This window comes from Ruegeria sp. C10, from assembly GCF_056537805.1.
Genome location: NZ_JBQFSC010000004.1, coordinates 1 through 55,935 on the forward strand (window position 1 = coordinate 1; position 55,935 = coordinate 55,935).

55 protein-coding genes, 1 tRNA gene and 3 pseudogenes (1 of these 59 only partly in view) are annotated in these 55,935 nt (G+C 55.6%); 34 read left to right on the plus strand and 25 right to left on the minus strand.

What is annotated here, in order from left to right:
• A pseudogene (locus ACR0DE_RS16290) lies at positions 1-104 on the minus strand (IS6 family transposase); the annotation flags it as partial.
• 150 nt (positions 105-254) lie between these two features.
• On the opposite strand from ACR0DE_RS16290, the gene ACR0DE_RS16295 reads away from it, so the two are divergent.
• The 7 genes from ACR0DE_RS16295 (at position 255) to ACR0DE_RS16325 (ending at position 5,492) form a co-directional block, all read left to right on the plus strand.
• Positions 255-875, plus strand: coding sequence for a glutathione S-transferase family protein (locus ACR0DE_RS16295; RefSeq protein WP_480754295.1), 621 nt, complete (start codon positions 255-257; stop codon positions 873-875).
• A gap of 36 nt (positions 876-911) precedes the next feature.
• A complete protein-coding gene (locus tag ACR0DE_RS16300) occupies positions 912-1,580 on the plus strand; it encodes a cupin domain-containing protein (protein WP_480754297.1) in 669 nt (222 codons plus the stop codon).
• A 3-nt stretch (positions 1,581-1,583) separates the two neighbouring features.
• Positions 1,584-2,267 carry an SDR family NAD(P)-dependent oxidoreductase gene (locus tag ACR0DE_RS16305; protein ID WP_480754299.1) on the plus strand — a complete coding sequence of 228 codons (684 nt, stop codon included), beginning with the start codon at positions 1,584-1,586 and terminating at the stop codon, positions 2,265-2,267.
• A 3-nt stretch (positions 2,268-2,270) separates the two neighbouring features.
• Positions 2,271-3,332: a flavin monoamine oxidase family protein gene (locus ACR0DE_RS16310; RefSeq protein ID WP_480754301.1), complete on the plus strand. Its 1,062-nt coding sequence runs from the start codon at positions 2,271-2,273 to the stop codon at positions 3,330-3,332.
• 6 nt (positions 3,333-3,338) lie between these two features.
• Complete coding sequence (locus ACR0DE_RS16315) at positions 3,339-3,902, plus strand: TetR/AcrR family transcriptional regulator (RefSeq protein WP_480754303.1); 564 nt, start codon at positions 3,339-3,341, stop codon at positions 3,900-3,902.
• A 63-nt stretch (positions 3,903-3,965) separates the two neighbouring features.
• Complete coding sequence (locus ACR0DE_RS16320; protein WP_170819486.1) at positions 3,966-4,823, plus strand: SDR family oxidoreductase; 858 nt, start codon at positions 3,966-3,968, stop codon at positions 4,821-4,823.
• Between the two features lie 492 nt (positions 4,824-5,315).
• Complete coding sequence (locus ACR0DE_RS16325; protein WP_480754305.1) at positions 5,316-5,492, plus strand: hypothetical protein; 177 nt, start codon at positions 5,316-5,318, stop codon at positions 5,490-5,492.
• Positions 5,493-5,789: 297 nt separating this feature from the next.
• Here the strand turns inward: ACR0DE_RS16325 and ACR0DE_RS16330 are convergent, their stop codons facing one another.
• Positions 5,790-6,482 (minus strand): class I SAM-dependent methyltransferase, encoded by a 693-nt coding sequence (locus ACR0DE_RS16330; protein WP_480504124.1) that lies wholly within the window; start codon positions 6,480-6,482, stop codon positions 5,790-5,792.
• Between the two features lie 51 nt (positions 6,483-6,533).
• On the opposite strand from ACR0DE_RS16330, the gene ACR0DE_RS16335 reads away from it, so the two are divergent.
• Positions 6,534-7,433 carry a LysR family transcriptional regulator gene (locus ACR0DE_RS16335; protein WP_480754307.1) on the plus strand — a complete coding sequence of 300 codons (900 nt, stop codon included), beginning with the start codon at positions 6,534-6,536 and terminating at the stop codon, positions 7,431-7,433.
• A gap of 16 nt (positions 7,434-7,449) precedes the next feature.
• On the plus strand, positions 7,450-7,941 hold the full coding sequence (locus ACR0DE_RS16340; RefSeq protein WP_170399709.1) for a P-loop nucleotide/nucleoside kinase family protein: 492 nt from the start codon (positions 7,450-7,452) through the stop codon (positions 7,939-7,941).
• Positions 7,942-8,030: 89 nt separating this feature from the next.
• Here the strand turns inward: ACR0DE_RS16340 and ACR0DE_RS16345 are convergent, their stop codons facing one another.
• Positions 8,031-8,474 (minus strand): DUF4345 domain-containing protein, encoded by a 444-nt coding sequence (locus ACR0DE_RS16345; protein WP_223117794.1) that lies wholly within the window; start codon positions 8,472-8,474, stop codon positions 8,031-8,033.
• Positions 8,475-8,502: 28 nt separating this feature from the next.
• Positions 8,503-9,330: an NmrA family NAD(P)-binding protein gene (locus ACR0DE_RS16350; protein WP_170402603.1), complete on the minus strand. Its 828-nt coding sequence runs from the start codon at positions 9,328-9,330 to the stop codon at positions 8,503-8,505.
• Between the two features lie 137 nt (positions 9,331-9,467).
• Here ACR0DE_RS16350 and ACR0DE_RS16355 point away from each other — a divergent pair, with 137 nt between their 5' ends.
• On the plus strand, positions 9,468-10,463 hold the full coding sequence (locus tag ACR0DE_RS16355) for an AraC family transcriptional regulator (protein WP_480754310.1): 996 nt from the start codon (positions 9,468-9,470) through the stop codon (positions 10,461-10,463).
• A 313-nt stretch (positions 10,464-10,776) separates the two neighbouring features.
• On the opposite strand, the gene ACR0DE_RS16360 is transcribed toward ACR0DE_RS16355, so the two are convergent.
• From ACR0DE_RS16360 to ACR0DE_RS16370, 3 genes are read right to left on the minus strand one after another with little or no spacing between them, the layout of a single operon-like run.
• Positions 10,777-12,750 carry a pyridoxamine 5'-phosphate oxidase family protein gene (locus ACR0DE_RS16360; RefSeq protein WP_480754312.1) on the minus strand — a complete coding sequence of 658 codons (1,974 nt, stop codon included), beginning with the start codon at positions 12,748-12,750 and terminating at the stop codon, positions 10,777-10,779.
• A 26-nt stretch (positions 12,751-12,776) separates the two neighbouring features.
• A complete protein-coding gene (locus ACR0DE_RS16365; protein ID WP_170567713.1) occupies positions 12,777-13,253 on the minus strand; it encodes a nuclear transport factor 2 family protein in 477 nt (158 codons plus the stop codon).
• Positions 13,254-13,265: 12 nt separating this feature from the next.
• On the minus strand, positions 13,266-13,889 hold the full coding sequence (locus ACR0DE_RS16370) for a glutathione S-transferase family protein (protein WP_480754314.1): 624 nt from the start codon (positions 13,887-13,889) through the stop codon (positions 13,266-13,268).
• A 107-nt stretch (positions 13,890-13,996) separates the two neighbouring features.
• Between ACR0DE_RS16370 and ACR0DE_RS16375 the strand changes: the two genes are divergently transcribed.
• Positions 13,997-14,899, plus strand: a complete 903-nt coding sequence (locus ACR0DE_RS16375; protein ID WP_170598774.1) for a LysR family transcriptional regulator — start codon at positions 13,997-13,999, stop codon at positions 14,897-14,899.
• A gap of 352 nt (positions 14,900-15,251) precedes the next feature.
• Entirely contained in the window at positions 15,252-18,866 is a 3,615-nt protein-coding gene (locus tag ACR0DE_RS16380) for an autotransporter domain-containing protein (RefSeq protein ID WP_480754318.1), read from the plus strand.
• Positions 18,867-19,171: 305 nt separating this feature from the next.
• On the opposite strand, the pseudogene ACR0DE_RS16385 reads toward ACR0DE_RS16380, so the two are convergent.
• Positions 19,172-19,794: pseudogene (locus tag ACR0DE_RS16385) on the minus strand (IS6 family transposase); the annotation flags it as partial.
• Between the two features lie 443 nt (positions 19,795-20,237).
• Complete coding sequence (locus tag ACR0DE_RS16390; protein WP_170399685.1) at positions 20,238-21,017, minus strand: MOSC domain-containing protein; 780 nt, start codon at positions 21,015-21,017, stop codon at positions 20,238-20,240.
• Between the two features lie 399 nt (positions 21,018-21,416).
• Between ACR0DE_RS16390 and ACR0DE_RS16395 the strand changes: the two genes are divergently transcribed.
• From ACR0DE_RS16395 to ACR0DE_RS16440, 10 genes are all read left to right on the plus strand, one after another.
• The gene (locus tag ACR0DE_RS16395; protein WP_170424759.1) at positions 21,417-22,736 is read left to right on the plus strand and encodes an extracellular solute-binding protein; all 1,320 of its coding nucleotides are present in this window, start codon (positions 21,417-21,419) and stop codon (positions 22,734-22,736) included.
• 79 nt (positions 22,737-22,815) lie between these two features.
• A complete protein-coding gene (locus ACR0DE_RS16400) occupies positions 22,816-23,763 on the plus strand; it encodes a carbohydrate ABC transporter permease (protein WP_480754320.1) in 948 nt (315 codons plus the stop codon).
• The gene (locus ACR0DE_RS16405; protein WP_010442361.1) at positions 23,760-24,698 is read left to right on the plus strand and encodes a carbohydrate ABC transporter permease; all 939 of its coding nucleotides are present in this window, start codon (positions 23,760-23,762) and stop codon (positions 24,696-24,698) included. The genes ACR0DE_RS16400 and ACR0DE_RS16405 overlap by 4 nt, the downstream gene beginning before the upstream one ends.
• Positions 24,695-24,883, plus strand: a complete 189-nt coding sequence (locus ACR0DE_RS16410; protein ID WP_170399676.1) for a hypothetical protein — start codon at positions 24,695-24,697, stop codon at positions 24,881-24,883. Before ACR0DE_RS16405 ends, ACR0DE_RS16410 begins: the two co-directional genes overlap by 4 nt.
• A 2-nt stretch (positions 24,884-24,885) precedes the next feature.
• Positions 24,886-25,983, plus strand: coding sequence for an ABC transporter ATP-binding protein (locus ACR0DE_RS16415; RefSeq protein ID WP_170403464.1), 1,098 nt, complete (start codon positions 24,886-24,888; stop codon positions 25,981-25,983).
• Positions 25,976-26,968, plus strand: coding sequence for an ABC transporter ATP-binding protein (locus tag ACR0DE_RS16420; RefSeq protein ID WP_170403462.1), 993 nt, complete (start codon positions 25,976-25,978; stop codon positions 26,966-26,968). The genes ACR0DE_RS16415 and ACR0DE_RS16420 overlap by 8 nt, the downstream gene beginning before the upstream one ends.
• Positions 26,969-26,979: 11 nt before the next feature.
• A complete protein-coding gene (locus tag ACR0DE_RS16425) occupies positions 26,980-28,602 on the plus strand; it encodes a dihydroxyacetone kinase subunit DhaK (protein WP_480754323.1) in 1,623 nt (540 codons plus the stop codon).
• Between the two features lie 37 nt (positions 28,603-28,639).
• Positions 28,640-29,668, plus strand: a complete 1,029-nt coding sequence (locus tag ACR0DE_RS16430; protein WP_480437991.1) for a LacI family DNA-binding transcriptional regulator — start codon at positions 28,640-28,642, stop codon at positions 29,666-29,668.
• A 27-nt stretch (positions 29,669-29,695) separates the two neighbouring features.
• Positions 29,696-30,751: a sugar phosphate isomerase/epimerase family protein gene (locus ACR0DE_RS16435; protein ID WP_480754326.1), complete on the plus strand. Its 1,056-nt coding sequence runs from the start codon at positions 29,696-29,698 to the stop codon at positions 30,749-30,751.
• The gene (locus ACR0DE_RS16440; protein ID WP_480754327.1) at positions 30,751-31,905 is read left to right on the plus strand and encodes a Gfo/Idh/MocA family protein; all 1,155 of its coding nucleotides are present in this window, start codon (positions 30,751-30,753) and stop codon (positions 31,903-31,905) included. Before ACR0DE_RS16435 ends, ACR0DE_RS16440 begins: the two co-directional genes overlap by 1 nt.
• A gap of 88 nt (positions 31,906-31,993) precedes the next feature.
• Here the strand turns inward: ACR0DE_RS16440 and ACR0DE_RS16445 are convergent.
• Positions 31,994-32,701, minus strand: a pseudogene (locus ACR0DE_RS16445) (IS6 family transposase).
• An 82-nt stretch (positions 32,702-32,783) separates the two neighbouring features.
• Between ACR0DE_RS16445 and ACR0DE_RS16450 the strand changes: the two are divergent.
• Positions 32,784-33,029, plus strand: a complete 246-nt coding sequence (locus tag ACR0DE_RS16450; protein WP_480754329.1) for a hypothetical protein — start codon at positions 32,784-32,786, stop codon at positions 33,027-33,029.
• Positions 33,030-33,417: 388 nt separating this feature from the next.
• On the opposite strand, the gene ACR0DE_RS16455 is transcribed toward ACR0DE_RS16450, so the two are convergent.
• A tRNA-Ser gene (locus ACR0DE_RS16455) sits at positions 33,418-33,507 on the minus strand.
• Between the two features lie 204 nt (positions 33,508-33,711).
• Between ACR0DE_RS16455 and ACR0DE_RS16460 the strand changes: the two genes are divergently transcribed.
• The 8 genes from ACR0DE_RS16460 to ACR0DE_RS16495 all read left to right on the plus strand — a co-directional run bounded on the left by ACR0DE_RS16460 (position 33,712) and on the right by ACR0DE_RS16495 (position 41,295).
• Positions 33,712-35,025 carry an SPOR domain-containing protein gene (locus ACR0DE_RS16460; RefSeq protein WP_480754331.1) on the plus strand — a complete coding sequence of 438 codons (1,314 nt, stop codon included), beginning with the start codon at positions 33,712-33,714 and terminating at the stop codon, positions 35,023-35,025.
• A gap of 18 nt (positions 35,026-35,043) precedes the next feature.
• A complete protein-coding gene (locus ACR0DE_RS16465) occupies positions 35,044-36,210 on the plus strand; it encodes a D-alanyl-D-alanine carboxypeptidase family protein (RefSeq protein WP_480754334.1) in 1,167 nt (388 codons plus the stop codon).
• Positions 36,207-36,839, plus strand: a complete 633-nt coding sequence (gene tmk / locus ACR0DE_RS16470) for a dTMP kinase (protein ID WP_170403915.1) — start codon at positions 36,207-36,209, stop codon at positions 36,837-36,839. Before ACR0DE_RS16465 ends, tmk begins: the two co-directional genes overlap by 4 nt.
• Before the next feature lies 1 nt (position 36,840).
• Positions 36,841-37,959 carry a DNA polymerase III subunit delta' gene (locus ACR0DE_RS16475; protein WP_480754336.1) on the plus strand — a complete coding sequence of 373 codons (1,119 nt, stop codon included), beginning with the start codon at positions 36,841-36,843 and terminating at the stop codon, positions 37,957-37,959.
• A complete protein-coding gene (locus ACR0DE_RS16480) occupies positions 37,959-38,765 on the plus strand; it encodes a TatD family hydrolase (RefSeq protein ID WP_480754338.1) in 807 nt (268 codons plus the stop codon). Before ACR0DE_RS16475 ends, ACR0DE_RS16480 begins: the two co-directional genes overlap by 1 nt.
• The gene (locus tag ACR0DE_RS16485; RefSeq protein ID WP_170403925.1) at positions 38,762-39,559 is read left to right on the plus strand and encodes an MBL fold metallo-hydrolase; all 798 of its coding nucleotides are present in this window, start codon (positions 38,762-38,764) and stop codon (positions 39,557-39,559) included. Before ACR0DE_RS16480 ends, ACR0DE_RS16485 begins: the two co-directional genes overlap by 4 nt.
• A gap of 44 nt (positions 39,560-39,603) precedes the next feature.
• Positions 39,604-40,536, plus strand: a complete 933-nt coding sequence (locus tag ACR0DE_RS16490) for an AEC family transporter (RefSeq protein WP_170403928.1) — start codon at positions 39,604-39,606, stop codon at positions 40,534-40,536.
• 72 nt (positions 40,537-40,608) lie between these two features.
• Positions 40,609-41,295 (plus strand): CbiX/SirB N-terminal domain-containing protein, encoded by a 687-nt coding sequence (locus ACR0DE_RS16495; protein WP_480754342.1) that lies wholly within the window; start codon positions 40,609-40,611, stop codon positions 41,293-41,295.
• A gap of 25 nt (positions 41,296-41,320) precedes the next feature.
• Here the strand turns inward: ACR0DE_RS16495 and ACR0DE_RS16500 are convergent, their stop codons facing one another.
• The 5 genes from ACR0DE_RS16500 to ACR0DE_RS16520 form a co-directional block, all read right to left on the minus strand.
• A complete protein-coding gene (locus tag ACR0DE_RS16500) occupies positions 41,321-42,319 on the minus strand; it encodes a diguanylate cyclase domain-containing protein (protein WP_480754344.1) in 999 nt (332 codons plus the stop codon).
• Entirely contained in the window at positions 42,316-42,903 is a 588-nt protein-coding gene (locus tag ACR0DE_RS16505) for a heme NO-binding domain-containing protein (protein WP_170403939.1), read from the minus strand. The genes ACR0DE_RS16500 and ACR0DE_RS16505 overlap by 4 nt, the downstream gene beginning before the upstream one ends.
• A gap of 123 nt (positions 42,904-43,026) precedes the next feature.
• Positions 43,027-44,586: a trimethylamine methyltransferase family protein gene (locus tag ACR0DE_RS16510; RefSeq protein ID WP_480754345.1), complete on the minus strand. Its 1,560-nt coding sequence runs from the start codon at positions 44,584-44,586 to the stop codon at positions 43,027-43,029.
• 113 nt (positions 44,587-44,699) lie between these two features.
• Positions 44,700-45,395: an HAD family hydrolase gene (locus tag ACR0DE_RS16515; protein WP_170424087.1), complete on the minus strand. Its 696-nt coding sequence runs from the start codon at positions 45,393-45,395 to the stop codon at positions 44,700-44,702.
• A 19-nt stretch (positions 45,396-45,414) separates the two neighbouring features.
• Entirely contained in the window at positions 45,415-45,699 is a 285-nt protein-coding gene (locus ACR0DE_RS16520; protein WP_170397013.1) for a DUF3572 domain-containing protein, read from the minus strand.
• Positions 45,700-45,788: 89 nt separating this feature from the next.
• On the opposite strand from ACR0DE_RS16520, the gene ACR0DE_RS16525 reads away from it, so the two are divergent.
• Positions 45,789-47,189: a diguanylate cyclase gene (locus tag ACR0DE_RS16525; protein WP_480754347.1), complete on the plus strand. Its 1,401-nt coding sequence runs from the start codon at positions 45,789-45,791 to the stop codon at positions 47,187-47,189.
• Positions 47,190-47,193: 4 nt separating this feature from the next.
• Here ACR0DE_RS16525 and ACR0DE_RS16530 read toward each other — a convergent pair whose 3' ends face one another.
• Genes ACR0DE_RS16530 through ACR0DE_RS16545 form a run of 4 tightly spaced genes read right to left on the minus strand, consistent with a single transcriptional unit; the run spans position 47,194 to position 49,077 of the window.
• Positions 47,194-47,667, minus strand: coding sequence for a periplasmic heavy metal sensor (locus ACR0DE_RS16530; protein WP_170397015.1), 474 nt, complete (start codon positions 47,665-47,667; stop codon positions 47,194-47,196).
• Positions 47,664-48,008, minus strand: coding sequence for a hypothetical protein (locus ACR0DE_RS16535; protein WP_170397018.1), 345 nt, complete (start codon positions 48,006-48,008; stop codon positions 47,664-47,666). The genes ACR0DE_RS16530 and ACR0DE_RS16535 overlap by 4 nt, the downstream gene beginning before the upstream one ends.
• Entirely contained in the window at positions 48,001-48,615 is a 615-nt protein-coding gene (locus ACR0DE_RS16540) for an RNA polymerase sigma factor (protein ID WP_170818013.1), read from the minus strand. The genes ACR0DE_RS16535 and ACR0DE_RS16540 overlap by 8 nt, the downstream gene beginning before the upstream one ends.
• Positions 48,616-48,621: 6 nt before the next feature.
• Positions 48,622-49,077, minus strand: a complete 456-nt coding sequence (locus ACR0DE_RS16545) for an EF-hand domain-containing protein (RefSeq protein WP_480754349.1) — start codon at positions 49,075-49,077, stop codon at positions 48,622-48,624.
• 221 nt (positions 49,078-49,298) lie between these two features.
• Here ACR0DE_RS16545 and ACR0DE_RS16550 point away from each other — a divergent pair, with 221 nt between their 5' ends.
• Both ACR0DE_RS16550 and ACR0DE_RS16555 read left to right on the plus strand, forming a co-directional pair.
• A complete protein-coding gene (locus ACR0DE_RS16550) occupies positions 49,299-49,697 on the plus strand; it encodes a DUF983 domain-containing protein (RefSeq protein ID WP_170397024.1) in 399 nt (132 codons plus the stop codon).
• Positions 49,694-50,395: an NUDIX hydrolase gene (locus ACR0DE_RS16555; RefSeq protein ID WP_170663801.1), complete on the plus strand. Its 702-nt coding sequence runs from the start codon at positions 49,694-49,696 to the stop codon at positions 50,393-50,395. The genes ACR0DE_RS16550 and ACR0DE_RS16555 overlap by 4 nt, the downstream gene beginning before the upstream one ends.
• Here the strand turns inward: ACR0DE_RS16555 and ACR0DE_RS16560 are convergent.
• The 5 genes in view from ACR0DE_RS16560 to ACR0DE_RS16580 are tightly spaced (at most 54 nt apart) and all read right to left on the minus strand, a layout consistent with a single transcriptional unit that may run on beyond the window.
• Positions 50,392-52,059, minus strand: coding sequence for a ribonuclease J (locus tag ACR0DE_RS16560; RefSeq protein WP_480754352.1), 1,668 nt, complete (start codon positions 52,057-52,059; stop codon positions 50,392-50,394). The two genes, ACR0DE_RS16555 and ACR0DE_RS16560, sit on opposite strands and share 4 nt — an antisense overlap.
• A complete protein-coding gene (locus tag ACR0DE_RS16565) occupies positions 52,056-52,835 on the minus strand; it encodes a type III pantothenate kinase (protein WP_170397028.1) in 780 nt (259 codons plus the stop codon). The genes ACR0DE_RS16560 and ACR0DE_RS16565 overlap by 4 nt, the downstream gene beginning before the upstream one ends.
• Before the next feature lie 12 nt (positions 52,836-52,847).
• The gene (locus ACR0DE_RS16570) at positions 52,848-53,597 is read right to left on the minus strand and encodes a biotin--[acetyl-CoA-carboxylase] ligase (RefSeq protein ID WP_170403973.1); all 750 of its coding nucleotides are present in this window, start codon (positions 53,595-53,597) and stop codon (positions 52,848-52,850) included.
• Between the two features lie 54 nt (positions 53,598-53,651).
• Entirely contained in the window at positions 53,652-55,094 is a 1,443-nt protein-coding gene (nuoN, locus tag ACR0DE_RS16575; protein ID WP_480570685.1) for an NADH-quinone oxidoreductase subunit NuoN, read from the minus strand.
• Between the two features lie 15 nt (positions 55,095-55,109).
• Positions 55,110-55,935, minus strand: partial view of an NADH-quinone oxidoreductase subunit M gene (locus tag ACR0DE_RS16580; protein WP_170403976.1) — the 3' portion only. The gene runs 719 nt beyond the window's last position; 826 of the gene's 1,545 nt are visible here — the last part of the coding sequence; its start codon lies beyond the right edge, outside the window; the stop codon is at positions 55,110-55,112.

Genomic DNA, 55,935 nt, shown 5'->3' on the forward strand with positions numbered 1-55,935 from the left:
TCCGAAACGAAAGCGGGAAGCGGATGTACTGCATCACCGCAAGGCGGATGATCTCAGGACAGGTGTTTATAGTATTTGAAAGAAGCAGGTCCGGTAATGGGCAATAGCTACGCAATACCCCTGCCCCACTCAAACAAAGTTCTTTTGACAAGACCATCAGAGCAATTCAATCTGACAAGACGTAATAAAGGCTTGCAATGCTATCTACCTATTGATAGGTAGGTAGCATTGCAAGCCCTGACGGAGGTACTCAGATGAAGATTTATGATGTCGAAGGGTTCCCGAACCCTGCCCGTGTTCGTATTGCGCTAGCTGAAAAAGGCGCGTCAGACAAAGTTGAATTCATCCCTGTAGATGTGATGGGCGGCGAACATCGCACACCTGAGTTCAAAGCCAAAAACCCCGATGCAGAGGTGCCTTGTCTGGAACTGGAAGATGGTTCACACATCGCTCAATGCAACGCGATCACTGAATATATCGACGCAACCTTCGATGGCCCATCATTGACCGGCGTGACTGCGCAAGAGCGCGCCCGAATCTCGATGATGAATCTGCGCGCGGAAAACGGTCTGTTGAATGCGGTCGGCACCTACTTCCACCATGCCACACCTGGCCTCGGCCCGGACCTGGAAACCTATCAATGCGCCGAATGGGGCAACAAACAGAAAGAGGTTGCCGGAAACACTATGGCCTATCTGGATGCGGTATTGGCCGAAAACGAATACTTGGCTGGAGACACATTCTCGGTGGCTGATATCACCGCCTTTGCAGGATTGGCGTTCGCCGATTTTGCCAAAGTTGAAATTCCTGAAACCCTGACCAACCTGCAAGCTTGGCGTGCTAAGATGGCGGCCCGTCCATCTATCGCCGGCTAAGCGAGAACTGCCATTTAAGTTGAAAGGACCCCTCCCATGGAACTCAACTCGGACTTCTCTTCGCGTGTCGTTGTTCACTCTGATCAGCTTGAGTGGCAGGCCTCGCCCATGAAGGGTGTGGACCGGCGCATGCTGGACCGAATTGGTGGCGAAGTCGCCCGCGCCACCACCATTGTGCGCTATGCACCAGGCAGCAAATTCTCGGCCCACACCCATACGGGTGGTGAAGAGTTCATAGTTTTGGACGGCGTCTTTCAGGATGAGCATGGCGATTTTCCCGAAGGCACTTATGTGCGCAATCCCCCAACGACCGAGCATACGCCCGGCTCAGAACCCGGCTGCACGATCTTCGTCAAACTCTGGCAGTTCGACATGGAGGACCGCAATCAGTTCCGCAAAACCATGGCCGACGAACTGGCCGCACCCGTGAACGGGGTCGCCACTGCGACCCTGCACAAGGATGACCGCGAGGTTGTCACTTACAGCCATGTTGATGCAGGCACCGAGATTACTTCGAATGCGCCGGGTGGTATTGAGCTGTTAATGATTGGCGGATCGCTGACCTCAGGCGGTGACGTTCTGAAAAAGAACGACTGGCTACGCCTGCCTGAGGGTGAAGCGCTGTCGGCTATGGCTGGCCCAGACGGGGCGAAGGTCTGGATGAAGACTGGCCACCTGCCCTTTGCACAGCCACCGGTGGTTTAATTCATGAGTAGCAAGAAACCTCTGGCGATTGTCGCCGGTGCGGGGGCTGGCCTTGGCCAGTCCCTTCTCGCGCGGTTTCAGGCAGGTGGCATGACGGCCATTGGTCTTGGACGGACGCAGCCGCAGGAAACGATCGCGCCGTTTCATCAGGTCGATCTGTCCGATCCGAGTGCGGTTGCACCAGTGATTTCTGAATTGATCGCTACGCATGGCCCGCCGAAGATCGTGGTACACAATACGGCTGAGCTGGTGATCGCGCCATTCCCCGAAACCGCATTGGAGGACTATCAGAGAACGTGGACATCAATGGTGCAATCTTTGGTCCTGCTGGGGCAATGTGTTCTGCAACCGATGGTGCGCGGCGGTAGTGGCGCGCTGATCGTTTCGGGGGCCACAGCGTCGCTGCGCGGCGGCCCACGGTTTTCCGCCTTTGCGTCGGCTAAGTTCGCCCTGCGCGGGCTGACACAATCGCTGGCACGTGAATATCAACCGGCTGGCGTACATATCTCGCACGTCGTTTTGGACGGGATCATCGATACACACCGCTCGCGGGATTTGCACTCGCTGGATCCGTCGAAGATGATGAAACCGGACGAGATTGCCGAGGCCTACTGGCAGTTAGCCCATCAACCGCAATCCACCTGGACCCATGAGCTGGACCTGCGCCCGGCATCTGAGGGGTTCTGAGCGATGCGGACGCAAACTCTGATCATTGGCGCAGGCCTTTCTGGCCTCTGCCTTGCGCGACAGCTACAGACACGAAACCATGACTACCTGCTGGTCGAAGCGCGGGGTCGTTCGGGCGGACGTATCTTGACGGAAAGGCTGGAGGGTGGGTACTTCGACATGGGTCCCGCCTGGTTCTGGCCCGGGCAGCCGCGTATTGCAGCGTTAATAAAGCGGCTCGGACTGGAGTGGTTCGAGCAATATTCAACAGGCGCTCTCAGCTTTGAAAACGAGATCGGCCAGGTCGAGCGCGATCGCGGGTTTGCCTCGATGCAAGGATCTTATCGCTTGAAAGGTGGTCTGGGCGCCCTCACTGATGCGCTTGCCGCTGAGATACCGCCGAAGCGGCTCATCTTATCCGCGCCTATCGTCGGGTTAGAGAAGTCTGCGTCTGGGATCACCGCGACCGCTCAAACTGGGCAGGTCATCCATGCTCAGGAAGTCGTACTGGCCCTCCCTCCTCGCGTGGCGAGCAAGATCGCGTTCTCACCTGCTTTACCAGATGAAGCTTTAGCGGCAATGACTGGGATCGCGACTTGGATGGCCGGCCAGGCCAAAGTCATCGCTGTCTATGATACCCCGTTCTGGCGCACGGCCGGGCTGTCCGGAGACGCGATGAGCCGCAGGGGGCCGATGGTGGAAATACACGACGCCTCCCCTGCCGAGGGCGGACCTTACGCGTTGTTCGGCTTTATCGGCTTACCCCCGCGCACCCGCAGTAACGAAGAACGGCTGCGGCAGTTGCTCAAAGAGCAACTGTCCAGGCTGTTCGGCGCCGAAGCTGCGGAGCCAAAGACACTCTTTGTTAAAGATTGGGCCTTTGACCCGTTCACCTCTATCGAAGCGGATCAACAGCCGTTATACGCTCATCCGCAATACGGGCTGCCCCATGCGATGACCCGTCTGTGGGATGGCCGACTAATCTTTGGCGGAACCGAAGTTGCACCACAGTTCAGGGGCTATATCGAAGGCGCCCTGGAGGCTGCGGAAAACGCGCTGGCCCTGATCATGACGGAAAAGGTTTGAGCACGTATGACGAGTGATACCAAGACTGCCCTTCTGGATGTTGCCGAACACGCCGCACGGGCGCGCGGATTTGACGGGTTCAGCTATGCCGATCTGGCCGAGGCAGTGGGCATTCGCAAGGCGTCGATCCATTACCATTTCCCGACCAAAGCGGCGCTGTCGGCGGCACTCATGGGTCGCTATCATGAGACCCTGCAGGCAGAGTGCAACCGCATCCGGGTAGAACACAAAACCGGGGCCGAGCAAATGCTGGCCCTGATCGACCTCTACCGGGATGCACTCAATGACGGGAAAACCTTGTGTCTCTGCGTGTCGCTCATCAGCAGCCGTGAAAGCCTTTCGGATGACGTGATCCAAAAGATCAGAAAATTCCGCGCCATGATGGTTACCCAAATCGAAGAGATCCTGAAGCTTGGCCAAGAGGACAAATCAATCACCGGTATCACCGATCCGATCTCGGAGTCCCGCGCGATACTGGCCCTTTTGGAAGGCGCGCATCTGACCGCGCGCGCAGAAGAGAATGTGAATACCTTCGATGAGGCTTTGGGCGTTTTAAAGTCCCGCTGTTGACCTTCGCCCCGACACATCGGATCGTTGCCGCAAGCAATTCATTTGATATTCGGAGCTTCCATTATGCCCAAAGTCATTCTGATCACCGGCACGTCAACCGGCCTTGGTGTTCAAATCGCCGTACAAGCGGCCCATGCGGGCCATACTGTCTACGCTACTATGCGAAACCTCGCCAAGCGCGGCATCTTGGATGCGGCCGCCTCTGACGCTGGCGTCAATTTCAACGTGCTCGAGCTGGACGTGCAAGACAGCGCCAGCGTAAACGCCGCAGTCGATCAGATCATCGCGAACGAGGGGCGGATCGATAAGCTGATCAACAATGCGGGTGCTGGATTTGTTCGCACAACCGAACAAGCCAGCGAAGAAGACGTCGCCTGGGTCATGGATGTGAATTTCATGGGAGTCGTGCGCTGCACAAAAGCGGTGATGCCACACATGCGCGCAGCACGCTCGGGCCACGTCATCACAATCTCATCCGTAGGCGGCCTTGTGGGTCAGCCGTTCAATGAGATCTACTGCGCCGCAAAGTTCGCCGTTGAGGGATACACTGAGGCTCTGGCCAGCTATGTCACGCCCAATTTCGGTATCCATTTCTCGACAGTCGAACCGGGCGGTATTCAATCCGAGTTTGCGACCAATGTGCTTAAACATGTCGAGGCCACGGGCGGGATGCTTGAGGATGAGTATCTACCTATTCTCCAGAAGTATATCGGCGGCGCTCAGGCGCGAATGGATGGCAGCGATATCTATCAAACTTCGGAACAAGTGGCATCAGTTGTCATGGGCGTGGTTGAAGCCTCTGACCCGCCGATCCGCGTTCGCACTTCAAACTGGGGTGAGGCGTTTACTCGCCTGAAAACCGAAGCAGACCCGGATGGAAAAAAGCAACAAGCAGCCGTGATTGAGCAGTTCCTACGCTAAAACCTTACTCGTGTAAGTCTGCTCGGAATGCGGCAGCCTTGCTGCAATTGCCACAGGTTTCCATGCTGCATCAACGGCGACGTCCGCTTTTTGCGATGTCGAGGAACACCAGCACGCGTCGATCATGCGTACAATCCCTGATCCTTTTCGGATCGGTTTCTGTCGGCAATGTCGTAAAGCTTTTCGCGACCAGCGCCATGAAAACCATTGCACGCGTCACGTCATTTCACTCTGTGATAGACCATTCAGCATCATCCAAATGTCGCCGTTTCTCGAATTGGTCTGGGGTATAAGCCAGACCAATTCGAGAAAAGGTGCCTGCAGGCAATCGCGGCGTCCGACAATCCAATGACAACACCCCGCGGTGGGAGCTTTGCCTGATCCAACGCAGGGCCTTCGATCCGGTCGCCCGACAGACTCACCGTCGAACCCAACAATTTCGCACAGAATCATGAAAAAGCACTCACTCGTTTAGCCTTGCTGGGCGACACAATGAACACCGTCGCCCGGATAGAAAGTGCTGCCAGAGACTTCGGAGTAGAAGTGGTGATCTCGGATGCTGTCAGGGAACAACTGTCCGATGAAGTTAACAAAATGCTATCCCAACTTCCCGCCTACAATGCCCGCGGAAAAACCGATCAAATGGCGCTTTGGACCATCGCTAAGTGATTTGCCATTGCAGAAGCTATCGAAATCTAAACACTTGGGCCGTTCGTGTGGACGGCTCAGACCTTCTATTGGCAAACAGTTCTCAACGCTGAATCGCGGCCCGACAGACCTTACTTTCGCCGCGGCCGCAACATCTGGTTCTTATAAACTCATGGTTTTCGGGCAACGCCGCCAATCGCAATAGCTTTCTAAAGGTGGAAACAAACCTGAATGCAGTCCATTCATTCACGAATGTACTGTTACTGGTGATGTGACACAGATAGCGTTTCCACTTGCAAAGCTGAATGAACTAGAGCTTCAAGGTTTTTGCGCGACAACATAACGACTCTGGAGCATGGAGGCTTGATCGGAAGTATACAGGATTTCAAAGCCTGCACGCTCAATTTTCCTATCAAGCATCGACATAGAAACGAAATTCACAAACGGGGCTTTCCCAAAAAACTGCATGATAGGGATCGCGACACGACTGATCATCGCATACTTGAACCCACCATTCTCAGGCGCACACACCGTTTTGGATATGAAAACCCCACCGGATTTTGTCAATTTGGCAATATGCTCTAGCGCTTGATCCAAATCAGGCAGGAGATGAAGCAGGTTATGCGCCAGAACCGCATCGTAACCACCTTCAACAGGATCGTGCTCGAGAACTTCGGCCACCTTGAAAGTGACATTCTCCAATCCTTCTTTAGCACGCTTCTCGTTGGCAATCTCGATCATGCCCGGAGCGAGATCCGAGGCGGTGATATGGTTGACATGCGGTGCAAGCAACAGTGCGGTTGAACCCGTCCCGCAACCGATTTCCAGTACACTGTCTTCTGCTTTTAGGTGCGACTTCGTACGTTCGAGTGTGTTCAGATACCCTTCCATGTTCCGGATTGGGTCCGCCGCATACTTTCGCGAGATTCTGCTCCAGAACGCGGCATCTTTGGACAAAGCAGCCATTTTATTACTCTCTTTCAAGTTTGTTGTCGCATCCCATACGTCCATACACACATTTACTAAATTGCCATAATTCGTAGAAGTGTTATGCATAAATGCATGAACTGGAATGCCATCAATTTCGACTGGAATCAGGTACGGACCTTTCTTGCGACGGCTGAAGAAGGCTCGTTTTCCGCAGCGGCGCGCGTTCTCGAGCAAACTCAACCTACTGTCGGTCGTCAGGTTGCGGCGCTGGAATTGGCGCTTGGGATCACCCTGTTTGAAAGAGTTGGTAAATCGCTTAGTCTAACGACCGCTGGCGCCGAGCTTTTGTTGCATGTCAGAGAAATGGCGGATGTCGCGCACAGGATCTCCCTTACTGCTACAAGCCAGTCGCAAACTGTCGAAGGGCAAGTCAGGATCACCGCGTCAGATGTGATGTCTGCCTATCAGCTGCCGCCTATACTGAAACAGATCCGACTTGCAGCACCGCGTCTTGAGATCGACGTCGTTGCTGCCAATGACTTACGAGACATACAGAGACGTGAGGCTGATATCGCCATCCGACATGTACGCCCGACGCAACCAGATCTGACCGCAAAGCTTGTCGCCGAGGCGACGGCACATTTTTACGCAGCACCTGCGTACCTTGATCAGTTGGGAAGGCCGAAAAATGAAAACGAGCTCGCGAAGTTGGATTTCGTGGGGTTTGGCGACATTGACACGATGATCGGCTTTCTAGATCCGGCGGGCATTAAGGTCACTCGAAAGAGTTTCCGGATTGGCTCGCAAAGCGGAATTGTATCCTGGGAGCTGGTGCGCCAAGGGTTTGGCATCAGTGTAATGTCGGATGACGTGGCTGCCTTGACACCGGGTGTGGAGCGTGTGCTACCCGACCGAGAGCCGTTTAAGTTCCCGATTTGGCTGGCGACGCACTCGGAATTACATACTGCGCGAAGGATCAGGTTGGTGTTTGATCAACTTGCAGATCAACTGAGCACAGGGGCCATTAGGTAGTCCGGGAGTTCACCCTATGTCACAGGTCCAACCAACGCTTCACTTGCTTTGTGGTAAAGTCGCCTCAGGAAAATCAAGTCTGGCGGCGAAACTTGCGAATAGCGGCGGGGCGGTGCTCATTTCAGAAGATGAATGGCTTAGCGTCCTATTCGGCGACCAGATGAACTCCCTGCAGGATTATGTAAATTGCGCTTTGAAATTGCGGCCGGTCATGGGGCGGCACATCGCATCGTTGCTGAAGGCCGGGGTTTCTGTCATTCTCGACTTTCCGGCGAACACAATTGAAAACAGAGCCTGGATGCGCAAGCTGCTGGAAGAAACTGCTGCGACGCACCAGCTTCACTTTTTGGACTTGCCGGATGAGGTTTGTCTGCGCCGGCTGCACAAGCGCAACAGTGAAGGTGCGCATGCCTTTGCAGCAACGGAAGATCAATATTGGCGTTTGGCGAGGTATTTCGAGGCACCATCACCCGAAGAAGGTTTTAATGTCATAACTCACAATCGGTAGCGCCAGCCATTCAGTATTTCGCGGAGTCACTCAGATATTTTGGCCACCCACTCTGTATCGGTGAATGGCCAAATGCACACAGGCAGCTTTCACTGAGTCTCAAGTCCGGAGTTTGCGCGACTCATGAGGTGCATGCCAACTTTCGTTAGCCGCCCTTTGCTCGCGGCCCACAAACACATCAGTCCAAGTACCATCTCTATCCCAAGAGCAGAAAGGATGCTGTCCGATGGTCGTCCATCAAGCATAATGCTGACCACGCGCCCCGCGGCAAAGGCGAAGAACACAGTGGCTCCAAGCCAAGCTGATGTCTGGGCCATCTTTTGGTGTAGCGCTCCCGACAGGATGATCAGGCCAAGTGCAGCCAGATTGGCAGCAGGTGCGCGCAATTCGCTCATCAAGTTCGGCTGCGGCGAAATATCAATGCCGTAGCTGGAGTAAAAGGCCAGTGGGGCCAGCGTGATGATCAGCCCCAGGGTGGCTGCAACAAGACCCGCCAACCCCAGGACAAGCCTGCGTTTTACGTCAAACGTCATGATTGTTTTCCTTTGTCGTCAGACCGACTCATGCAGCTTGTGTCCAAGCGCCAGACTTTGCGGCTTCATCAGCAAAATCAGAGAAATCGCGCGGAGCTCTCCCCAAGGCACGTTGAACACCGTCCGCAGTGTTCGCATTGCGACCATCAAGCGTTTCCCTCGCTATGTCAGTAATCACGTCAGCAATCATCTCTCCGCTCGCGTTGATGATTTCCGCATGGAAGTCTTCAAACGAAATCGGCACATATTGCACGGTTCTACCCATTGCGCGCGAAAGCTCGGCAGCCATTTCGGCAAATGTCATGAGACGCGGCCCTGTAACTTCATAAAGCTCGCCAGTGTGTCCTTCCTCGGTCAAGGCGGCGACGGCAACGTCGGCAATGTCGTCCACGTCGATAATCGGTTCACGCACGTCACCTGCGGGCATGGGCAACACACCGGCCATTACCGGCTCCAGCAATGCACCTTCAGAGTAGTTTTGCGCAAACCACGCCGCACGGACGATCGTAAAGGGCACGCCGGAGTTCCGAACAACCCCTTCGGCACGTTCGGCATGAAATTCTCCGCGACCTGTTAACAGCACAAGTCGCTGCAGTCCTTTTTCTCGAGCCAATGCCGAAAAGGCCGCAACTTGCTCGACCGCGCCCGGAAAGGCGATGTCAGGAAAATAGGAAATATAGGCGGCAGAAACACCGTCCAGGATTGCAGGCCATGTCTGCGGTTTTTCCCAATCAAATGGGGTTTTGCTATTCCGCGATCCACGCCGAACTGCATGGCCCCTGTCTTCAAGGCGCGTCACGATACGTGATCCGGTTTTACCTGTTGCGCCAAGTACGAGAATGGTTTGCTGTGTCATCGGTCATCTCCGTAAAATCAGTCAATGACCCCAAAATAGGTAAGCACGAAGGATGAAGAAGTCTGCATTGTCCTGACTTTTTATCCATTCATCCAAATACTGTGGACAATTGGGGAGATATCGAACAGTCTGGTGCAGTGAGCCAGATCAACCCCCATATTCCCGACCCCCATGCAATGGCGCAGCCAATCGGTGATCCGCTCGGGGAAATTCTTCATCTTCTGAAACTGACGGGTACATTCTATTGCCAGTCGCGCATGTCTGCGCCTTGGGGCGTTTCTATACCGGGTTTCCCCGAAATACTGAGCTTTGCGGTCATTACGCACGGGCGTTGCTTTATGAGGGTCGGAGAAGATGTGCCGTTTGAAGTCGAGAAAGGCGACTTGGTTCTGATGACAAATGGCGCGCCAGTTGGGTTCTCCAGCTCAAAAGACACCCCACTTTTGAAACTGGAAGAACTGCCCATACGCAAGGTGACGGAGCTCTACGAAACGCTAGAGCACGGCGGTGGTGGAGCCGAGAGCGGCATCATGTACGGGCTCGTCAGGATAGATCACGCGGCCAGCGGCATGTTGATGGCCTTGCTTCCCGACGTGCTCAAAATCGATCCGTGGGTAGAGGATGCAGGGAGCTGGCTACAAGCAACTTTGCAATTCATTGCAAGAGAGGCGCGTGAATTACGACCGGGCGGCGAAACAGTGATTACACGCTTGGCCGATGTGGTTGTCATCGAGGCTATTCGCCGATGGTTGAACAGTGCGCCCGACGCCAATCGAGGTTGGCTGAAAGCCGCCAGAGACCAACAGATTGGCCGCACCATTGTTTCCATTCATCGCGCACCTGCAGCAAACTGGACAGTCGAGTCTCTTGCACAGGTTGCAGGTATGTCCAGATCGGCATTTTCCGCACGGTTTACCGAACTCGTCGGTGTGCCGGCAATACAATACCTCGCAACTTGGCGAATGCATCTGGCGCGGGAACGATTAATTGCTACCGATCAACCAATCTCGCAAATCGTGGCTGAGATCGGGTACCTATCTGAACCTTCTTTTAACAAAGCATTCAAACGGGTTTTTAACATGCCTCCAGGGAAAGTCCGCAAGCTGCAACATCAGTCACAAGGCGCTGTTTAGTCGAAAATAGACACGTCTTGCGAAAAGCGTATTTGCTTTGAGTCTAAACAGGTCGGCTTCAGGCTCGTTGCAGACTTCGGTGCAGACGCAGCGCAAGCGCCTTCCCCGTTCTCCACGATACATCCAACGGCCTAAACCGGGCCTTGCGCGGAGCGATCAGTTTCCGCGAGTGCAGCCCACATAGCGGTCATCGATCCGGGATAGCACTGAGGAAACCGGTATCGTTTCGACTTGGTGAAAACCTTTCCAACACCCAATCATAGAGTTGATTATGCTGCCCGGAGACGTCATGGGCAGGCTTTTTGTCTCCCTATCAAAACACAAATGTCTCGCGGTGGCGTCTTGCTTCCTCAACGCCCAGCCCGTTGAGCGCCGCCTCCGTACTGGTCATCATAGCTTCAGGACCGCACATGTACACATCTCGCATTCCGAGATGCGCGACCGATTGAACGTCTTCGCTTTGCATGCGTCGCTCCTCAATCTTCAGCAGCTGGTCGGTGAAAGTCGCGTTCAGATCATCGCGTGCGGATTTCGCAGCCAATGCGTTTTCGCCTGCGCTTTGAAACGCGACAATACGTAGTGTCACCTGGTCCGAAACAGAGCTGTTTTTTTTCGCAAAGTGCTGCAGAACTGCAATGTCATCGTCCCGACCGGAATACAGAAACACGATATCGATGGGCTGGTCCTGCGGGTAAGTCTCTACCACTTGTTTGACTCCGTCCCACATCACCATGAACGGGGTGATGCCAACGCCACCCGCGATCCAAAGCATCTTTGCTGGGAACTTTGGGGGGCTGCCCTCAGCCACTTCGGAAAAACAGGAAAAGCCCGCTCCGGTGCCTTTGAATTTAACTGGAAGATTGTACGTGATCAGCTTCTCCGCGTTGTCGTGCAGGAGGTTGGACATCAGACCGCCTGGTTTGCGTTTGACCGTAACACTGATCCGATTGGTCGTGCGAAACGCGTTGTTCTCTTCGTCAAACTTTGGCGCTCCGGAAAGCGTCCATGTGCGGACGTAGTCCTCGTTCACAAGCTGAGGGTTTGTCTCGTTTACGTGGCTGTATCCGGCGTCCACCAGGTCGGAGAAGTCAAAGACGCCAAAGCCACCGGGCAATGGGGCATTGATTGCCTCAGACAACTCGAATTCGAAGGTACTGATTGTGCTGGACAGGGGTTTTGTAGCGATAAGCTTGGCGGTCAACGGGATAGCGGCGTCGTGCGCCTTGATTGCATGCCCCATCTTCTCCAACTCTGCGCGCAAATATTTGACCGGCGGATTGTAGGGGGAGAGTTGCTCTTTTGATGCCTGCTTGAGGTTTAGGCCTCCACGCACAAAAACCGCGCCCGTTACCTTGATACGTGTCAGCAGGCTCACGCGCGGCATCAGCGCATCTGCGTCATCCCCAAGCAGATTTTCAGCATCCCCCGTAATGTAGAGGATCTCACCGGTTTCAAAGTCTGGAAAGACCAGCCCAACCTTCGGGTCCGTTTCGATATTGCCCAGCGACTGGTAGAAGCGATTGCCAGAATGATCGGGCAGAACCAAATAGGTCGTAACCCGCGCCCCGTCGTTCTCCTCGTAGAGCCGGGTAAAGCCGGGCGCGCCGCCGCGATGATTGACGCCCATATCGGTCTGAGCGCCTGCAGTGGTGGCATCGCTTGTATGTTTTGTCGCCAAGAACAAGGTGCTGGCGCGCGCCACGACGGATTTGGCCTCATTCGACAGCACAGATGAGTGCACATCGAAGCCGTCATGGATAATTTCAGGGTTGCGTCGCGTGTGCCCTAAGGAACGGACTGTAATGTACTTTGGACAGTTCCCCAAGTGCTGATCGGACAACAGTTGTAACCTGATCTTCTCCTCGCCCTCGACATCTGCGGTACGTATGGAGCCCGCAATTTTGTTTCGTCGGCGGTTACCGAAATCGATCCCAACCCCGGCAAAGAGCCGCGCTTCAAGGCCCGATGCGGGATCCTGGCTCACAGCACGCACAAAGGGATCATGCGGATTGGTTTCCGCGACCACATGCGTGGTGTTCTGGCCCGCAACCTGAATGCCAACAGAAGGGTCGCTGTCTGATTGTGTAACCAGAAGGCTGACCCACGGACGCCCATTACGATCAAGCGTTGCGAGCGGCAAATAGGACAGACCCGCAAAGAAATCCGCATGCTGTTTCGGCATGTCGCTTTCGATGTAGTGCGGAATCGCATCGCTCACCTCTTTGGGAGTGTGACGCCGCTCTTGCAGCATCAACTCACCTCTGTGCGATTTATGTATCTGTGCCATCGCTTGATCCTTTCACCAGAGCCACGCTAGAGCCCGAGATCGCTCAGACCGGGGTGGTCATCCGGACGGCGCCCCGGCGGCCAGCGGAACTTTCTGTCCGCCTCTTGGATGGGGTGTTCATTGATGCTGGCAAACCGGCGTTCCATGTAGCCATCCTTGTCGAACTCCCAATTTTCATTGCCATAGGCCCGGAACCAGTTTCCGCCGTCATCGTGGTACTCATAGGCGTAGCGGACCGCGATGCGATTGCCGTCATGTGCCCAAAGCTCTTTGATCAGACGGTAGTCCAGTTCCTTGGCCCATTTCCGGGTCAAGAACTCCTCAATCTGATCGCGCCCTTGGGGAAACTCGATCCGGTTGCGCCACTTGCTGTCCGGCGTGTAGGCCAGCGCGACCTTGGCCGGATCCCGGCCGTTCCAGCCGTCCTCAGCCAGGCGCACCTTTTGAATGGCGGTTTCTTTTGAGAACGGTGGCAAAGGATGCCGTTGGGCTTCGGTCGTCATGGGTTTGCCCTTTCACTCTGCAACAAGACCAACAGCCGTCGCCGGCATCGCTTCAAAACCGGGCAAGGTCTCAAACCGAGCGAGCCAGGCGCGGACATTCGGGTATGGCTCGAGAGAGACATTCCCCTCCGGCGCGTGTGCCGTATAGGAGTAGTTAGCCACATCAGCGATCGTGGGTTGCTCGCCGACGAGCCAGTCGCGGCCCGTGAGCCCATGCTCCAGTTTCTGCATCGCTTTTTCGGCAGTCGCGGCTGCAAAGTTCGGGTCCAGCGGCGCGCCAAAGACGGTGATCAACCGCGCAGCGCAAGAACCAAACGCAATCTCTCCAGCCGCTAAAGTGAGCCAACGCTGCACGTTTGCTTCTCCGGCCGCATCACTCGGTATCCAATCAGGCGCATATGTCCGCGCAAGATAGACAAGAATCGCGTTCGAGTCGGACACAACAACCTCGCCATCCTCAAGGACGGGCACTTGCCCATTTGGGTTCATGGCAAGAAATTCAGGCGACTTATGCGCGCCAGCTGCCAGATCGACGGGAACAACCTCATGTGCAATCCCGGCAAGTTTCGCAAAGACCAAAGCGCGGTGTGCATGGCCAGATTTGGCGAAATGGTGAATACGAACAGCGTTGGACATGGGTTTCTCCGGTTGGTTGCAGGTGTTGAACAAGCAATACACATTGCTCTTCTTGATGATAATCTCCTATATTTGACGAACTTTAAGCCCTCAGAAGGCGCAATGAGATGGACAAGATAGACCGCATGCGGGCCTTTGCGCTGGTTGCAAAGAACACGTCGTTCACCGTCGCTGCGCAGCGCATGGGGCGGTCTGCGCGTTTGGTCAGTAAGTACGTCGCTGATCTGGAAAACGCGCTTGGTGTACAGCTGCTCAATCGCACGACCCGCAGCGTGTCGTTGACAGATGCGGGTGCAACATACCTGATGTTGTGCGAGCCGCTTCTCGACGGATTCGACGAACTCGAAGACAGGGTCAGAAATGAGCAGGCGTCCCTTCGCGGTGTGATCCATATCTCGGCGCCAACGGGGTTTGGCGCATTGCGGTTGGTACCTTCGCTCGCCAAATTCGCTGAGAAACACCCCCATGTAGAGCTCGATCTGAAGTTTTCTGATCGCAGAGCGTCGATTGTTGAAGAAGGCCTCGACCTTGCTGTCAGGATTGGCCCAATGCGGGACAGCTCGCTCAAGGTTCGGCAATTGGGCCGCATGCCCTTGGTTGTCTGTGCCTCACCCACCTATTTGGAACGCGCAGGGCGCCCGGACCATCCCCGGGCACTGGCCAAACATGAGTGCATTCTCGATGGCAATATGACAGAGCCTACAGTGTGGAGGTTCGACTTCGGCGGCCAAGAAGAGGCTGTCCAAGTGACTGGACGCTTCCGAATGAATGCTCCCGCTGCGTCGGCTCGCCTTGCTGAACAAGGCGCCGCCATCGCACGGTGCCCGGCATATACAGTCGCAGATGCCTTACGGTCCGGCGATCTGGTCGAGCTGTTTCCGGAGAACCGGGTGTCGCCATATGTCGTCGCTGCATTATTTCCACAGAACAGGCGCATTACAACTCGGGTGCGCGCGCTTCTGGATCACCTAGCAGGCGACACGACTTTATGTCCTGATGGAAAGCGCTGACGGCCCGTTGCAGACATTCGACGTGTATCCGAAGTTCTGCGCTAAGAGCGCTCAGCAGAAATTCGAGTGGGCACGAGTTCTAAACCCGTTTGGCATTCATGCAGACAGATGGAGGTTATTTGAATAATTCTATCATTCCGTCGGATCCAAGTAGGGAGCTGCCGCTGGCCGGTTTTTTCAGAGCATGCATGTGATCAAATTGCATCATACAAAAGACCAGTCAGAAATTCGTTAATATATCGTTAATCGGAACATCAAAAAGCCATCTTTTTTTTGCTGCTAACAAATACGCGGAGGTTTTCGCGCAAAAAAGTTGCGGTGGTTTCCAGACCACTCTTAAGGGGTGAACAAGATGTTACGAGTAAGCGGTTTGAACCGCAAAGCGCGCCGTCGTACAGCGGCACTTTCCAAAGCGCAGACGAGCAAATACCATCAAGGAAAATCCGCTGCATATCGCGCTTTCGCTGCTCCAGTTGCTGCCGGTGCGATAGGTTTGGGTGCATCGATTGGAGTGGCAACTCCTTCGATCGCGCAAACGGTTGTTCCCCCATCAAACGGTCCGTGCAGTGTTGCGGGTGACCTCGCCACCTGTACGGGAGATGTTTCAACGGGTGTTCAGGCAAACGGGCCGGCAATCGAAACGCTCAATATCAATAACGTGACTGCTCCGGGAATTGCACCAGGCGGTGGAACAGACGGAGTGGCTTTCAGCACACCAACAGGTAACGTAACCCTTAACATCCAGACGAATGGAACCGACGGCATTGTCACGACGGGGAACGGCGCGGATGGGATTGTTGTGGATGCGGACGGCGACGGGGATGTTTCGATCACATCGACGGGCGAAATTGCAACCGACGGACGTCGATCCTTTGGCATTCGATCCGATCTTGAGGGTGACGGTGCCATTTCGGTTAACTCGACCGGCAATATCACGACATCCGGACCCAGCAGAAGCGCCGGTATCGGCGCTACTCAACAAGGTGGTGATGGCGATGTGTCAGTGGTTTCAGCGGGTCGTATAAGCACATCGGGCAGCCGTTCAGACGGAATCTACGCCAATCAGGACGGTGGAGACGGCACGGTATCGGTCAACTCAGCGGGCGATATCAGCACAATTCGAAATCGATCAACAGGCATCACCGCTCTTCAGAGTGGCGGCGAAGGGGATGTCTCGGTGGTGTCGAATGGCAATATCTCGACGGCTGGAAACAACTCTGGCGGTATACTTGGACAGCAAAGCGATGACGATGGCGATGTCGCGATCCAATCAACCGGAAACATCACAACAGAAGGAAACAACGCGAACGCCGTCTTGGCGCGTCAAAATGGCGGCGATGGGGATATCACAGTTGAATCCGAGGGCAACCTCTCGACTTCTGGAAATAACGCCCGCGGGATCTTTGCACGGCAAGACGACGGTGATGGCAACATCACGATCCGCTCGACCGGAAATATCACGACAGAAGGAAACAACGCCGATGGTATCTTTGTCCGCCAACGGGGCGGAAACGGAGATATCAGCGTCACTTCGTCGGGCAATATTTCGTCCGCAAGGGACGGCATCCGCGCGCTTCTGACCAATGATGGCGACATTACAATTTCGAACCGGGGCGATGTCAGCGGCGCAGCAGCGGGCGACGGTATCAACGCCACGGTGAATGGCGCAGGTGATGTCGTCGTCGACAGCATCGGGGATATTACTGGCAGAGAATACGGGATTTACGGCGTAGCAAATGGAACAGGCAACGTAACGGTCAATTCCAACGGCAACATTTCTGCTGAAGAAGAACATGCGATCTTTGCTGACGCGGAGGACGGGAATGTGACCGTCAATGTGACGGGCGACGTCCAATCCCTCGATAGCGATGCAATTGATGTGGAAACCGGCAGCCCCGGAGGCGTGATTGACGTCACTGTGGTGGGCAATATCACTGGCGATGCGATCGGCATTGACGCTGATGCCGAGGATTCCGGTGATATCAACATTCAGGTCACAGGTGATATCCGCGCCGGTTCGGATGACGGCGTCGAAGCCGAAGTTGATGGTGACGGCGACATCTCGATCACGATGAACGGTGATATCGAAGCAAGCGAACACGGGATCCGCAGCTTTGTTGCTGGCGACGGAAACATCTCGGTTGAAGCGTCGGGTGAAATTGCGGCGGACAATATTGATGGCATTAACGCTGAAATAGACGGAAACGGCGACGTTACTATTTCGGCATCCGGTACCATCGATGCCGAAGTTGACGGAATCTTCGCCCATGTAACCGAGAACGGCAACATAAGCATTACAAACGCTGCATCCATAATCGCCAGAAACGACGAGGGAATTGACGCCGAAATCTTCGGAGATGGCGATGTCTTCATTAGAAACTCGGGGCGGATAACCTCTCGCGAAGACGATGCGATCGAAGTGGATGTCGAGGGAAGCGGCGATGTCAGCATTGTGAACTCTGCCCAGCTCACCGCCGATTCCGACGCGATCGATATCGAACTAAACGGTGACGGCGATGCCCGTGTGACCAATAGCGGGGCGTTGCGTTCGCTGGACAATAACGGGATCGAAGTGGACGTGGACGGAGCCGGTTCAATCACCATTGTGAACACCGGAAATATTGATGCGTTCGAATACGGTATCGAGATCGAAGATCGCGACAACAACGCCGCTGCAATAATCACAAACTCCGCCCGCATCACCGGTCGAGAAGGCTTTTCCATCGTATATGGCGGCGACGGGAACGACACGTTGAATCTCGAGCCCGGCTCGATTCTGAACGGATCGGTCGATTTCGGCAATGGCAACGATGGCATGGGGGGCACGAACCCGAATGACATTGACACGTTGAACTTTGCGCGCGGGATGAATTCGGTTGTAAATTTTGCTGATGCATCGGGTGACGATAATGACCTCGCGTCCGCCCCCGAAGTCGTCAATTTTGAAGGGGCCGGCGTTGTGGCCAACAATGGCCTCACTGCGGTTTCGGTGGATACGACGGGATTCGCGGCCCAAGGTACCTTTATCAGCGATCTCACCGACGCGGTGTTCAATACGATTGACACCGCCAGCCCCTATGCGTCCGGCTCGTCCGGTGGCCAGGTTAGCAGAAACCTGGGTCCTTTCGGGTATGTTGAACAGGATAACGGCCCATATGTCTGGGGTTCAGCCTTCGGAGGAGATCGCGATGTTGAAGAAGACGGTTCAAATCTTGGATTCAGCCATCGTATGTACGGTTTCGTAGTTGGTGCCGAGACGAATGAATTCATCGATAACAGCGATTTTGGTGTTCTTGTCGGATATGACGACAGCCATGTCTCGCTGGATCAAGACGCAGGAGATACCGATATCACGTCATATTTTGGGGGCGTCTACCTCGAAAGGGACTACGGACGATACAGCCTCAACGCAGCGCTTCTTGCTGGCGTAACCGACAATGAAGCGACCCGAAACGTTGATGGCGGCGAAGCGAAAGGCGATTTTGACGGCACGTTCGTTTCGCCGTCGCTCTCGATCTCGGCACCCATCAACGCCTTGCCAATTCCTGCCTTCTTCAGTGCACGCGCAAGCTATGTCTTTCTGAAACTTGATGAATATTCCGAAACAGGAACCGCGTATCCGCTGACTGTCGAAGATCGGAACGTTTCGCTGTTCAACACGCGGGCTCAATTGAACTTGCCCCGCCTCTACGAGGCCGCAAATGGATCGAGTACCTACCTGAACTGGGCCGTTGGAGTAGATGCAACTTTTGATGCAGGATCCGACGATGTGGACGCAATCGTAGCAGCGACACCCTTTTCTTTCGTAGCTTCAACAGAAGATGCAGCTGCAGGGTTTCTTGGCTTTACGCTTGAACATACCTCTGCAGATGGAAACCGATCGATAGGCTTCAGCGGCGAGTTTCAATCAACCTTTGGTGGTGGATCCAGTGTTGTCGGAGAACTCACGGCTTCCATAAGGTTCTAAACCAACGAATTGCCGTATTGTTTGGTCAAATGTTGGTTCTTAACAGCCTCTTCAAACTGACTGCCTTAACATGGGAGCGTCTGTTTAGTTTCGTCACGCACGTCCAAGCCATCTACGCCTACGAAATCACAGGGGCTTTTTTGTATTTTCGAATCTAGCCGTAGGCGTCGACCGCGAAGGTCGGATTTCGCCTCCGCTACCGGATAGGTTTGCAACTGCAGAGAATGTCAGCTTCCCGCCCTTCGGGACCAAAGTGCTGTCAGACGAATTCGAACCAGTCTCAGTTTGCCACGGAAACCGCGAACCTACCCGGAACAAAGTTGACGCCACTCGCTAAGAGCAGCGGCGCGGGTCAGCTTGACGGTGTCTCGGCTGGCTAGCGATCTTTCCTGTTTGAAGTGGTTGTATACGGAGGAATGGACGGCGGCGAATTTCTGCAGACTTCGCATGCGCACGAAACGTTGCATGGCGCGTTCACGCCGTCGGAAAGGAAGGTGTGAATTCTCGACTCGGTTGTTAAGCCACCTGCCCGTCTGTTGTTTTTCGGTAGCGCCAAGCTCTCCAAGAGCGGCCCGGTACGATGCGAAGCGATCCGTGACGACGGTTTCCGCTTTACCGTATCGCTACATCAATTTCTTGGGGAATTTTAGTGCTGCTGCTTTGTTTCGACGTTTGGTAACGATTGCTTCGAGCACTTCGCCCTCATGATCGACGGCCCGCTAGAGATAGTGTCTCTTGCCATTCACCTTCACGAAAACCTCGTCCACGTGCCCTTCCATTTGGAGTATGCTCTGAATAGCTGAACACGCTTTCTTCGGATCTCAGCAGCAAACATTGGGCCAAACCTGTTCCACCAGTACCGGACAGTTTCGTGGCTCACGTCGATGCCTCGCGCGTGCAACAAATCTTCGACATTCCGAAGCGCAACGCCGGGTGGACAAAGAGGCACCGCGGGACTGATCGGTAGATTGAGGTTGTTCAACGACTTCAACACCGGAACCCATGTTCTCCCATGGACGTCAGCAATCCCGATCTTCATGCTTTCAACGTGGAAGCTGCCATAGGTTACGTTCTGAAGGAAGCAGGACCCGAGGTCGCAGCCCAATATCAATATAGTGTGCAAAGATTGCAGCCCGGTGAACGCCGGATTTTTTACAATGCAGTTTTGGGACAGAGGAGGTCCTACTCAGCGCGGTACACGACAGGCCCTCCTAAGTTCAAAAAGTCGTAGCAGAATTTCTCATTGCGAAGCGAAATGATGTAACGCCTCAAATGGCAGAAATCGCCGCTTTGCTGAGAGTAGACACAAATCATTTGAGAGAACGCGGGACAAACCGCCCGGGGTTGCTACTTTGGCGGTGTGAGTAACATTCAATTTAAGATTTCCCCAGTTTGGCCGACTCTCAACGTTCCGCCTTTAGCAACCTCAACATAGACACCCATGTCCGTATGACCCATCAACACCCGAATTTGATAGGGTATCTTCATGTCCCGCTCGGCCGTTTCCGGGTTCACTTCAGTGGCTGCACACCTTTTCGTACGTGAAAGTATCTTTAACTCAACATCGCCAAATCTGAAAACTGATCCAGCTTCATCCAACTCAGAAAACGGAGGTAAACCGTCCATCTCGATATTCGCCCGGAAGCGCGCTGGGTGGATTTCTGCGTTCAGTTTTTCACCCAACTTTTCCACAGACGCCAAATTTAAAACGGATATCGCGTTCATCATTTTGGGTGATACGACAGACACATCTGTAAACCGATGAGGAGCCGACGAAACGAATATTGGCGGTTCGGGATCTTTTAAGCCGATCTCTGAAGAAAGGAAATTTGACGCATTTTTCCGATCTTCTGCAGCTTGCATGTTAAAGCTGTGTGTTTTGCCGCTCGCTTTGATCACAAGATCTTGGGTCTCAATATCAAAATTCGTCTTAACACCTGCCAGAGCAGCCTCATTTAATAGAACAACAAAGCGATCTTTCGGCAGAGGCTGAGGGTTCTGTGCGTTAAATCCGGAGTTGTAGCGCGCGAACCCGAAAAGGCGATCACCTGGAATCCCCTCCCCTGCTCGCAGCGTCACGGTTTGCATAGGCTCGGCACTCAATCCTTTAATTGGATAGCGGTTCAATCTGACGATAGAGAGTGTGTTCATACGTCTGCACCTGACCAAACGAGTTATACACGTTCCCGAGTGGTCCGCGCTATTCGACGCTACCTCCAATTCTCAAAGGTATCGACCAAATAATCTGTGAGTGCTTCAGCAGAGGGTTCGCTAAACGCGTTGGCCGCATGATGGCCGCGATTGTAGGCTGTGCCAATTTTAGTCGATAGAGCCATTTAATACCTCGCTGACGAGAATAGATGCGTATCAAGAAAAATAAACAAATTCTCATATAATCAACGACTAAGAAGCAAATTGAACGTTCCTCTCCGCCTTTTTGAGGTACGAACCTCAAATATTTCTGGACTTGAGGTGCGTACCTCAAATAGCCTTATAGACATGCCGCGATTCGCACATCCTCGAATGACGGCGCAAAAAAGGGAGGAATGGATGACTTACTCAAAACTGGCCTCGGCCAGCGCAATAGTCCTTGCCGCTACTACTCTTTCTACAAGGGCATATGCCGAAGATCTGACACTGTGTTGGGCAGCATGGGACCCGGCCAACGCTCTAGTTGAGCTTTCAAAAGAATTCGAAGCTGAGTCCGGCCATACTATGAACTTCGAGTTTGTGCCGTGGCCAAATTTTGCGGACCGGATGCTGAATGAGCTGAACTCTGGGGGTAAGCTCTGTGACCTGTTGATCGGAGATAGTCAGTGGATCGGCGGGGGCGCTGAAAACGGCCATTATGTAAAACTGAATGATTTCTTCGATGCCGAGAGCATCAGCATGGACGATTTCGCGCCGGCAACGGTTTACGCCTATTCGACATGGCCTAAAGGTACTCCGAACTACTACGCATTGCCCGCAATGGGGGATGCAAACGGCTGGTTCTATCGCAAGGACTGGTTCGAGAATCCGGACATCCAAGCTGCGTACAAGGAAGCAACAGGGCAAGATTTGCGTGAACCTCAGTCTCAGAAAGAATTGCTGCAAATCGCGCAGTTTTTCCAGGGTCGTGAGATCGATGGAAAGACGGTCTATGGTGCGGCGATCTTTACAGAGCGTGGGTCCGAAGGGATCACCATGGGTGTGACCGGAGCGCTCTATCCGTGGGGCTTCAAATATGAAAACACACCAGGATCCTACGATATGGAGGGTGCCGTAAACTCGCCCGAAGCAGTCGAAGCGCTAGAGTTTTACAAAGAATTCTACAAAACAGCGACACCCCCAGGATACACAAACTCCTACATGGGAGAGAGCTTGGACGCCTTTAAGTCCGGTCAGGTCGCCATGGCTATGAACTGGTTCGCGTTCTTCCCAGGTCTCTATGCCGATCCCAATACCGGTGGTGACAAGATCGACTTCTTCGTGAACCCACCACAAAATCAGGCAGGCTCGACACTGGGCGGACAAGGTATCTCTGTTGTCAGCTACTCTGACAAACAGGACGCCGCGCTTGAGTACATTAAGTGGTTCGCGCAGCCAGAAGTTCAGGCCAAATGGTGGGAACTAGGCGGCTACTCAGCACATAATTCGGTGCTGGAAGATCCTGGTTTCGTAGACAGCCAACCGTTCGCCGGTGACTTCTTGGAAGCAATGGCCGGGGTGCAGGATTTCTGGCAAGAGCCTGCCTACGCGGAACTGCTGCTGGCAATGCAGAAGCGCATCCACGACTACGTGGTTGCCGACCAAGGCACAGCTCAAGAAGCGCTTGATCTTCTGATCGAAGATTGGACGGAAGTCTTCGAAGACGAAGGCAAGCTTTAGTCCGGACACAGGCAGGAGCGGGTGCAAACCCGCTCTACCTTCACCCGTGAGTCCTAAACCAACAAGAACTGGCAAAGAGATGTCTGACAGGACCCTAGATCGCGTTGCGCAGGCAACGCCCGAGCGAGTTGCGCGAAAAATTCGGGGGTTATCCGACCGCGCGATCGCCTGGATATTCATCTCCCCAACGATATTTCTACTGCTGGCGATCAATATCTTCCCTTTGATCTGGACCATCCAACTGAGCTTTACCAACTACAAGGCCAACCGGATCGGGCGCGAGGTCAAAGATGTCGGGTTCAGGAATTACGAGCGCATCCTGACAGACTCGGACACATGGCTGAACATGCAGGCCACCGCACATTTCCTGTTCTGGACGATTTTTTTTCAAGTCCTGATCGGATTTACTCTGGCGTGGTTGATCAACAAGAAATTCAAGGGCAATGATCTTTGGACCACGATCATCGTGCTGCCGATGATGCTGTCCCCGGCCGTTGTCGGAAACTTCTGGAAGTTTCTCTATCAGCCTCAGATCGGCCTGTTTAACTACATCGTATCGTGGTTTACCGGCAAAGACCCGTCGAGCTTTGAGATGCTCGGGTCCGTAACGCTGGCGCCCTGGTCCATCGTGATTGTCGACACCTGGATGTGGACCCCCTTCGTGATGCTCATCTGTCTGGCCGGGCTGCGCAGTATTCCCGATTACATCTACGAGGCAGCTGAGATCGACAGGGCCAGCAAGCTGCGCCAGTTCTTTACGATTACCATCCCGATGGTCCTGCCATTCCTCATGTTGGCGGTGCTGTTTAGAGGGATCGAGAACTTCAAGATGTTCGATCTGGTGGTGCAACTGACGGGCGGCGGGCCAGGGTCTGTTACGGAGCTGACCTCCATCAATTTGAAGCGCGAAGCCTTTGAGAAATGGCGCACGGGTTATGCCTCGGCCTATGCGATCATCCTTTTCGTCACCGTGTTCGGCCTTGCGTCGATCTACGTCAAAGCCCTGAACAAGGTGAAACAGAGATGAGCAGTTTTTCCGTCACCGAACCTTCGAACCGTTCAAAGTGGATCGCCGGGTTTCTGGTTATCACCTATGCGCTGATCACGATGATCCCGCTGGTTTGGATTTTGCTAACTGGCTTCAAGTCTCCAGCCGACGCGATCAGCTATCCGCCCAAGGTTGTCTTTGACCCAACGCTTGAAGGCTATGTCAATCTCTTCACCACTCGCACACGGCAGACGCAGGAGTTCCTGGAAGCAAACCCGCCACAGAACTGGGCCGATGAGATCGTCCGCCAATACGACATGGTGATTGTCGGGCCATCCAAGTTTGGCGAGCGTTTTATGAATTCGGTGATCATCGGGTTTGGATCGACGTTCCTAAGCATCTTCCTTGGCACCTTGGCTGCTTATGCATTCAGCCGTTTCAAGGTGCCGCTCAAGGACGACCTTCTGTTCTTCATCCTCAGTACGAGAATGATGCCCCCGGTTGCCGTTGCGATCCCAATCTTCCTGATGTTCAGAAACCTCGGTCTAAGCGACACGCATTTGGGGATGATCCTTCTGTATACGGGTGTGAACATCTCGTTGGCTGTTTGGCTGCTGAAAGGGTTCATCGACGAAATCCCGCGAGAGTACGAGGAAGCGGCACTAATAGACGGCTACACCCGGTTTCAGGCGTTTTACAAAGTTGTACTGCCGCAGGCTGCGACGGGTATCGCTTCGACAGCGATCTTCTGCCTTATTTTTGCATGGAACGAGTATGCGTTTGCCGTGTTGCTGACATCCGCGAATGCGCAGACCGCGCCGCCCTTTATTCCCACCATCATCGGGATCGGTGGGCTGGATTGGCCTGCAGTTGCGGCTGGTGCCACGATATTCCTGATTCCGGTCATGATTTTCACCATCCTGATGCGCAAACACCTGCTGCGCGGGATCACATTCGGAGCGGTGCGCAAATGAGCGAGTTTCTATCAGGATTAATGCGTTTTCGCCGAGGCCCTTGGGAGATGGTCGCGACCATCCTCATCGCGGTCGGCGTATTTATGCTGATGCAACCGTTCGTCCTTTGGGCGTTCACTTATTCCTTCATCGTTACGCTGATCGGAACTGTCATGTTCATCATCGTCAGCCATTTTCCGGAGTAGAAATGGCCCAGATCGTTGTCAAAAACGTAAAGAAGATGTTCGGCGATTTCACCGCTGTGCGGGAAAGCTCGTTCACGATTGAAGATGGTGAATTCTTCATGCTGCTTGGTCCATCGGGCTGCGGCAAAACAACGACGCTGAGGATGATCGCAGGCTTGGAGCTTCCAACATCGGGTGAGATCTATCTCGACGGCGAAGAAATCAGCCAGCGACCCCCATCAGAGCGAGACATTGCATTCGTGTTCCAGATGTTTGCGCTGTATCCCCACATGAACGTGCGCAAAAATATCAGCTACCCCCTGATATCGCAGGGCATGCCGCGTGCTGCTGTAAAAGCCAAAGTAGAAGAAGTCGCGGGAATTCTGGGGATCAACGACATCCTCGATAGCCCGGTAGGTGGACTGTCAGGTGGCGACCGGCAGCGCGTGGCGCTGGGCCGCGCGATCGTTCGCGAACCCAAGGCATTCATGATGGACGAACCGTTGGGTGCCTTAGATGCCGAGTTTCGAGAACACATGGCCGAAGAGTTACGCGCGCTTCATGACCGTATGGGCGCAACCACTGTTTACGTGACACACGACCAGTTGGAAGCCATGCAAATGGGCGACAAGATCGTAGTGATGAACAACGCTGTGATTGAGCAATTCGGCACACCTCAGGAAATCTACGACAAACCAGCCACAATGTTCGTTGCAGATTTTATCGGGTCCCCTTCCATGAACTTCCTGCCGTTTCAAGGAAAGGTCGCGCCTGACTCGGAAATGGTTCGACTAAATGGCCATGACGAAGCCGTGCCCAAACTGATGGAGGGGGCGGAAGGTGACTTAGTTTTTGGGGTTCGCCCTGAGCATGTTTTTCTATCGGATGCGAGCGCCTACAGAGCCAAGGTTCTGGCGACAGAATATTTGGGAACCACCCAGATCGTGACGCTGCAAAGCCCGAACGGAGAGCTGAAAGCCCGGATTGATGCGCGCGAAGTCGTAAATCCCGGCGAGACGGTGGGGTTAGAGTTCCGCTCACCCGCAGTAACACTGTTTGAAAAGGCCACCGGACGCGCGTTGAGGTCCGCTCTGAACGACGAGGTACTAAGTAATGGCTGAAGTCGTTTTAGAGAATATCTCGAAGTCATTCGGCAATCTAAAGGCGGTGGATGATATCTCAATGACGATCCCCAACGGCGCCTTTGTGGTGCTATTGGGTCCAACGGGCGCGGGAAAGACAACGACGCTGAGATTGATATCCGGACTTGAGAAACTGGATTCTGGAACCGTTCGCATTGCTGGACGGGATGTTGGAATAGAAACGCCAGCCCAGCGCGATGTGGCTATGGTTTTCCAGCAATACTCACTGTACCCGCATATGACAGTGCGGGAGAACCTGTCTTTTCCTCTGAGGTCGCCGATCCTGAAGACGCCAGAGGATGAGATCAAGAGGAAGGTTAACGAAGTTGCGGACATCCTCCAGATTCCGCACAAGTTGAACAACAAAGCGACTGAACTGTCTGGCGGTGAAATGCAGCGCGTTTCAATTGGACGAGCGCTGGTGCGAGACCCCCAGATATTTCTGATGGATGAACCCCTCAGCTCTTTGGACGCCAAGCTTCGGGCGGATTTGCGGGTCGAATTAAAAAGAATTCAGGCGGATCTGGGATCGACCTTGCTATACGTGACCCATGATCAAGTCGAAGCCATGACAATGGCGACGCATATCGGCGTTTTGGAAAACGGCAGGCTGGTTCAGTACGGAACACCCCGGGACATCTATGAAAACCCCGGTAGCGTTTATGTCGCCAGCCGGTTGGGACTGCCGCGGATCAACATTCTGCCTTCCGAGCTGTTCGGAGGCAATCACAAAGGTCCGCAAATAGGTCTTCGCCCGGAAAACATCATCGAAGGAGAAGGCAGCGAAGCGCGGGTAATACGCGCAGAGCATCTGGGGGATCAAACGCGGCTACACCTGGACCTGAACGGTCACCCGGTTGTGACCTTGATTGATGTACATCAGGATTATCCATCTGGAAAACTTATAAAAATCCGCCCACACAACCCGTTGTATTTTGACGCGTCCGGCGCGCGCGTGAATTAAGGAGCAAAAGCATGGCCCAGTTCCTCAACACAAAAGAAACTTTGGTTACAGAGGCCATAGACGGTCTTCTGGCGTCTTCCGGAGGGCAACTGACCCGGTTGGACGGTTACCCGCACATCAAGGTTGTTTACAGGTCGGATTGGGACAAGTCGAAGGTCGCCCTGGTTTCTGGCGGGGGGTCTGGTCACGAACCCGCCCATGCAGGTTTTGTTGGCGCCGGTATGCTCACAGCCGCGGTGTGCGGGGAAGTGTTTGCATCCCCGTCAGTCGAGGCGGTTCTGGCGGGCATTCTTGCGGTCACGGGTGAGGCTGGGTGCCTGCTTATTGTCAAAAATTACACCGGTGATCGGTTGAACTTTGGACTGGCAGCTGAACGCGCCCGTGCATTGGGCCGCAAGGTAGAGATGGTCGTTGTCGACGATGACATCGCCCTGCCCGATCTTCCGCAACCACGTGGCGTGGCGGGTACGTTGTTCGTTCACAAAATCGCCGGAGCGCTTGCTGAAGACGGTGCTGACCTAGACACCGTTACAAATGCTGCAAGAAGCACCATTGCGAAGGTTGTCAGCATCGGTATGAGCTTGGACACCTGTACCGTTCCGGGATCTCCAAAAGAAGACCGGATCGCCCCCGGGAAAGCAGAGCTTGGCTTGGGTATTCATGGCGAGCCCGGTGTACAGCAAGTCGAGTTCTCAAATGCTGTATCGGCTATGTCCACAGTGGTGGAGAAGCTGAAGCAAAGGGTGGGGTCCGGGGATTGCGTGGCGTTGCTCAACAACCTGGGTTCTACAACTCCGCTAGAAATGGCTGTCCTTACGCATGCGTTGTCCGAAACTGGTTTTGCCCACCATATCATTGGCCCGGCACCCATGATGACGTCGCTGGATATGCACGGGTTTTCGGTTTCCATTCTGCCTGTGGATCAGGACGATTTGTCAGCCCTTGAAACACCCGTTGATCTGGCCGCATGGCCCGGGGTCGATTCCATCGGCCCGATCAAAGTGGCACCATTGCCTGATGGCCTGACCCCTATCGATCCAATTCCTTCGAACAATCCCACCACAAGGGAAACAATCACCCGGTTGTCTGAACTGCTCATCAACGCAGAGAAGAACCTCAACGAACTGGACGCGAAATCTGGAGATGGCGATACAGGAAGCACATTGGCGACTGCCGCAAGAGCATTGCAAGGTAGCCTTGACCGCATGCCGCTTGCTGATCTGACACAACTGTTTCCGGCGTTGGGCAATGAGTTAAGTCAGACAATGGGTGGTTCTTCCGGCGTGATACTCGCAATCTTCTTCAACGCAGCTGGAGATGCCTGTGCGAACGGAGCATCGGTACCAAAATCTCTCGTCGAAGGACTGAATCGCGTCAGCCAGGTTGGGGGTGCCAAGGTCGGTGACAGGACAATGATTGACGCCCTAGCACCGGCACTTGCCGCGCTGCCATCTGGTCTGACGCACGCGGCCGAGGCTGCCCGCAAAGGCGCGAACAACACCGCAAATATTCGACGTGCTAAGGCAGGCCGCGCAGCCTATGTTCCCGAAGAAAACCTTGTTGGACATAACGATCCCGGCGCTGAGGCTGTTGCTTTGTTGTTTGAAGGCTTAGCGCGGGAGATTGAGGGCTGAAGAACACGTGGAAGACCAAAAACAAAAACTAGAATTGGTGAAAAAGCCAACCGTTAATGACATCGCGCGCGTTGCGGGTGTTAGCCTAGCGACTGTTGACCGGGTCTTGAACAGACGCCCCGGCGTGCGGGCGGTGACCGTACAGAAAGTACAAAAGGCGATTGATGAGCTGGGGTATGTGCGCGACACGGCCGCGGCCAACCTTGCGCGTAACCGAGTTTACAACTTCCTCTTTGTTCTGCCGGACACGGACAACGAGTTTGTGGAGGCAATCAGCAGTCAGATCGCAGAACAATCACGCGACCAATTTATCGAACGGACTCGCATTGCAATAAAGAAGGTTGCTCCGTTTGAGCCCCAAGATATCGTCAACATTCTGGATGCTGTAGACAGTTTGGATGTAGACGGAGTCGCCGTTTTCGGGCCCGAAACGCCTTCTGTCCGGGATGCTGTTAAAAGGCTCAGGGACAAAGGCGTTCCGGTTGTTGCCCTGGTGTCTGACTTGCCGAGTTCTGAACGAGACCACTTTGTCGGTATTGATAACGTTTCGGCAGGACGAACCGCCGCTCAGCTAATGGGGCGATTTGTGCATCGTGACGGCAAGGTCTTGGTACTTACAGGATCCCGTTTGGCACGTGACCACCTCGAACGACGTCAAGGCTTTGACCTTGTTGTGGCTGAGGAATTTCCGCACCTCGAAGTCGTAGCATCAGTCGAGGGCCGAGATGACCCGGATCTGATTTACAGGATGATGCCCGAAATATTTGAAACCTATCCAGATCTGGTCGGAATATACTCGTCAGCAGCGGGTAACGCAGGCCTGATTCAATTCCTTTCAGAAAACAAGCTCAGCGAAGATCTGGTGATCATAGCTCATGAGCTTACACCGCTCAGTCGTGAGGCGCTCACGCTCGGTACATTTGACGCTCTGATCTCGCAAGACACTGGGCACATTGTACGTTCAGCCGTCCGCCTGCTGCGCGCGACTTCGGATAAGGTTCCGTTCAACAAAGCGCAGGAACGTATCCGCATCGACATCTATCTGAAGGAAAATTTACCGCCATAGAGGCTCAGGTTTTGGGGAGGAGATTTTATGAAGACGATCAAAGGTCCAGCTTTGTTTCTTGCGCAATTTGCGGGGGACGAAGCGCCGTTCAATTCGTGGGACGCGATCACTAAATGGGCAGCTGACTGTGGATACAAAGGCGTTCAGGTGCCCAGTTGGGACGGCCGGCTGTTCGACCTGGAACAGGCCGCGTCCAGCACCGGTTACTGCGATGACTTCAAAGGAAAAGCCAGGGACAATGGTGTCGAAGTTACTGAACTTTCAACGCACCTTCAGGGCCAGCTTGTGGCCGTTCACCCGGCCTATGACAGTGCATTTGACGGCTTTGCGGCCGAAAGCGTCAGAGGGAACCCGAAAGCCCGGCAAGAATGGGCAGTAGACCAGGTCAAGAAAGCGCTATCAGCTTCGAAAAACTTGGGTATTTCTGCACATGCGACATTCTCGGGCGCGTTGGCATGGCCTTATGTCTATCCTTGGCCGCAGCGCCCCGCCGGCTTGATTGAAACGGCGTTTGATGAGCTTGCGCGTCGTTGGGTGCCAATCCTTGATCACGCCGAAGACTGCGGCGTTGATGTATGCTACGAAATCCACCCCGGAGAGGACCTCCACGATGGTGTGACGTACGAGATGTTTCTGGAACGGACGGGAAATCACCCACGGGCCTGCATGCTATACGACCCGTCGCACTACGTGCTGCAATGCCTCGACTATCTGGACAATATCGACATCTACAAAGATCGGATCCGGATGTTCCATGTCAAAGATGCCGAGTTCAACCCAACCGGGCGGCAAGGTGTTTATTCCGGGTATCAAAGCTGGGTTGATCGGGCTGGGCGGTTCCGGTCGCTTGGTGATGGCCAAGTGGATTTCGGTGCGGTCTTCTCAAAAATGGCGGCGAATGACTTTGATGGTTGGGCTGTGGTCGAATGGGAATGCTGTCTCAAACACCCCGAGAATGGCGCGCGTGAAGGCGCTCAGTTTGTGTCAGATCACATCATCCGTGTGACCGAGAAAGCCTTTGATGATTTCGCTGATAGTGGCGCCGACGAAGCCGCCAATCGGAAAATGCTGGGGATTGATTGATGGTCACAGGACGCAGTGAAGAAACATCAGGACGCATTCGGCTTGGCATGGTTGGCGGCGGAAACGACGCCTTCATAGGGGGTGTTCATCGCATAGCGGCGCGACTGGACGACAAGTTCGAGCTGGTCGCCGGTGCTTTGTCTTCGACGCCAGAGAAATCTCTTGAAAGTGGTCAAGCATTGGGGCTCGAACGGGTTTATGAAGACTTCAAGAAAATGGCGATCCGGGAAGCCCGATTGAAATCTGGGATCGAGGCAGTCTCAATTGTCACGCCAAATCACGTTCACTATGCAGCCGCGCGTGAATTCCTGAAACGCGGTATTCACGTCATTTGTGACAAGCCACTCACCTCGACCCTTGCGGATGCAAAAAGACTGGTGAAGGCGGCCGAAAGCGCGAAGGCACTGTTCATTTTGACCCACAATTACACGGGCTATCCGATGGTTCGGCAGGCGCGTGAAATGGTTGCCAACGGCGAAATTGGCAAGATTCGTGTGGTTCAAGTTGAGTACCCGCAGGACTGGCTGACCGAGCAGCAGGATTTCAAACAGGCTGAGTGGCGAACCGATCCCGAACGCTCGGGCGCGGGTGGATCAACCGGTGACATCGGAACCCATGCCTACAACCTCGCTTGCTTTGTAACCGGGCTGACTGCGGAATGCCTGGCGGCGGATTTGCAGGCCTTTGTGCCGGGGCGCAAGGTCGATGATAACGCCCACGTTTTGCTTCGCTTTGAAGGCGGCGCGCGTGGTATGCTGTGGTCGTCTCAGGTGGCGCCCGGTAACGAAAACGCATTGCGCTTGCGGGTCTATGGCGAAAAAGGTGGGTTGGAGTGGTCTCAGGAAGATCCCAATTATCTTTGGTTCACGCCATACAACAAACCCAAGCGTCTGATCACCCGAAATGGAGCTGGAGCAGGTGACGCTGCCAATCGGTTGAGTAGAGTCCCTCCGGGCCATCCCGAGGGATATCTTGAAGGTTTCGCCAATATCTATGGAGAGGCTGCTGAGGCAATCCAAGCTTTCCGAGGCGGGATTTCACCTGATACTTCGGTTGTCTATCCAACGGTCCATGATGGACTCAATGGTGTAAAGTTTGTAGCCGCATGCGTGCAAAGCTCTTCAAGGAATGCGGCTTGGGTCAAGTTAGAGTAAAGTCTGGCTGTGGGAAAAGAGCGGACATCTTAGAGGGTGCTGTCAAACGAATTCGAACCAGTCTCAGTTTGCGGCGGAAACCGCGAAACTATCCGGAACAAAGTTGACGCCACTCGCTAAGAGCGGCCGCGCGGGTCAGCTTGAAGGTGTCTCGACTGGCTAGCGTTCTTTCCTGGTTGAAGTGGTTGTAAACAGAGGAATGGACGGAGGCGAATTTCTGTAGACTTCGCATGCGCCTGAAACGCTGCATCGCGCGTTCGCTTCGTCGAAACGGCAGGTGCGAATTCTCGATACGGTTGTTGAGCCTCCTGCCCGTCTGTTGTTTTTCAAGCGCGCCCATTTCTCTGAGCGCAGCCTTGTAGGAAGCGAAGCGATCTGTGACAATCTATTCGGCGCAACCGTGCCGCTTCATCAATTTCCTGAGGAATTTCAGTGCTGCGGCTTTGTTTCGACGCTTCGTGACAACGGCTTCCAGCACCTCGCCTTCGTGATCAACAGCCCGCCAAAGATAATGCCGTTTACCATTCACCTTCACGAAAACCTCGTCCGCGTGCCACTTCCATTTGGAGTATGCTCTCAATTGCTGAACACGCTTTCTTCGGATCTCAGAGGCAAACATCGGACCGAACCTGTTCCAACAGTAGCAGTCGGTTTCGTGGCTCACGTCGATGCCTCGCTCGTGCAACAAGTCTTCGACATTCCGAAGCGAGAGCGGGAAGCGGATGTACAGCGTTACCGCAAGACGGATGATATCGGGACTGGTTTTGAAGTATTTGAAAGAGGCAGGTCTGGTCATGGGCAAAAGCTATGCAACACCCCTGCCCCGCTCAAGACACGTTCTTCTGACAAGACCCCAACCCGATCCCCGCCTCCGGTCCATGTTGATCCGCGCCCATGGCTGGACCCACGATCTGAAGTCCGGAGTTCAACTGATGGAAGTTGCGCGGCGTGAAAGCGTCCCCGGCGCTTTCATCCTTGCCCGTGCTCAGCTCGCGTTTCTCTCACCGAAGATTCAGGCCGCGATTCTCAACGGCACCCAGCCGCCCGAACTCACACTCAAGCGTCTGGTCAGCGTGACCCACCCACTTGATTGGTCCGAACAGGAACGCCTGTTCGGCTTCTGACATCTCCAGATCCTGCGTCCCTGATACAGACTTCGCCCTCCCTGATCCGGCGGAACAATTCCCCGTTCGCACGAGAAAATTCCCTGCTCCACCTTTTAGGGAATTTGCAACATAAACCCCTGTAAAACATTCAGTTCTGACAGGTGAAATTACTGAACTCAGACCCGTTTCGCGAAAATTCCCTGTAAATTGCCGGGTATCAGGAAAACCCCACCCAAAGCGATCCCACCAAAATGCGGCACTGAGACTGGGGCCTGAATCGTGATCCGAGTGTACGATCTGCTCCGTCTCTGATTGAAAGCGTATGCGTCAACTCGCGGGAATTGCGGAACAATTCCGGGTCAAAAAACACAACTGAAGTGAGACAGGGAAGTGAGACAGGTATGAGTGGCGGGGAGACAGGGATTCGAACCCTGGGAACGCTCTCACGTTCAACGGTTTTCAAGACCGCCGCATTCGACCACTCTGCCACCTCCCCGCGTGAGGCTGGGTCTATGACGAGTTGAGCGCGGTGGCAAGCCATAAAGCGGGAAATCTTGCCGAAGCGAATGTAGCAGTCTTTCCATGGCCCGATGCCCGCGCTATGATCTGCGGGAAAGACCGCACAAGACTGGCAACAAGAACCAGCAATGACGCGGTGGGGCGCGGCCGGAATGGCCTTGTCAGGCAAGGGATTGAGAAAATGGAGCGAGCTACGGGCACACGCTTTGGGCCACAACGGCTGGCAATTTTGGTCGTGACCATGGCAGCATTGGCTGGATGCGAAGAAGGGCTACTTACTGCAGAGGACCCGCCTGAGGATACGGCCGCCGAAGATGCGGACAACACAAACCGGTTCGAACTGTTCCCCGAGGCTGCCGCGACCAATCAGCGCGATGTTGAGGCCCCCGAGGTTTTTCAGGTCACCGAAGCAGGATTGTGGGACGGGCGGCCATCGCTGGGTGGTATCTGGGTGGCGCATCCCGATGTGACTCAACCCGAGCGGGTGCTGATCAAGAATACAGCCAACAACAAATCGGTAACGGGTGCCCTGTTCCGCCGTGAGCGGAATTTGCCGGGACCCGCGCTGCAGGTCTCGTCATCCGCTGCCGAGCAATTGGGAATGCTGGCTGGTGCTCCAACCAGGGTGCAGGTTGTCGCGTTGCGACGTGAGGCTATTGAAGAACCCCCTGCACCTGTCGCCGCGGAACCTGCCGAAGAGACAGATAGTGCAGAGAGTTCGGAAACAACCGACACCGCAGAAGCGTCAGAAACGGGCTCTGCTGAAAAGCCTCAAAAGCGGAAATGGTGGCAGAAAAAGCCAAGCACCGAAACAGCGACCGGAGCTGCGGTCGTTGCCGGGGCTGCCGTTGTTGCATCGTCGGATGAAGATGCGCCCAGTGCAGAAGCCCCGACCAATGCAGAAGCACCGACCAGTGAATTGGCCGCGAATGAGGCCCCAGCCCCAGAGAAACCGGCCAAACGCAAATGGTGGCAGAAAAAGCCAAGCGACGAGACTGCAGTCGCAGCAGCTGGCGCAGCAACCGCAGCGGCTGCCGAGACCGAATCCCCTTCGTCAGAAACACAGACGGCAGCATTGTCGGATCCCGAACTGACGGCACCGGCTGAAAAACCGGCCAAGCGCAAGTGGTGGCAAAAGAAAGACCCTAACGCAATCACCGAAACGCCTCTGGACCCGATTGCCGGAGCGGCAGCGGCCATCGAGGCCTCTGAACCAACGGCGGCGGCACCAGCGACGGCGAGTGCTGCGACGACAAGTGGGTTGGCAAAACCTTTTGTTCAGGCGGGCACATTCAGCGTAGAATCCAACGCCAAGAGCGCGGCGGACAAGATCCGGCGCAATGGCATGGCTGCCGAAGTCATGGAGCTGAAAAGCGAGGACAAGTCGGTCTGGCGCGTTTTGGTTGGACCCGTTGCAACCCGCGCGGAACGTCGGGCGATGTTGAACGATGTGAAAGACCTTGGGTTTACCGATGCTTTCACGGCAAAGAACTGATCAAACAGGAGGCCCATGATGCTTTCCGCTTTGCGATCCACCACACTGGCCCTCGGGTTGGCGCTGTTGGCACTGCCCGCCCATGCCTTCGACACCACCGCGCGTGCGGCTTATGTGATGGACCAGAAAACCGGCACTGTGCTGTTGTCTAAAGACGCCGATCAGCCTCTGCCTCCAGCGTCCATGTCGAAGCTCATGACGCTTTATGTGGCGTTTGAAGCCTTGCGCGATGGCCGTTTGACGCTGGACGAAACTTTGCCCGTCTCGGAACATGCAATGAGCTATGGCGGCTCGACCATGTTCCTGAACACGCAGGATCGTGTCCGGGTCGAGGATCTTTTGCGCGGGATCATCGTGCTTTCGGGTAATGACGCCTGTGTCGTGATCGCCGAAGCGCTCAGCCCCGACGGAAGCGAAGCCGGATTCGCCCGTTTCATGACTCAGCGGGCGCAGCAGATGGGCATGAACAACTCGAACTTTGCCAATTCCAACGGCTGGCCTGCTGCTGGGCACATGATGTCAGTGCACGATCTGGCAGTTCTGGCCGACCGGCTGATCACCGATTTCCCCGAGTACTATCCCCTGTTTGCCGAAGAAGAGTTCGAATTCGATGGCCGAGCGCCCTCGAACGCGCGAAACCGCAATCCGCTGCTGAAGCTTGATATCGGGGCCGATGGCCTCAAGACTGGCCATACCCAAGAGGCAGGATATGGTTTGGTCGGTTCTGCCAAACAAGGCGACCGACGGGTTGTCTTTGTTCTTTCAGGGCTCAACAGCACTGCCAAGCGCGCAGAGGAGGCTGAGGCCGTGGTTAACTGGTCGTTTCGAAATTTTGTCGAGAGGACAGTTGCCAAATCAGAAGAACCGGTAGCCCAGGCCAAGCTTTGGATGGGGGCGGAAAAGACTGTGGGATTGGTGCCCGAGGGTGATCTGACCTTGCTGTTCCCCGTTTTGGGCGACAAGGACATCAAGGCCGAAGTTGTCTATGACGGCCCTATCAACGCACCGGTCAGCAAAGGCCAGCAATTGGCCGAGCTTGTTATCCAACCCGAGGGATTGCCCGAAATCCGCCGCCCGCTGGTTGCGGAAAAGGATGTTCCCTTGGGCGGGTTTGTCGTGCGTATGTTGACCGTGGGTGGCATCGTTCTGAAAGAAGTGATCAACACTCCTCTGGAGCAAATGTGACAGCGCGCGGAACGTTTCTGACCTTCGAAGGCATTGACGGATCAGGCAAGTCCACGCAGGCGCGCCTGCTGGCCGAGCACTTGCGGCATCAAGGCCGCGACGTCGTTCTGACGCGCGAGCCCGGCGGATCGGACGGGGCAGAAGAAATTCGCAGCCTTGTGCTGCAGGGTGATCCGGACCGCTGGTCGGCCGAGACCGAGATCCTGCTGTTCACCGCTGCCCGGCGCGATCATCTTGAGCGCACGATTGAACCCGCGTTGGCAGAGGGCAAGGTTGTGATCTGCGATCGCTTTGCCGACAGTACCCGGATGTATCAAGGTCTGTCGCGCGGCGATCTGCGGGGTTTGGTGGATCAGTTGCACAGCTTGATGATCCGGCGAGAGCCAGATATGACCTTGCTGATCGATATGGACCCGGAAACCGGTCTGTTGCGCGCCAAAGGTCGTCAGGGCACCGAAGAACGATTCGAAGATTTCGGTTTGGATCTTCAACAACAGATGCGGGCAGGTTTTCTGGGTCTGGCCCAAGAATTCTCTGACCGTTTCCACGTGGTCGACGGCAATCGGGACATGGACAGCGTTGCGCGGGATGTGACAGATATTGTCATGGCGTCCCTGCAATTGAGCTGACATGAGCGACGATATCCAAACACCGGATCAGGCCCCTGGTGCCCCGCATCCGCGCGAAACTCTCAAGCTGTTCGGACAGGATGCGGCCCAAGAGGCGTTTTTAACCGCGTATAACTCGGACCGGCTGCACCACGGCTGGTTGCTAACGGGGCCGCGCGGCGTGGGCAAGGCTACCCTTGCCTGGCGCATTGCACAGTTTTTGTTGGCCACACCTCCGGCAGATGAAGGCGGGTTGTTTGGTGCCCCTCCTGCGCCTGAGACGTTGGACATCGACCCGGACCACCCCGTCGCACACCGTATCCAGGCGGGGGCCGAGCCCGGCCTTGCCGCAATCACCCGGTCCGTCAACGATCAGGGACGGCTGCGCAACGAAATCGTTGTCGATGACATCCGCAAACTGGGCAAGTTCTTCGGCCTGTCCTCTGCCGATGGTGGTCGCCGGATTGTTATCGTCGATTCAGCGGATGAAATGAATCTCAGCGCCGCCAATGCGCTGCTGAAAATGCTCGAAGAACCCCCAGCGCGCACGACGCTGCTGCTGGTTTCACACCAACCTTCGCGCCTGCTGCCGACCATCCGTTCGCGTTGCCGCACGCTGCGGCTTTCACCCCTTGGCGCAGATGACATGCAGGCCGCGCTAGCGCAGACCGGCACAGAAATCCCTAGTCGGGCCGAGCATCTGGCAGCCCTCGCCGCCGGTTCAGTGGGTGATGCCGTCCGCTTGATCAATCTCGGCGGGCTAGAGCTTTATGCCGAGCTGATTGCAATTCTGGGCTCCCTTCCCCGGCTCGACCGCCAGCGCGCCCTGAAACTGGCAGAAGCGGCAGCTCAGCGGGGGGCTGCCGAACGGTTTGACCTGCTGCTTTCACTGATCGACGTTGCGCTCTCGCGTTTGGCGCTGACAGGTGCAAAAGGTGCCGCCTCCATACCCGAGGCCGCCCCGAATGAGGCTGAAACTCTGTCGCGCCTCTCTAACTCGCAGCACAAGGCCCGCCAATGGGCGGAGGTCGCCGCGCTCATCACGGCGCGCGCGCGGCATGGGCAGGCGGTGAACCTTGACCCTGCCTCGCTTGTCCTAGATACGGTGTTCAAGATACAGGAAACCGCCGGTCACAGCTGATGAGCCTCACCCCCGAAATTACCGACAGCCACTGCCATCTGGATTTCCCTGATTTCGACGGTCAGTTGGATGATATCGTCGCCCGCGCTGCCGAGGCTGGCGTGACCTGCATGGTGACCATCTGCACCCGGCTGCGCAACGAACCCGCTGTGCGCGCCATCGCCGAGGCTCACGCCCCAGTCTTCTACGCTGCAGGCACCCACCCGATGAGCGCCGCTGATGAGCCGATGGCCACGGTCGATGAGCTGGTCGCATTGGCTAAGCATCCCAAGTTCGTGGGCATTGGGGAAAGCGGGCTTGATTATCACTACACGGCCGAGTCGGCGGATGTGCAGAAACAATCACTGCGCATCCATATCGAGGCCGCCCAGCGCACTGGCCTGCCATTGATCATCCACGCGCGCGCTGCTGATGACGACATGGCCCGCATTCTGGCCGAAGAGCATCGCAATGCGCCCTATTCCTGCGTCATGCATTGTTTCTCTTCATCGGCTGAACTGGCCCGGGCCGCGCTTGATCTGGGCTTTTACCTGTCCATGTCCGGCATCGCGGCCTTCCCAAGAAGCCAGGAACTGCGCGATATCTTCGCTTCTGCACCTGTTGACCGAATTCTGGTCGAAACCGATGCGCCCTATCTTGCCCCCCCACCATATCGCGGTAAACGGAATGAGCCCGCCTATACCGCACACACCGCCCGTAAAGGGGCTGAGGTCTTCGGATTGGATTACGCAGATTTCGCCGCAAAAACGCAGGCCAATTTTGATCGGCTCTTCACTAAAGCCGCCACATACAAGGCGGCTGCATGAGCGAGCTGCGCCTGACAATTCTGGGCTGCGGGTCATCCGGTGGCGTCCCCCGTCTCGGGGGACATTGGGGCGATTGTGATCCGGAAAACCCGAAAAACCAGCGTCGGCGATGCTCGTTACTGGTCGAACGGGACGGGCCGGACGGGACTACTTCGGTTCTGATCGACACCTCACCTGATATGCGTAGCCAATTGCTGGACACCGGGACGGGGCGATTGGACGGTGTCGTCTACACGCATTCCCACGCCGACCACATGAATGGGATCGACGATCTGCGGATGATCGTTTTCAATATGAAAACCCGCGTCCCCGTCTGGGCCGATGGTGACACGCAGAACGATCTGCTCAGCCGGTTTGGCTATGCCTTCGTTCAGCCCGAGGGATCGCCCTATCCGCCCATACTCGACCTCAAAACAATCAATGGGCCGTTCGAAATTCCCGGCCCAGGCGGCACGATCTCGCTTCGGCCATTTCGCGTGAACCACGGATCGATTGATGCGCTTGGCTTCAGAATGGGAAACATCGTCTATCTGCCTGATGTAGCAGAGCTTTATGATGAGAGCATGACTGAACTGGCGAATCTGGACTGCCTGATTATTGACGCTCTGCGTCGTTCCCCGCATCCGACACATGCCCATCTGGAAAAGACGCTGGAGTGGATCGACCAATTGAAACCAAAACGCGCCGTTTTGACCAACATGCATATCGATCTGGATTATGCGACGGTCGATGCGGAAACACCGGATCATATCACGCCTGCCTATGATGGCATGGTGATCCGGCACGCCCTGTAAGGCATGCTGCTGCACGCGCTTACGATACCCCGTATGGCGCCGCCATGTTACAAAGCCTGATTGATGTCATCCTGCCGGTGTTTCTGGTCATCGGTGCCGGATACACGGCGACGAGGTTCGGCTATTTTCGCGAAACCCATATCGATGGGTTAATGAGTTTCACGCAGAACTTTGCCATTCCCTGCCTACTGTTTCTCGCCATTGCCAATCTCGATCTCGGCACCAGCTTCGATCCTCGGCTTTTGGTCAGTTTCTATTCAGCAGCTGGTCTGTGTTTTGTCGCTGGTATGATCGGTGCGCGCCTGATCTTCGGACGAGCGTGGGAGGATTCGGTTGCTATTGGATTTTGCTGTCTGTTTTCAAACTCGGTCCTCTTGGGGTTGCCTATTACCGAGCGCGCCTATGGGGTCGAAAATCTAGTTGGCAACTTCACAATCATCGCGTTCCACTCACCCTTTTGCTATTGCCTCGGCATCACGGTGATGGAGGTGCTTCGAAACCGCGGCAACGGCGGAGTGCGGATGTTGAAATCCGTGCTGTCGGCCATGTTCAAGAATGCACTCATTCTTGGGATCTCGTTGGGGTTTGTTGTAAACCTCACTGGACTGGCCATACCCGGAGTTGTGGACGAAGCCTTGAACCTGATCACCCGCGCGGCCTTGCCCGGTGCCTTGTTTGCGCTGGGGGGTGTGCTGGTCAAGTACCGACCCGAGGGCGATCTGCGTACCATTATTTTCGTCTGCTGTATCTCATTGATGCTGCACCCGAGCCTGGTTTGGTTCTTTGGGTCATCTCTGGCGTTGCCGCAAGATTTGTTCCGCTCGGGCGTTCTTACTGCAGCGATGGCGCCGGGGATCAATAGCTACATCTTCGCAAACATGTACGGACATGCCAAACGTGTGGCCGCGTCGTCAGTTCTGATCGGAACGACCGCGTCAATATTGACGGTCTGGTTGTGGCTGACCCTCTTGGGATGACGAAAGTGCCAACACCGCATTGACTCTGCCCACCAGCAATACATCTATCGCAGAACCTATCCGGAGCCCTGCATGACACACGCCGTTATCGTCGCCCATGGCCAACCCTCGGACCCTGCACCTGCAGAAGCTGCGCTAGCAGCCTTTGCGCGAGAGGTAGATGAGTTATGTCAACGGGTTTCGGTATCGTCGGCCACATTGGCAGCCCCGCAGGCGTTGGAAAATTGCCTTGATGGATTGACCAGCGACACGGTTATCTACCCCTTATTCATGGCGCGCGGCTGGTTTGTCACCAGCGCTCTGCCAAAGCGGATTGGCCAGCGTTCTGTCACGATTCTGGACCCCATGGGTATCGATCCCGAACTGCCTGCCCTGATTACAGCGGCCATACATCAGGAACTGACGAACAGGGTTTGGAGCGTGGCGGACACAGATCTTGTGATCGCTGCACATGGCTCGGGCCGCAGCGCCAATCCGGCCATTGTCGCAAAGGGTTTCGCCGAGAATCTGGGTCGGCTTTCCGCGTTCAATAGCATTCGCACCGGGTTCGTTGAGCAAACCCCATCAATTGCGGACGCCGCCACCGGGTGCGGTGGCAAGGCGCTGTGCCTGCCGTTTTTTGCCTGCACCGGAGGCCATGTTTTGGAAGATGTACCCGAGGAGCTTGCCCGCGCCAGCTTTCATGGACACGTAATGCCTGTGATTTCAGAGCTTCCTCAGGTAAAACGACACATCGCGGCGGTGTTGGATACACAGTAGCGAAGCAATGGGGGGCCACCTGCAGTCAACCGGATTGCTGCGCATCCGATAGCTCGCAATAGAAACGGTGGCAGGATCGCCCGCTTCGTTTCGCTGCGTATAAAGCCAGATCGGCGGCATGAAGAATATCTTCGGCCTTGGGCACTTCGAATTGTGTCGAGAGTGCTGTACCAATACTTGCCGATATACGGCAGGTTGCCCCATCGAACTGCATCGGCTTGCACAGGCGTGAAATCAGGCGCCCTGCAATACCATCAAGCTTTGTACGATCGTTCATGCCCTTAAAAATCAAGACAAACTCATCACCCCCGACTCGGGCAACCGTGTCGTCGCTGCGTGTGACGTCCAGCATGATCTTTGCGGCTTGCTGCAGAACATAGTCCCCTGCAGCATGCCCCAATCGATCATTGACCGATTTGAAGAAATCCAGATCCAGATGCATCATTGCAAAACTCGATTTCGACGAAATCAAATGCCCCAGAATATGATCCATCGCACGTCGATTTTTCAGCCCGGTCAACGTGTCCGTGTAGGCTTGTTCTTCTGCCGCCAGCATCGCACCTTGCAGACGCAAGTTCAGTGAGCGTGACGCTTCCATCGCGGCAGAATTTGCCTCGACCAGATACAACAATTCTATGGCCAGATCAGTGCCCGGGAAATCGGTGCTGGTCAGAGAATAGTCGCGTACCGCATCCAGTATCGAAATTCCAAACGACAGGTTGATGACCGCCCCGCTTCCGCCAGGAAACGGCGCAATCAGACCTTTGAACGCAGTCTGCGGCCGGTCTTGAAACCTGAGGTGTAGCTTTCGGTCCGGCACCATCATCAGCGCAGCTACTGTCGTGATTGAGCGAGGGCGCACCAGCTCAAAGACATCCAGAAAGCTTCGGCCGACCATAGGCCGATCCGGACGTAGCTTCTGCAGAGTTGGTCCAACCTGCCCGATCCGCCCCATGTCATCTACAAGGACGAACATCGGACATAAGGTGTCCAGCAACTGTCCAAGATCTGCGGTCTTGATCATGATTTACGTGCCCCAAGATCAAAGTGACGTCCTTCGGCAAACGCGCTTTCGATCAATGTGATTGAAATCAACTCAGCCCCGTTTTGGCACCCTTCATTGGACAGGATCACCAACGCCCCATAGTCATCCGCCATGGCTCGTAGTACACCTGTCATGACGCTGGAATACCCCGGCAAATCAGGAGTGCAATGCAGGTGATATTCCCCGGGCGAGTGTTCCTGCAATTCCAAATCCGGCAATCTCAGATCGGACACAGCAAGGCGGACGCGATCCGACAGATCATCAAGCGAATGCAGAAACTCCAAATAGGTGACCCCGCCAAAACGCAATAACCTGCGTAGATCTTCCATGTTCGAGTGTGAGACCAGATAAGTGCCCAAATCCTCAAGAAATTCGGATTTTGGGCGGTTCAAGTCAGCGCACAAAGCGTCGAGCACTCGGGTCGATATCTCCGCGTCATAGATCAACATCGCCTCGAACTCGTCAAATCCCAGCCCGGCCGTATGAGTCGCGCGCAACCAGCATTGACGCCCGTAGGTGGCGCAGACAAAGGATTGGATCGCCCTGTTGATCAGCCCGTGCATGAGTCGCCTCAGATTGAAAGACACTCTCAAGTGATCGCAGAAAGCTTAACAAACACCCAAAATCCGATACGGGATTATGAGAATCCGATCTAATCCCAAACTGAAGGGCTGATTGGGCAGCGATCAGAAATCGGTCGGCGCACCGCCTTCGGCCTTGCGGCGCTCAACAAACTCGGCCAGCTCCTCGCGGATCGCCTCATCCATCTTCGGGGCATCGAAATTGTTCACGATCTCCTTAAACATCCGATGGGCACGTTCCGCAGTCCAGATACCACCAGCTGCTTCCCAGGCTTCGAAGTTTTTCCAGTCACTCAGGAACGGCTGATAAAATGCGGTGGTATAACGATCTTGCGTATGTTGGATGCCAAAGAAATGCCCGTCGTTTCCAACAGACCGGATCGCTTCAAGGGCGATGTCATCCGGGCCCGTTGCTGTCAGTTCCGGCTGCATATACCGCTGAATCTGCTGCAGGATTTCGCAATCCATGATGAATTTCTCGGGGCTTGCGATAAGGCCTCCTTCAAGCCAGCCTGCCGCATGATATACCATGTTGGTGCCTGACTGCACCGCCGCCCAAAGGGAATTCGAGGTTTCCCAAACCGACTGCCCATCGGGCACATTTGCCGCGCAAACGCCCGAGGACCGCATAGGCAAGCCATAATACCGTGCCATCTGCCCAGTCATCTGGGTCGAGCGCATGTATTCCGGTGTCCCGAATGCAGGCGCACCGGATTTCATATCGACATTCGAAGTAAAGGTCCCGATCACGCATGGAATACCCGGGCGAACGTACTGAAACAACGCAATCGCGCACAGCGCTTCGGCAAGCGATTGTGCCACTGCGCCAGCCATCGTCACAGGGGCCATCGCCCCGGCCAGAGTGAAAGGCGTCACGACAATTGCCTGCCCACGCCGCGCCAACCGCAGGCAGCCATCGATCATTGGATGGTCGTGTTTCAACGGTGAGGTCGAGTTGATGTTAGTGTACATCCGGGGCGTGGCCTCGAATTCCTCGTGGCTCAGGCCACCCGCGATACGCACCATCTCCATCACGTCTTCGACGCGCTCTTTCCCCAGCGAATAGGCATGCATTGCCTTATCAGTCAGGGTCAGCTTGTCATAAAGCACATCAAGGTGCCGTATGCTGGCGTGGATATCGACCGGCTCAACCGGATATCCACCTGCAAAGTGGATACAGTTGAAGTATTGCGTCAACTTCAGCAGGTCCTGACACATCCGCCGGGTGCCGGGCACTTTTTTTCCGATTTCCATGTCCCAATAATTTGGTGGGGATGAAACATTGCCGAACAGAATGGTCTTGCCACCAATCTCGATCTGATGCTCCGGGTTGCGCGGCGTGATGGTAAATTTGCTGGGCGCCTTGCCCACCATTTCCATCACGAAATCCCGGTCCATTCGGACGTTGTCGCCGGAAATTGTACAGCCCGCCTTGCGCAGGATCCCGATGGCTTCCTGATTGTAGAACTCGATGCCGATCTCTTCGAGAATCCGCATGGCACCTTCGTGAACCGCTTCGATCCCCTCGGGTCCCAACGGCTCGATTGGCTTGTCGATGTTTGTGGGCGGGTTCCAGGGCATCTGCTCGATCACCGCCGCGCCGCGCCTTGCGGCTGCACCCGCGCGTCCACCACCGCGACGTTTGCGTGTCTTGCTCTCAGCCATCACCATCCTCCGCGCTTTCACTCCTATGAAAGCCCCGAAGATTCAGTATCGCCGTTCTGTCTGCGACAAGAGTTGTCGGTTTTATTATCCAACCCGGCGATTTGGAACCGAGGTTATTCGGTTTTCGACAACCAGCCGGGAATGTGCCCGATGTTGGGCAAGACGACATCCGCCAGCGGTTCGAGTGTTTTGGCCGTCGCCATGCCGGTCAGAACCCCGATGGTGACCATCCCTGCGGCGCGTCCCGCCTCTAGATCGTGAAGACTGTCACCAACCATCGCAACACGAGATGGCGCGACCTCGACATGCTGAGCAAAGGCCAATAGCTGCCCCGGACCTGGCTTGTAACCATGTCCGCTGTCATATCCGGCTACAAAATCAAAATGGTCCCGCACACCAACGGACTGCAGGTGCTGCAGGGCCGGCATTTCAGCATCGTTCGTCGCAACGCCCAGTTTCAGCCCGGCGCGCCGCAGCTCGGCAAGGAATGGTGCCAAGGGAACGGCTTGGATCTGCTCTGCGTTCGCTGACGCCCGGTTGAGTGTTTCGATCAGGTGCCCCAGAGATACCTCAGGCAAATGCGGTGTCAGGGCTGCAGCAACTTCATCGACCGTTCCGGCGATGACTACGCTATTCGGGTCGTAGCTCTCTTGTTCAAAATCAAATCCGATGGCCTTCCCCAACTCGGTCGCGCGCTGCACATCTCCATCAGAGAGCTGCAGCATCGCGATACGCCCGAACGCACCCCAAGTGGCTGCAAAATCAAAAAGAGTACCGTCCTTGTCGAACACGAGGGCGTCGATTGCCATGAAACAAATTTCCTTTGGGTTAGGTCCAGTGCATATCCGAAATTCCGGACAACGCGGCACGGGCTTGACCCGGCTCTTCGTAGGGCACGGAATTGGCGTCACAAAAAGCGATCACCCATGAATCGTCAAGCAGCAGAAAGTCCAACACAGACCCAAGAAATTCAGCCTCACCCGCACGGTCGCGCAAATCTTGTTCCGAGGCACCTGTCGCCCCCAGGAAAACGGGCAGCAACTCATCATTTCCCACCAGCCAGCCCAGCACATTCAGGGCCAGAGTTTCAGCGGAATTGGCGGAGATCGGCATAAACTGGCCTCGGACAATGTGTTGGAAAGGGTTTGTTAACCAGACTCATAAACACTTTAGCAACGCATGCAATCAAACGGTGAATGGCTATGTCTGTACAAGGCACCATACTCGTCCTCGACGGTGTTTCGACCAATCGCATAATGCTCAAGGTTCAGTTGACGGCCGCCTGGTACCATGTCGTGCAGGGTGAGAAACTGGCCGGGCTTGGTGCATTGCTGCGGCGGACACGGCCTGATCTGGTTCTTACAGCGCAAACTCTGCCCGACGGAAGCGCTGCGGATGTTAAGAAAGTGATGGCGGCAGATCCTGCTCTGATCGATGTGCCGATTGTTGCGATTGCACCGAAAAACGACAAAGCAGCGCGTTTGAAGGCACTGTCGGACGGGCTGGATGATGTGCTTGGCTATCCGTTCAAGGATACACTTCTATTGGCCCGCGTGCGCAGCTTGTTACGTGCGCGCGCCGAACGGCAGGAATTAAACATCGAAGGTTCGGCCCAAACCATTGGCTTTGGCGAGGCGCCACAGGTGCTGATCGCCCCGCCATCGACGGCAGAGATCGCGATCCTGACGCAAACAGTTCGAACCAGCGCGTTGTGGAGTAATGCTCTGACCCATCAAACCCGGCATCGTGTGACCGGCCATACTCTGCCTGATCTCAAAGGCATCCTGTCCGGGACGATCCCGGACGCGATTGTTGTTGAGCTTGCACCGAATAGCTCGGGGCGGAACCTACTGGCAGATCTTCGGTCGCGCGGTGCGACACGAAATACTGTGCTGATCGGTGTGTTGCCGGATGATAATCCCGCACTTGCGGCCGAGGCGCTGGACCGAGGCGCTGATGCGGTCTGCATGGGCGGGTTTCAGACAGATGAGATATGCTTGCGGCTTGAAACTTTGATCGCCCGCAAGACCCGAGACGACAGATTGCGAGCGACATTGCGCAGGGATTTGGCCGAATCCCTGATCGATCCGCTGACGGGACTGTTCAATCGCCGCTATGCGATGCGCGCGCTGGACCAGATCGCGCATCAGGCCCCAGAAACGGAACACGGATTCGCCGTGATGCTGGCCGATCTGGACCACTTCAAGGCAATCAATGACCGTTACGGTCACGCCGCGGGGGATTTGGTTCTGACCGAAACCGCGAAAAGGCTGCGAGTCGTGATAGGAAAAACCGGTTTTGTCGCGCGTATCGGCGGCGAAGAGTTCATGATCGGGCTACCGAATACCTCAACCGACCAAGCGCTGAAGCAAGCGAAACAGATTTGTGAAACAATTTGCGAAAAACCTTTTCAGCTGCCGGATCGTCCGGCCCCAGTACCCGTAACGATCAGCGTGGGGGTGAAATTATGTACCCCGCCCGAACTCTCTCATCCAGGCGAAACAGACCCGGTTGGTCGATTGATCAGCTCGGCGGACAAAGCACTTTATGCCGCCAAAAAAGCGGGCCGCAACCAGGTACAGATTCGGCAAAGCGCAGCGTGACTAGTCAGTCCCGTTTTTTGTGTTTGCGCGGGCCGCGTTTAACTACGTCCTCCAGCCGGTCCGCGTAAGCGGCACGTTGGTCATCATTCATGGCCGAGATCTGGGCCAGCCATTGCTGATGAAGCGCAGTCTGCAGATCAGCAGTTGCCTTCGACTGCTGTGCCAAAAGACTCGCAACCGCTGCGGGATCGAAAGGCACGGCCCTAAGCACTTGACTAAGAGCAGTAAAATCCTGCTTGCGCCGATGTGATCCTTTTCCGCGCAGGTCCGACAACTCACCTCTCAGAGCCTTTCGATCCGACTTTGGCAGCGCATAATACAGCGCCGGGCCAAATCCCGGAGGCGCATCGGCATGAGCGCTTCCTTTGAAGCGCAATGCCGCACCCAAAATGACTCCGACAATCAGCAGATTCAAAGCAAGAGAGACAACCAGCAATATCGGCATCCATTTGCGTTTGGGTGCGGGATGATCGCTCATTCTGCGTCCTCCAGATAGTTTTCGTCTAAATTCAGATCGGCCATCAGATAGGTCGTCTCTTGTGAGATGAAATAATCAACAGGGTCCGGCAAGAAGGCCGGAGCGGAGAACCCGATCCAGACGCCAGCTGCGCTTGCGGCCACAAGACCGCTCAACCCTTGCCACCCCCCGATAACGCCTATCTTTTGCCGCCATGTCCGCCGCTGCGGTCTTGCAGTCCGGGCCAGACGTATGGCTTCGGCATCCGTTTCGATGCGAACCGCAAGATCGTCAGGAAACGTATCCCGCGCCGCACGCGCCCGTGCAAACAGATGGTCGAGTTCGTTATCTTGATCAGCCATGTTCGTACCCCAGTTCATCCCGACGCCCCGCCAGTATCGCGGTAAGAGATCGTTTGCCACGCGCGGTCAGGCTTTCAACCGCCTCGACCGAAATATCCATGATCCCCGCGATTTCGGGATTGGACAATTCTTCGATGTGCCGCAGAACCACAGCCTGCCGCTGCCGGTCCGGCAAATGCTCCAATGCAGCCTGCAACGCGTCCTTGCGGGCACTCTCCTGCATCTGGTCGACCACACTGGCAGTCTCATCTTCGGGTTCGGCCACATTGTCCAACGCTTGAGGCCGCTTTTTCCGGCGCAAGTCCACACATAGATTCAGTGTTACGCGATAGAGCCAAGTCGATAACTGCGCCTGCCCCGGCACCCAGTTAGGCGCCATTTTCCACAGGCGCATCATCGCTTCTTGCGTTACGTCCTCTGCTTCGGCTGGGTTTCCCAGCATTCGCAAAGCCACGGAATAACTTCGCGGCCCCAACCGCCCGGTCAGCAGGCGGGCCGCCGTAGCATCGCCATCAGAAAACCGGCCCAGCAACTCTTCGTCGCTGGGCTCGGGCATGGCAGATGTTCCGCCATGCTCGATGTCGGGATAAGAGGTCAGATCCTCCATCCCGTATCAGTTGTTGTCGGTGTCCGACTTCTGATGCCGCTTGTGTTTCCGGCCCATTTTGTCTTTTGCATCCGCGTATTCCTGTTCTGAGATCGAACCGTTGCCGTCGGCATCGATGCGCTCGAACATCTTGGAGGCGCGGCGCGGTTTCGGCAATTCATCTTCGCTAAGGAAACCATCCGCATTTGCGTCGTGCTTTTCGAACATCTTGGTGACACGCTCGTTGGCCTTGGTCTGCACCGCAGCCTGCATTTCTTCGACGCTCAGTTGGCCGTCGCCATCCGTATCGGCAGCGGTGAATTTCTGGTTGCGATGTGTCTCAATCTCGTCCTGTGTCACCTGCCCGTCCCCGTCGGCATCCAGTTCCTGAAATGTCGCACGCGGGCCCTTGGCCAAAGCGGAAGTGCCGGTCACAGTAACTGCAGCTACGACGATTGCCGAAATGAAGCTTTTGGTTTTCATTACATAGTTCCCTGAATTTGGCGGCCATTTGCCGCTGTTGATACCTATTCAAACGCGGCTTGGGCGGGTTTCCGTCGCTTCCGGCACAACTTTTTTTGCTTTATTTGAAACGCCAATAGAAAATGATACGCTAAGCAGCAGCGCCACAAAGCGACGCACCCCCCTTTTCCGTTGGGTCTGATCCTGCCTATATGCCTTCAGGAAAGATGCGCGAGATACATATGATTGACCAAACTATTGACAGTTCGCTCGAAGAAGACCGCCCAACAAAACCCGCATTGATCCGAGGGTTCCGTTGCAAATGCCCGAATTGCGGTGAGGGTGCGCTGTTGCACAGCTATCTCAAGGTGAATGACACCTGTTCGGAATGCGGGCAGGAATTGTTCCATCATCGCGCTGATGACGGCCCGGCCTACCTGACGATCCTGCTGGTGGGGCACCTTCTGGCACCCGCCCTTCATGTCTCTTACGTGCAGTGGCGTCCCGATCCATGGACCATGGCGATTGCATTCTCGATCGGCTGCGTCGCGCTGTCCTTGTTCCTTCTGCCCCGTCTCAAAGGGGCCGTGGTCGCCTATCAATGGGCGCGGCGGATGCACGGGTTTGGCAAGGCCGGATGACGGCGGATAAAACCGCAATCCGTGATGCTGCTACCGTAATCGTATTGCGTGATCGGTTCACAGACCCGTCGATCCTGATGGGCCAACGCGGTGCCAAGGCTGCGTTCATGCCGAACAAATTCGTGTTCCCGGGCGGCGCGGTTGATGCTTCCGATGCGGGCATCCCGCTTAGCGCGCCATTGCCCGATCTATGCACCGATCGCCTGTCACAACAATCAGCGCCAAACTTGCAGACCTCTCTAGCTGTCGCGGCGATCCGAGAGTTGTGGGAAGAAACCGGGCTTGTTCTGGGGCAACAAGGGGATTGGCAAGGCGCGATCCCAGCCGATTGGCAAAGCTTTGCGGCGATGGGCTACCTGCCGTCTGCAGAAGCACTGCAATTTGTCTTTCGCGCAGTCACACCACCGGGGCGACCCCGCCGGTTCGACGCCAGGTTCTTTCTGGTCGATGCGAACGCGATTCAGGGGGATCTTGACGACTTCACCCATGCCTCGGACGAGCTATCGCATTTGCAATGGGTCAAGATCAGCCAAGCGCGAGAGTTCGACCTGCCCTTCATCACCGAAGTTGTTCTGGCCGAAGTCGCTGCCCGTGCAGAGGACCCGAACCCGCCTGAAACCGTTCCCTTCTTTCTCAACAACGAAGAGGCCAGCCTTTTCCTGCAGCTTCGGGGCTATCCGATGCCCTATGCAGATTAACGCATTCGGCTAACAACCACTGTTACCTCGGGTTTCTTGCCGATCTCGGCCTGCGCGGTCTGACGTGCGATCCGGCGCAACCCTTCTTCCAGTTTGTCGTCATCACGCAGCGTCTTTGCGCCCGCACGCATCAGGAACTGGTTCAGGTCCTCTTCCAGCACCTCAATCAGCCCCGCGCGGGATGATCCCGTTTCGGGCAGGCCCATCGTATCGCACCACGGCTCACCCAGCGGTTCGTCTTCTTCGTCCAATATCACGGTGATGATGATATGGCCGTTCAGCGCCATCCGAATCCGGTCGCGCACCACGCCGTCCAAGGCGCCGATTTTGACTGTACCATCCAGATAGGTCCGGCCAGTCTCGATATAATCCGCCACTTTGGGCGCATTCCCAGTCAGATCCAGCATAGTGCCGTTAACAGCGAGAATCCCAGTGCGACCACCCGTTTCGGCCAGTTTGGCATGCTCACGCAAGTGGCGGTGTTCGCCATGCATCGGGATGACCATCTGCGGATCGATCAGAGCGTGAACCTTCTCAAGATCAGGCCGGTTGGCGTGACCCGAGACGTGATACAGACCAGAGCTGTCATCGACCACATCCACGCCCTTCTCACTGAGCTGGTTCATGATGCGGATTACGCCACGTTCATTGCCGGGAATAGTCTTGGACGAGAACAGAAACAGATCGCCCTCTTTCGCTTCTAGCCCGCGATATTTACCACGCGCCAGTTGAGCGCTGGCCGCGCGGCGCTCGCCTTGGCTGCCAGTCACAATCAACATCAGGTTCGCGCGCGGCACGTCGACGGCCTCTTCGGCGCTGATAACCTTTGGAAAATCGGTCAGGATGCCGGTCTCGGTCGCCGCCTCGATCATACGCCGCATCGCACGACCCAGCAGAACGACCGAACGGCCGGCTTTCTGTCCCGCCTCTGCCAGCGTTTTCACGCGTGCCACGTTCGAGGCAAACGTGGTTGCGATGACCATGCCGCTGGCCTCTTGAACCAGACGGGTGATCTCGGGGCCGACTTCGGATTCCGAACGCCCGGGATGGCTTGAGAACACATTGGTACTGTCACAGACCAACGCTTTGACGCCGGGCTTTGCCACCTCGGCCCACAGATCGGGATCGAATGGTTCGCCCACGACCGGGTTGGAATCGAGCTTGAAATCCCCCGTATGCACCACGCGCCCGGCAGGCGAGTCGATAACGAGCCCTGCACTTTCAGGGATGGAATGCGAAACCGGCAGGAAACCAAGGGTAAACGGGCCAGCCTTGATCTGTTCGGGCCATGGAGACGCAGTTTGCACCGCCTCGGTCGGGTGGCCGCGTTCTTCCATCTTGCGACGCGCGATATTGGCGGTAAAAGCGCGCGCGTAGACCGGCGCGCCCAAAGCCTCATAACAGTGGGCCACCGCCCCGACATGATCTTCGTGCGCGTGAGTGACAAAAACTGCTTCCAGCTGATCGGCGCGCTCTTTCAACCAGGTGATGTCTGCAAAGATCAGATCCACGCCGGGCGAGGTGTCCATGTCCGGGAAGGCAACGCCAAGATCCACAAGGATCAACCGCTCTTGCCCCGGCTTACCGTAACCATAGACATAGGCATTCATGCCGATTTCGCCTGCACCGCCCAGCGGCAGATAGATCAGTCGTTCACTGCTCATGTTGAGCCATTTTCCTTGTTATAGCGATGTATCACGGTCAACCCGTGCATCGTCAGATCATCCTCGATAGCGTCAAAACCCACGTCAGCCTGATCAAAAAGAGGCGCCAGGCCCCCGGTACCGACGACTTTCATCGCCATTCCGTATTCAGCTTTCACGCGCGAGATCAGCCCTTCGATCAGGCCGGAATATCCCCAATACACGCCGGACTGGATACAGCCAACCGTGTTTGTTCCAATCACTTTTTCGGGCCTCGTGATGTCGATATGCGGCAACGCCGCGGCACCCTGATGCAGTGCCTCAAGGCTCAGGTTCACGCCAGGGGCGATGATACCACCGACATAGGCGCCGTCGGCTGCGACTACGTCGAAATTCGTAGCCGTCCCAAAGTCAACCACAACCACATTGCCGCCATGGCGGTCGAACGCCGCCGCCGCGTTGGCCAACCGGTCCGGACCGGGCACGGTGCCTTCGTCCACGCGCGGATTGACCGGCAGCAGGCAATCTGGCTTGCCAACAACAATCGGCCGGCATCCAAAAAAGCGATCAGCAAAGACCCGCAGGTTGAACACCACGCGTGGCACGGTTGAGGCGATGATCACATCCGAGATATCAGCTTCGATACCGTAGTGTTTCACCAAGGTTGAATACCAAGTGAAATATGCGTCCGCTGTGCGGGCATGATGAGTTGAGGTGCGCAGGGTGCACAGAAACTTTTCGCCATCCCAGATCGAGAAAACGGTGTTGGTATTGCCGCAATCAATCGCCAGAAGCATCCCGCGCCCCTTTCAGAAGTACACATCCGCAGCCGGAATGCTGACCCGGCCCTTGGCGGTGTTTAGGACAAGGCTGCCACCCACGTCTACCGTTTCGAAGGTTCCAACCGTTTCGGACGTGGCTGTACGAGCGGTTATGACTTCGCCCAACCGCGCTGCTCGGGATAGCCAGGCGGTGCGGATCGGTTCGAACCCGTAGGTCATGAACTGGGTCTCATAATGCGCATAAGCTACCGCCAGTTCGGTCAGAAAATCCTCGGGGGTGGTGAGCGCGCCGGTTTCCGAGAGCAGAGAAACAGGTCGCACCGCTCCGGCTTCGACGCGATCAGTGCCCGGTGCCTCGGACAGGTTCACCCCAACCCCTATCGCCAGATGTGACACCCCCCGGCCCTGCCCCGTGCTTTCTAGCAGGATACCCGCTAGTTTTCCGCCGTTGAGCAGCACGTCATTGGGCCATTTCAGTGCCAAACCTACTGCGCGCCCCGTTACCGCCACACAGGCATCATACAGGGCGAGCGCTGCGACAAAACTTCGAAGGGCCGCCTGTTCCGGATCACCCGGCGGGCGCATCAGCAAAGTCGCTGCCAGATTACCTTTGGGGTTGGCCCAAGCTCGCCCGCGCCGACCACGCGCGGCGGTCTGATGATGTGCCATGATCCAGACCGGACCGGTCGCTGTTGGCGCAAGCCGCACCGCCTCATTCAGAGTACTGTCGACTTCTTTCAGTATATGCAGGCCATATCCCTGCGGCCATTCGCTCATGTCAAAAAGGCCCGGTCGCGCGACCGAGCCTCGGTTGATCGAAACGCGGCAGTATCAGTTGACAAGCGTCGCCGCAGCAGCTGAAGCTGCCCCTTCCACACCGAACTGATAAAATACGCCAATCAACATCAGAGCCGCAGAGCCCATCAGCGCTGCCCACAAAACCGGGGTCGAGCGGATCTCGATCGGGTCTTCATTCTCCGCCCCGAAATACATGTAGAACACGATCCGCAGATAGTAGAACGCACCGATGACCGAGGCGATGGCCGAGACGATCACCAGCCCGAACAGGTCGGCATCGATACCCGCTTGCCAGACGCCGAACTTGGCGAAGAAGCCCAGCATCGGTGGCACGCCCGCCAGACTGAACATCAGGATCAGGACTGCCAGAGCTTTGCCCGGATCGCGCTTCGAGAACTGACGCAACGCATCGATATCGGTGACAGGTTTGCCATCACGCTCCATCATCAGGATGAATGCGAAGGTTCCGATATTCATCGTCACATAGATGGCCAGATACATCAGCATTGCCTTGATGCCCATCTCGGTCCCAGCGGCCAGTCCGATCAGAGCATATCCCATATGGGCAATCGACGAAAACGCCATCAGCCGCTTGATGTCCCGCTGCCCGATAGCCGCAACCGCGCCCAGCAGCATCGACAGGACCGAAAGCAGCACGATCACTTGCTGCCAATCCTTGATCACGCCTCCGAATGCGTCATGCATCAGGCGCGCGAACAAGGCCATCGCAGCCACTTTCGGAGCGGTGGCGAAGAACGCGGTAATCGGGGTCGGTGACCCTTCATACACATCCGGCGTCCACATGTGGAACGGCACGGCCGAGACCTTGAAGGCCAGACCCGAGATCATGAACACCAGGCCAAACAGGAGGCCAATCGAGACATCTCCATGATGCACCGTTTGGATGATGCCCGAGAACAGCGTGGTGCCAGTGAAGCCGTAAACCAGCGACGCACCATAGAGCAGCAAGCCAGAACTCAACGCGCCCAGCACGAAGTATTTCAGACCGGCTTCGGTGGATTTGGCACTGTCGCGCCGCAAGGCGGCCACGACGTAAAGCGACAGCGACTGCAGCTCAAGCCCCATATAAAGCGACATCAGATCGCCTGCGCTAACCATCATCATCATGCCTACAGCCGCAAGTGCGACCAGCAGAGGATATTCAAAGCGCAGCAGATCGCGGCGCGCCATATATTCTTGGCTCATCAGCAATACCGCAGCGGCGGACAGCAGAATCGCAACCTTTGCAAATCGAGCAAAGCCGTCATCCACAAACATGCCGTTGAAGGCCACGTTGGTACCTTCGCCATTCATCGCAATCCAGATTGCCAACACCGCCATCAGACCTGAAGTGGCCCAGACCAGCATGGGGGCCAGAGCATCCTTGGTGGTGTAGACAGCCCCGATCAGCGCCGCCATCGCATAAATTGCCAGAACAATTTCCGGCAGGATGATTGTCAGATCAGCCTGGATCATGTCTCCAAAGCCCCCTTAATGCGAAGCGGCTGTCTGGGTTGCGGCTTCAGCCGCGGCCAGAGCCGTGTCATAGTTCGAGATTAGCGCTGCGGTGGATTGCCCGATCACATCGGTCACCAGCGAGGGATAAACCCCAAGCAGAATGGTCATCACGATCAGCGGCGCGAAGATCAGCCGCTCGCGCGAGCTCATGTCTGTGATGGCCTTGAGGCTTTCCTTGATCAGATCTCCAAAGACTACCCGGCGATAGAGCCATAGCGCATAGCCCGCTGAGAAGATCACACCGGTTGCAGCCACAGCCGTCACCCAGGTGTTGACCTGGAATGCGCCCATCAGGGTCAGGAATTCCCCGATGAAGCCCGATGTACCAGGCAAGCCGACATTGGCCATGGTGAACAGCATGAAGACCAGAGCGTAAGCCGGCATCCGGATGACCAAACCGCCATACGCCTCGATATCGCGGGTGTGCATCCGGTCATAGATCACGCCAACACACAGGAAGAGCGCTGCGGAAATGAACCCATGACTGAGCATCTGGAAGATCGCGCCATCAATGCCCTGCTGGTTCGCTGCAAAGATACCCATGGTCACAAAGCCCATATGCGCGACCGAGGAATAGGCGATCAGCTTCTTCATATCCTCCTGCACCAGCGCGACCAGAGAGGTGTAGACAACGGCAATCGCCGACATCCACAGCACCACATCGGTCATCACCGCAGACCCCACCGGGAACATCGGCAGGCTGAAGCGCAGGAAGCCATAGCCGCCCATCTTCAACAGGATCGCCGCCAGCACGACCGAACCCGCCGTCGGCGCCTGAACGTGCGCATCCGGCAGCCAG

What these genes read in the sequence shown, in the direction of transcription:
- ACR0DE_RS16370 (WP_480754314.1), bottom strand. Translation starts at nt 13,889, where the DNA reads ATGTCCAACGCTGTTCGTATTCACCATTTCGCCAAATCTGGCCATGCA.
- ACR0DE_RS16350 (WP_170402603.1), bottom strand. Translation starts at nt 9,330, where the DNA reads ATGACACAGCAAACCATTCTCGTACTTGGCGCAACAGGTAAAACCGGA.
- ACR0DE_RS16490 (WP_170403928.1), top strand. Translation starts at nt 39,604, where the DNA reads ATGTTACAAAGCCTGATTGATGTCATCCTGCCGGTGTTTCTGGTCATC.
- ACR0DE_RS16325 (WP_480754305.1), top strand. Translation starts at nt 5,316, where the DNA reads ATGAACACCGTCGCCCGGATAGAAAGTGCTGCCAGAGACTTCGGAGTA.
- ACR0DE_RS16420 (WP_170403462.1), top strand. Translation starts at nt 25,976, where the DNA reads ATGGCTGAAGTCGTTTTAGAGAATATCTCGAAGTCATTCGGCAATCTA.
- ACR0DE_RS16465 (WP_480754334.1), top strand. Translation starts at nt 35,044, where the DNA reads ATGCTTTCCGCTTTGCGATCCACCACACTGGCCCTCGGGTTGGCGCTG.
- ACR0DE_RS16475 (WP_480754336.1), top strand. Translation starts at nt 36,841, where the DNA reads ATGAGCGACGATATCCAAACACCGGATCAGGCCCCTGGTGCCCCGCAT.
- ACR0DE_RS16495 (WP_480754342.1), top strand. Translation starts at nt 40,609, where the DNA reads ATGACACACGCCGTTATCGTCGCCCATGGCCAACCCTCGGACCCTGCA.
- ACR0DE_RS16485 (WP_170403925.1), top strand. Translation starts at nt 38,762, where the DNA reads ATGAGCGAGCTGCGCCTGACAATTCTGGGCTGCGGGTCATCCGGTGGC.
- ACR0DE_RS16315 (WP_480754303.1), top strand. Translation starts at nt 3,339, where the DNA reads ATGACGAGTGATACCAAGACTGCCCTTCTGGATGTTGCCGAACACGCC.
- ACR0DE_RS16410 (WP_170399676.1), top strand. Translation starts at nt 24,695, where the DNA reads ATGAGCGAGTTTCTATCAGGATTAATGCGTTTTCGCCGAGGCCCTTGG.
- ACR0DE_RS16380 (WP_480754318.1), top strand. Translation starts at nt 15,252, where the DNA reads ATGTTACGAGTAAGCGGTTTGAACCGCAAAGCGCGCCGTCGTACAGCG.
- ACR0DE_RS16375 (WP_170598774.1), top strand. Translation starts at nt 13,997, where the DNA reads ATGGACAAGATAGACCGCATGCGGGCCTTTGCGCTGGTTGCAAAGAAC.
- ACR0DE_RS16540 (WP_170818013.1), bottom strand. Translation starts at nt 48,615, where the DNA reads ATGGAGGATCTGACCTCTTATCCCGACATCGAGCATGGCGGAACATCT.
- ACR0DE_RS16570 (WP_170403973.1), bottom strand. Translation starts at nt 53,597, where the DNA reads ATGAGCGAATGGCCGCAGGGATATGGCCTGCATATACTGAAAGAAGTC.
- ACR0DE_RS16525 (WP_480754347.1), top strand. Translation starts at nt 45,789, where the DNA reads ATGTCTGTACAAGGCACCATACTCGTCCTCGACGGTGTTTCGACCAAT.
- ACR0DE_RS16435 (WP_480754326.1), top strand. Translation starts at nt 29,696, where the DNA reads ATGAAGACGATCAAAGGTCCAGCTTTGTTTCTTGCGCAATTTGCGGGG.
- ACR0DE_RS16415 (WP_170403464.1), top strand. Translation starts at nt 24,886, where the DNA reads ATGGCCCAGATCGTTGTCAAAAACGTAAAGAAGATGTTCGGCGATTTC.
- ACR0DE_RS16395 (WP_170424759.1), top strand. Translation starts at nt 21,417, where the DNA reads ATGACTTACTCAAAACTGGCCTCGGCCAGCGCAATAGTCCTTGCCGCT.
- ACR0DE_RS16305 (WP_480754299.1), top strand. Translation starts at nt 1,584, where the DNA reads ATGAGTAGCAAGAAACCTCTGGCGATTGTCGCCGGTGCGGGGGCTGGC.
- ACR0DE_RS16330 (WP_480504124.1), bottom strand. Translation starts at nt 6,482, where the DNA reads ATGGACGTATGGGATGCGACAACAAACTTGAAAGAGAGTAATAAAATG.
- ACR0DE_RS16460 (WP_480754331.1), top strand. Translation starts at nt 33,712, where the DNA reads ATGGAGCGAGCTACGGGCACACGCTTTGGGCCACAACGGCTGGCAATT.
- ACR0DE_RS16550 (WP_170397024.1), top strand. Translation starts at nt 49,299, where the DNA reads ATGATTGACCAAACTATTGACAGTTCGCTCGAAGAAGACCGCCCAACA.
- ACR0DE_RS16560 (WP_480754352.1), bottom strand. Translation starts at nt 52,059, where the DNA reads ATGAGCAGTGAACGACTGATCTATCTGCCGCTGGGCGGTGCAGGCGAA.
- ACR0DE_RS16320 (WP_170819486.1), top strand. Translation starts at nt 3,966, where the DNA reads ATGCCCAAAGTCATTCTGATCACCGGCACGTCAACCGGCCTTGGTGTT.
- ACR0DE_RS16390 (WP_170399685.1), bottom strand. Translation starts at nt 21,017, where the DNA reads ATGAACACACTCTCTATCGTCAGATTGAACCGCTATCCAATTAAAGGA.
- ACR0DE_RS16405 (WP_010442361.1), top strand. Translation starts at nt 23,760, where the DNA reads ATGAGCAGTTTTTCCGTCACCGAACCTTCGAACCGTTCAAAGTGGATC.
- ACR0DE_RS16505 (WP_170403939.1), bottom strand. Translation starts at nt 42,903, where the DNA reads ATGCACGGGCTGATCAACAGGGCGATCCAATCCTTTGTCTGCGCCACC.
- ACR0DE_RS16555 (WP_170663801.1), top strand. Translation starts at nt 49,694, where the DNA reads ATGACGGCGGATAAAACCGCAATCCGTGATGCTGCTACCGTAATCGTA.
- ACR0DE_RS16545 (WP_480754349.1), bottom strand. Translation starts at nt 49,077, where the DNA reads ATGAAAACCAAAAGCTTCATTTCGGCAATCGTCGTAGCTGCAGTTACT.
- ACR0DE_RS16510 (WP_480754345.1), bottom strand. Translation starts at nt 44,586, where the DNA reads ATGGCTGAGAGCAAGACACGCAAACGTCGCGGTGGTGGACGCGCGGGT.
- ACR0DE_RS16530 (WP_170397015.1), bottom strand. Translation starts at nt 47,667, where the DNA reads ATGAGCGATCATCCCGCACCCAAACGCAAATGGATGCCGATATTGCTG.
- ACR0DE_RS16440 (WP_480754327.1), top strand. Translation starts at nt 30,751, where the DNA reads ATGGTCACAGGACGCAGTGAAGAAACATCAGGACGCATTCGGCTTGGC.
- ACR0DE_RS16535 (WP_170397018.1), bottom strand. Translation starts at nt 48,008, where the DNA reads ATGGCTGATCAAGATAACGAACTCGACCATCTGTTTGCACGGGCGCGT.
- ACR0DE_RS16300 (WP_480754297.1), top strand. Translation starts at nt 912, where the DNA reads ATGGAACTCAACTCGGACTTCTCTTCGCGTGTCGTTGTTCACTCTGAT.
- ACR0DE_RS16500 (WP_480754344.1), bottom strand. Translation starts at nt 42,319, where the DNA reads ATGATCAAGACCGCAGATCTTGGACAGTTGCTGGACACCTTATGTCCG.
- ACR0DE_RS16360 (WP_480754312.1), bottom strand. Translation starts at nt 12,750, where the DNA reads ATGGCACAGATACATAAATCGCACAGAGGTGAGTTGATGCTGCAAGAG.
- ACR0DE_RS16345 (WP_223117794.1), bottom strand. Translation starts at nt 8,474, where the DNA reads ATGACGTTTGACGTAAAACGCAGGCTTGTCCTGGGGTTGGCGGGTCTT.
- ACR0DE_RS16515 (WP_170424087.1), bottom strand. Translation starts at nt 45,395, where the DNA reads ATGGCAATCGACGCCCTCGTGTTCGACAAGGACGGTACTCTTTTTGAT.
- ACR0DE_RS16450 (WP_480754329.1), top strand. Translation starts at nt 32,784, where the DNA reads ATGTTGATCCGCGCCCATGGCTGGACCCACGATCTGAAGTCCGGAGTT.
- ACR0DE_RS16565 (WP_170397028.1), bottom strand. Translation starts at nt 52,835, where the DNA reads ATGCTTCTGGCGATTGATTGCGGCAATACCAACACCGTTTTCTCGATC.
- ACR0DE_RS16310 (WP_480754301.1), top strand. Translation starts at nt 2,271, where the DNA reads ATGCGGACGCAAACTCTGATCATTGGCGCAGGCCTTTCTGGCCTCTGC.
- ACR0DE_RS16480 (WP_480754338.1), top strand. Translation starts at nt 37,959, where the DNA reads ATGAGCCTCACCCCCGAAATTACCGACAGCCACTGCCATCTGGATTTC.
- ACR0DE_RS16365 (WP_170567713.1), bottom strand. Translation starts at nt 13,253, where the DNA reads ATGACGACCGAAGCCCAACGGCATCCTTTGCCACCGTTCTCAAAAGAA.
- ACR0DE_RS16520 (WP_170397013.1), bottom strand. Translation starts at nt 45,699, where the DNA reads ATGCCGATCTCCGCCAATTCCGCTGAAACTCTGGCCCTGAATGTGCTG.
- ACR0DE_RS16335 (WP_480754307.1), top strand. Translation starts at nt 6,534, where the DNA reads ATGAACTGGAATGCCATCAATTTCGACTGGAATCAGGTACGGACCTTT.
- nuoN (WP_480570685.1), bottom strand. Translation starts at nt 55,094, where the DNA reads ATGATCCAGGCTGATCTGACAATCATCCTGCCGGAAATTGTTCTGGCA.
- ACR0DE_RS16400 (WP_480754320.1), top strand. Translation starts at nt 22,816, where the DNA reads ATGTCTGACAGGACCCTAGATCGCGTTGCGCAGGCAACGCCCGAGCGA.
- ACR0DE_RS16295 (WP_480754295.1), top strand. Translation starts at nt 255, where the DNA reads ATGAAGATTTATGATGTCGAAGGGTTCCCGAACCCTGCCCGTGTTCGT.
- ACR0DE_RS16425 (WP_480754323.1), top strand. Translation starts at nt 26,980, where the DNA reads ATGGCCCAGTTCCTCAACACAAAAGAAACTTTGGTTACAGAGGCCATA.
- ACR0DE_RS16340 (WP_170399709.1), top strand. Translation starts at nt 7,450, where the DNA reads ATGTCACAGGTCCAACCAACGCTTCACTTGCTTTGTGGTAAAGTCGCC.